Origin of the sequence: Nocardioides panacisoli, assembly GCF_039537325.1 — a bacterium.
Classification (GTDB): domain Bacteria; phylum Actinomycetota; class Actinomycetes; order Propionibacteriales; family Nocardioidaceae; genus Nocardioides; species Nocardioides panacisoli.
The window spans coordinates 1-56,898 of record NZ_BAABAH010000008.1; the positions used below are offsets into that span (position 1 = coordinate 1).

53 protein-coding genes (1 of these 53 only partly in view) are annotated in these 56,898 nt (G+C 72.1%); 24 read left to right on the forward strand and 29 right to left on the reverse strand.

The features are described 5' to 3' along the window. Positions 1 to 179 precede the first annotated feature (179 nt). On the reverse strand, positions 180 to 467 hold the full coding sequence (locus tag ABD709_RS12195) for a transposase (RefSeq protein ID WP_344775726.1): 288 nt from the start codon (positions 465 to 467) through the stop codon (positions 180 to 182). 612 nt (positions 468 to 1,079) lie between these two features. Between ABD709_RS12195 and ABD709_RS12200 the strand changes: the two genes are divergently transcribed. Further along, positions 1,080 to 4,250: a cutinase family protein gene (locus ABD709_RS12200; RefSeq protein ID WP_344775728.1), complete on the forward strand. Its 3,171-nt coding sequence runs from the start codon at positions 1,080 to 1,082 to the stop codon at positions 4,248 to 4,250. Between the two features lie 158 nt (positions 4,251 to 4,408). Here the strand turns inward: ABD709_RS12200 and ABD709_RS12205 are convergent, their stop codons facing one another. From ABD709_RS12205 to ABD709_RS12220, 4 genes are all read right to left on the reverse strand, one after another. Further along, a complete protein-coding gene (locus ABD709_RS12205) occupies positions 4,409 to 4,999 on the reverse strand; it encodes a hypothetical protein (protein WP_344775730.1) in 591 nt (196 codons plus the stop codon). Positions 5,000 to 5,251: 252 nt separating this feature from the next. Beyond that, on the reverse strand, positions 5,252 to 6,352 hold the full coding sequence (locus ABD709_RS12210) for a class I SAM-dependent RNA methyltransferase (RefSeq protein WP_344775732.1): 1,101 nt from the start codon (positions 6,350 to 6,352) through the stop codon (positions 5,252 to 5,254). Further along, positions 6,349 to 8,382: an APC family permease gene (locus ABD709_RS12215; protein WP_344775734.1), complete on the reverse strand. Its 2,034-nt coding sequence runs from the start codon at positions 8,380 to 8,382 to the stop codon at positions 6,349 to 6,351. The genes ABD709_RS12210 and ABD709_RS12215 overlap by 4 nt, the downstream gene beginning before the upstream one ends. 62 nt (positions 8,383 to 8,444) lie before the next feature. Beyond that, positions 8,445 to 9,260: a class I SAM-dependent methyltransferase gene (locus ABD709_RS12220; RefSeq protein ID WP_344775736.1), complete on the reverse strand. Its 816-nt coding sequence runs from the start codon at positions 9,258 to 9,260 to the stop codon at positions 8,445 to 8,447. Between the two features lie 60 nt (positions 9,261 to 9,320). Between ABD709_RS12220 and ABD709_RS12225 the strand changes: the two genes are divergently transcribed. Genes ABD709_RS12225 through ABD709_RS12235 form a run of 3 tightly spaced genes read left to right on the forward strand, consistent with a single transcriptional unit; the run spans position 9,321 to position 11,306 of the window. Continuing rightward, positions 9,321 to 9,953 carry a helix-turn-helix domain-containing protein gene (locus tag ABD709_RS12225; protein WP_344775738.1) on the forward strand — a complete coding sequence of 211 codons (633 nt, stop codon included), beginning with the start codon at positions 9,321 to 9,323 and terminating at the stop codon, positions 9,951 to 9,953. A 25-nt stretch (positions 9,954 to 9,978) separates the two neighbouring features. After that, a complete protein-coding gene (locus ABD709_RS12230) occupies positions 9,979 to 10,632 on the forward strand; it encodes a potassium channel family protein (RefSeq protein ID WP_344776037.1) in 654 nt (217 codons plus the stop codon). Then, positions 10,629 to 11,306 (forward strand): potassium channel family protein, encoded by a 678-nt coding sequence (locus ABD709_RS12235; protein WP_344775740.1) that lies wholly within the window; start codon positions 10,629 to 10,631, stop codon positions 11,304 to 11,306. Before ABD709_RS12230 ends, ABD709_RS12235 begins: the two co-directional genes overlap by 4 nt. On the opposite strand, the gene ABD709_RS12240 is transcribed toward ABD709_RS12235, so the two are convergent. The 4 genes from ABD709_RS12240 to dut are packed head-to-tail and all read right to left on the reverse strand — an operon-like array spanning position 11,303 to position 13,550. Beyond that, positions 11,303 to 12,064 (reverse strand): DUF3159 domain-containing protein, encoded by a 762-nt coding sequence (locus ABD709_RS12240; protein ID WP_344775742.1) that lies wholly within the window; start codon positions 12,062 to 12,064, stop codon positions 11,303 to 11,305. The two genes, ABD709_RS12235 and ABD709_RS12240, sit on opposite strands and share 4 nt — an antisense overlap. Next, entirely contained in the window at positions 12,061 to 12,417 is a 357-nt protein-coding gene (locus tag ABD709_RS12245) for an OB-fold nucleic acid binding domain-containing protein (RefSeq protein WP_344775744.1), read from the reverse strand. Before ABD709_RS12245 ends, ABD709_RS12240 begins: the two co-directional genes overlap by 4 nt. Further along, positions 12,414 to 13,070, reverse strand: coding sequence for a DUF3710 domain-containing protein (locus tag ABD709_RS12250; protein WP_344775746.1), 657 nt, complete (start codon positions 13,068 to 13,070; stop codon positions 12,414 to 12,416). Before ABD709_RS12250 ends, ABD709_RS12245 begins: the two co-directional genes overlap by 4 nt. Positions 13,071 to 13,103: 33 nt before the next feature. Further along, entirely contained in the window at positions 13,104 to 13,550 is a 447-nt protein-coding gene (gene dut, locus ABD709_RS12255) for a dUTP diphosphatase (protein ID WP_344775748.1), read from the reverse strand. Between the two features lie 52 nt (positions 13,551 to 13,602). On the opposite strand from dut, the gene ABD709_RS12260 reads away from it, so the two are divergent. Both ABD709_RS12260 and ABD709_RS12265 read left to right on the forward strand, forming a co-directional pair. Beyond that, positions 13,603 to 14,070 (forward strand): DUF3093 domain-containing protein, encoded by a 468-nt coding sequence (locus ABD709_RS12260; RefSeq protein ID WP_344775750.1) that lies wholly within the window; start codon positions 13,603 to 13,605, stop codon positions 14,068 to 14,070. Positions 14,071 to 14,097: 27 nt separating this feature from the next. Further along, positions 14,098 to 14,388 (forward strand): DUF4235 domain-containing protein, encoded by a 291-nt coding sequence (locus ABD709_RS12265; protein WP_344775752.1) that lies wholly within the window; start codon positions 14,098 to 14,100, stop codon positions 14,386 to 14,388. 137 nt (positions 14,389 to 14,525) lie between these two features. Here the strand turns inward: ABD709_RS12265 and ABD709_RS12270 are convergent, their stop codons facing one another. From ABD709_RS12270 to ABD709_RS12280, 3 genes are all read right to left on the reverse strand, one after another. Beyond that, on the reverse strand, positions 14,526 to 14,816 hold the full coding sequence (locus ABD709_RS12270; RefSeq protein WP_344775754.1) for a DUF4193 domain-containing protein: 291 nt from the start codon (positions 14,814 to 14,816) through the stop codon (positions 14,526 to 14,528). A 138-nt stretch (positions 14,817 to 14,954) separates the two neighbouring features. After that, positions 14,955 to 15,761, reverse strand: coding sequence for an inositol monophosphatase family protein (locus ABD709_RS12275; protein ID WP_344775756.1), 807 nt, complete (start codon positions 15,759 to 15,761; stop codon positions 14,955 to 14,957). Continuing rightward, positions 15,758 to 16,756 (reverse strand): ferrochelatase, encoded by a 999-nt coding sequence (locus ABD709_RS12280; RefSeq protein ID WP_344775758.1) that lies wholly within the window; start codon positions 16,754 to 16,756, stop codon positions 15,758 to 15,760. The genes ABD709_RS12275 and ABD709_RS12280 overlap by 4 nt, the downstream gene beginning before the upstream one ends. Before the next feature lie 24 nt (positions 16,757 to 16,780). On the opposite strand from ABD709_RS12280, the gene ABD709_RS12285 reads away from it, so the two are divergent. From ABD709_RS12285 to ABD709_RS12310, 6 genes are all read left to right on the forward strand, one after another. Further along, entirely contained in the window at positions 16,781 to 17,992 is a 1,212-nt protein-coding gene (locus ABD709_RS12285; protein WP_344775760.1) for an MFS transporter, read from the forward strand. 33 nt (positions 17,993 to 18,025) lie between these two features. After that, a complete protein-coding gene (locus tag ABD709_RS12290; RefSeq protein ID WP_344775762.1) occupies positions 18,026 to 18,196 on the forward strand; it encodes a DUF5302 domain-containing protein in 171 nt (56 codons plus the stop codon). A gap of 21 nt (positions 18,197 to 18,217) precedes the next feature. Beyond that, positions 18,218 to 19,522, forward strand: a complete 1,305-nt coding sequence (locus ABD709_RS12295) for a D-arabinono-1,4-lactone oxidase (protein WP_344775764.1) — start codon at positions 18,218 to 18,220, stop codon at positions 19,520 to 19,522. Continuing rightward, positions 19,519 to 19,908 carry a YchJ family protein gene (locus tag ABD709_RS12300; RefSeq protein ID WP_344775766.1) on the forward strand — a complete coding sequence of 130 codons (390 nt, stop codon included), beginning with the start codon at positions 19,519 to 19,521 and terminating at the stop codon, positions 19,906 to 19,908. Before ABD709_RS12295 ends, ABD709_RS12300 begins: the two co-directional genes overlap by 4 nt. A 111-nt stretch (positions 19,909 to 20,019) precedes the next feature. After that, positions 20,020 to 20,919, forward strand: coding sequence for a septation protein SepH (gene sepH / locus ABD709_RS12305; RefSeq protein WP_344775768.1), 900 nt, complete (start codon positions 20,020 to 20,022; stop codon positions 20,917 to 20,919). 142 nt (positions 20,920 to 21,061) lie between these two features. Beyond that, positions 21,062 to 23,083, forward strand: a complete 2,022-nt coding sequence (locus ABD709_RS12310) for an SDR family oxidoreductase (protein WP_344775770.1) — start codon at positions 21,062 to 21,064, stop codon at positions 23,081 to 23,083. Here the strand turns inward: ABD709_RS12310 and ABD709_RS12315 are convergent. Continuing rightward, complete coding sequence (locus ABD709_RS12315) at positions 23,064 to 23,906, reverse strand: sulfurtransferase (RefSeq protein ID WP_344775772.1); 843 nt, start codon at positions 23,904 to 23,906, stop codon at positions 23,064 to 23,066. The two genes, ABD709_RS12310 and ABD709_RS12315, sit on opposite strands and share 20 nt — an antisense overlap. Before the next feature lie 79 nt (positions 23,907 to 23,985). Here ABD709_RS12315 and ABD709_RS12320 point away from each other — a divergent pair, with 79 nt between their 5' ends. Beyond that, entirely contained in the window at positions 23,986 to 24,420 is a 435-nt protein-coding gene (locus ABD709_RS12320) for a hypothetical protein (RefSeq protein ID WP_344775774.1), read from the forward strand. Here the strand turns inward: ABD709_RS12320 and ABD709_RS12325 are convergent, their stop codons facing one another. Together ABD709_RS12325 and ABD709_RS12330 are read right to left on the reverse strand one after the other, a co-directional pair. Continuing rightward, positions 24,421 to 25,881, reverse strand: coding sequence for a glutamate-cysteine ligase family protein (locus ABD709_RS12325; RefSeq protein ID WP_344775776.1), 1,461 nt, complete (start codon positions 25,879 to 25,881; stop codon positions 24,421 to 24,423). Positions 25,882 to 25,890: 9 nt separating this feature from the next. Beyond that, positions 25,891 to 26,928 (reverse strand): DUF4192 domain-containing protein, encoded by a 1,038-nt coding sequence (locus ABD709_RS12330; protein WP_344775778.1) that lies wholly within the window; start codon positions 26,926 to 26,928, stop codon positions 25,891 to 25,893. A gap of 138 nt (positions 26,929 to 27,066) precedes the next feature. Between ABD709_RS12330 and ABD709_RS12335 the strand changes: the two genes are divergently transcribed. The 3 genes from ABD709_RS12335 to ABD709_RS12345 all read left to right on the forward strand — a co-directional run bounded on the left by ABD709_RS12335 (position 27,067) and on the right by ABD709_RS12345 (position 32,064). Further along, a complete protein-coding gene (locus ABD709_RS12335) occupies positions 27,067 to 28,413 on the forward strand; it encodes a DNA polymerase IV (RefSeq protein ID WP_344775780.1) in 1,347 nt (448 codons plus the stop codon). 363 nt (positions 28,414 to 28,776) lie between these two features. After that, positions 28,777 to 30,930, forward strand: a complete 2,154-nt coding sequence (locus tag ABD709_RS12340; RefSeq protein WP_344775782.1) for a S9 family peptidase — start codon at positions 28,777 to 28,779, stop codon at positions 30,928 to 30,930. 171 nt (positions 30,931 to 31,101) lie between these two features. Continuing rightward, positions 31,102 to 32,064 (forward strand): sigma-70 family RNA polymerase sigma factor, encoded by a 963-nt coding sequence (locus tag ABD709_RS12345; protein ID WP_344775784.1) that lies wholly within the window; start codon positions 31,102 to 31,104, stop codon positions 32,062 to 32,064. 30 nt (positions 32,065 to 32,094) lie between these two features. Here ABD709_RS12345 and coaE read toward each other — a convergent pair whose 3' ends face one another. Continuing rightward, positions 32,095 to 32,679, reverse strand: a complete 585-nt coding sequence (coaE, locus tag ABD709_RS12350) for a dephospho-CoA kinase (RefSeq protein WP_344775786.1) — start codon at positions 32,677 to 32,679, stop codon at positions 32,095 to 32,097. Between the two features lie 43 nt (positions 32,680 to 32,722). On the opposite strand from coaE, the gene ABD709_RS12355 reads away from it, so the two are divergent. Together ABD709_RS12355 and ABD709_RS12360 are read left to right on the forward strand one after the other, a co-directional pair. Beyond that, on the forward strand, positions 32,723 to 33,136 hold the full coding sequence (locus ABD709_RS12355) for a DUF1003 domain-containing protein (protein ID WP_344775788.1): 414 nt from the start codon (positions 32,723 to 32,725) through the stop codon (positions 33,134 to 33,136). A 4-nt stretch (positions 33,137 to 33,140) separates the two neighbouring features. Further along, entirely contained in the window at positions 33,141 to 34,382 is a 1,242-nt protein-coding gene (locus tag ABD709_RS12360) for a class I adenylate-forming enzyme family protein (protein ID WP_344775790.1), read from the forward strand. On the opposite strand, the gene ABD709_RS12365 is transcribed toward ABD709_RS12360, so the two are convergent. Both ABD709_RS12365 and ABD709_RS12370 read right to left on the reverse strand, forming a co-directional pair. Next, positions 34,383 to 35,351: an aldo/keto reductase gene (locus ABD709_RS12365; RefSeq protein ID WP_344775792.1), complete on the reverse strand. Its 969-nt coding sequence runs from the start codon at positions 35,349 to 35,351 to the stop codon at positions 34,383 to 34,385. After that, positions 35,345 to 36,289 (reverse strand): helix-turn-helix domain-containing protein, encoded by a 945-nt coding sequence (locus ABD709_RS12370; protein WP_344775794.1) that lies wholly within the window; start codon positions 36,287 to 36,289, stop codon positions 35,345 to 35,347. Before ABD709_RS12370 ends, ABD709_RS12365 begins: the two co-directional genes overlap by 7 nt. A gap of 93 nt (positions 36,290 to 36,382) precedes the next feature. Here ABD709_RS12370 and ABD709_RS12375 point away from each other — a divergent pair, with 93 nt between their 5' ends. Next, the gene (locus tag ABD709_RS12375; RefSeq protein ID WP_344775796.1) at positions 36,383 to 36,535 is read left to right on the forward strand and encodes a hypothetical protein; all 153 of its coding nucleotides are present in this window, start codon (positions 36,383 to 36,385) and stop codon (positions 36,533 to 36,535) included. Positions 36,536 to 36,619: 84 nt separating this feature from the next. On the opposite strand, the gene rpsA is transcribed toward ABD709_RS12375, so the two are convergent. Further along, positions 36,620 to 38,107, reverse strand: coding sequence for a 30S ribosomal protein S1 (rpsA, locus tag ABD709_RS12380; protein WP_344775798.1), 1,488 nt, complete (start codon positions 38,105 to 38,107; stop codon positions 36,620 to 36,622). Between the two features lie 139 nt (positions 38,108 to 38,246). On the opposite strand from rpsA, the gene ABD709_RS12385 reads away from it, so the two are divergent. The 3 genes from ABD709_RS12385 to ABD709_RS12395 are packed head-to-tail and all read left to right on the forward strand — an operon-like array spanning position 38,247 to position 40,778. Next, positions 38,247 to 39,065, forward strand: coding sequence for a class I SAM-dependent methyltransferase (locus tag ABD709_RS12385; RefSeq protein ID WP_344775800.1), 819 nt, complete (start codon positions 38,247 to 38,249; stop codon positions 39,063 to 39,065). Positions 39,066 to 39,075: 10 nt separating this feature from the next. Next, positions 39,076 to 39,774 (forward strand): class I SAM-dependent methyltransferase, encoded by a 699-nt coding sequence (locus ABD709_RS12390; protein ID WP_344775802.1) that lies wholly within the window; start codon positions 39,076 to 39,078, stop codon positions 39,772 to 39,774. Continuing rightward, positions 39,771 to 40,778, forward strand: coding sequence for a hypothetical protein (locus ABD709_RS12395; protein ID WP_344775804.1), 1,008 nt, complete (start codon positions 39,771 to 39,773; stop codon positions 40,776 to 40,778). The genes ABD709_RS12390 and ABD709_RS12395 overlap by 4 nt, the downstream gene beginning before the upstream one ends. Here ABD709_RS12395 and pgfA read toward each other — a convergent pair. Genes pgfA through ABD709_RS12425 form a run of 6 tightly spaced genes read right to left on the reverse strand, consistent with a single transcriptional unit; the run spans position 40,768 to position 49,791 of the window. Then, complete coding sequence (gene pgfA / locus ABD709_RS12400) at positions 40,768 to 41,745, reverse strand: cell envelope lipid trafficking protein PgfA (protein WP_344775806.1); 978 nt, start codon at positions 41,743 to 41,745, stop codon at positions 40,768 to 40,770. The two genes, ABD709_RS12395 and pgfA, sit on opposite strands and share 11 nt — an antisense overlap. A gap of 23 nt (positions 41,746 to 41,768) precedes the next feature. Further along, entirely contained in the window at positions 41,769 to 42,989 is a 1,221-nt protein-coding gene (locus ABD709_RS12405; protein WP_344775808.1) for a glycosyltransferase family 4 protein, read from the reverse strand. Next, positions 42,986 to 43,804, reverse strand: a complete 819-nt coding sequence (locus tag ABD709_RS12410; RefSeq protein ID WP_344775809.1) for a glycosyltransferase — start codon at positions 43,802 to 43,804, stop codon at positions 42,986 to 42,988. The genes ABD709_RS12405 and ABD709_RS12410 overlap by 4 nt, the downstream gene beginning before the upstream one ends. Before the next feature lie 10 nt (positions 43,805 to 43,814). Beyond that, on the reverse strand, positions 43,815 to 43,946 hold the full coding sequence (locus ABD709_RS12415) for a hypothetical protein (RefSeq protein WP_344775811.1): 132 nt from the start codon (positions 43,944 to 43,946) through the stop codon (positions 43,815 to 43,817). Positions 43,947 to 43,981: 35 nt separating this feature from the next. After that, positions 43,982 to 45,730: an MmpA family trehalose lipid delivery protein gene (locus ABD709_RS12420; RefSeq protein ID WP_344775813.1), complete on the reverse strand. Its 1,749-nt coding sequence runs from the start codon at positions 45,728 to 45,730 to the stop codon at positions 43,982 to 43,984. Next, the gene (locus ABD709_RS12425; protein ID WP_344775815.1) at positions 45,727 to 49,791 is read right to left on the reverse strand and encodes an alpha-(1->3)-arabinofuranosyltransferase domain-containing protein; all 4,065 of its coding nucleotides are present in this window, start codon (positions 49,789 to 49,791) and stop codon (positions 45,727 to 45,729) included. Before ABD709_RS12425 ends, ABD709_RS12420 begins: the two co-directional genes overlap by 4 nt. Positions 49,792 to 49,815: 24 nt before the next feature. On the opposite strand from ABD709_RS12425, the gene ABD709_RS12430 reads away from it, so the two are divergent. After that, entirely contained in the window at positions 49,816 to 51,126 is a 1,311-nt protein-coding gene (locus tag ABD709_RS12430) for a lipopolysaccharide biosynthesis protein (RefSeq protein WP_344775817.1), read from the forward strand. A 498-nt stretch (positions 51,127 to 51,624) separates the two neighbouring features. On the opposite strand, the gene ABD709_RS12435 is transcribed toward ABD709_RS12430, so the two are convergent. From ABD709_RS12435 to ABD709_RS12450, 4 genes are all read right to left on the reverse strand, one after another. Next, entirely contained in the window at positions 51,625 to 53,049 is a 1,425-nt protein-coding gene (locus ABD709_RS12435; RefSeq protein ID WP_344775819.1) for an HNH endonuclease signature motif containing protein, read from the reverse strand. Positions 53,050 to 53,199: 150 nt separating this feature from the next. Next, positions 53,200 to 53,604 carry a VOC family protein gene (locus ABD709_RS12440; protein ID WP_344775821.1) on the reverse strand — a complete coding sequence of 135 codons (405 nt, stop codon included), beginning with the start codon at positions 53,602 to 53,604 and terminating at the stop codon, positions 53,200 to 53,202. Between the two features lie 20 nt (positions 53,605 to 53,624). Further along, positions 53,625 to 54,092 carry a Cys-tRNA(Pro) deacylase gene (gene ybaK, locus ABD709_RS12445; RefSeq protein WP_344775823.1) on the reverse strand — a complete coding sequence of 156 codons (468 nt, stop codon included), beginning with the start codon at positions 54,090 to 54,092 and terminating at the stop codon, positions 53,625 to 53,627. A 34-nt stretch (positions 54,093 to 54,126) separates the two neighbouring features. Next, positions 54,127 to 55,740 (reverse strand): hypothetical protein, encoded by a 1,614-nt coding sequence (locus ABD709_RS12450; RefSeq protein WP_344775825.1) that lies wholly within the window; start codon positions 55,738 to 55,740, stop codon positions 54,127 to 54,129. Between the two features lie 177 nt (positions 55,741 to 55,917). Between ABD709_RS12450 and ABD709_RS12455 the strand changes: the two genes are divergently transcribed. After that, on the forward strand, positions 55,918 to 56,898 hold the 5' portion of the coding sequence (locus tag ABD709_RS12455) for a hypothetical protein (RefSeq protein ID WP_344775827.1). 510 nt of this gene lie beyond the right edge of the window; the window shows 981 of its 1,491 coding nt (coding positions 1-981); its start codon is at positions 55,918 to 55,920; the stop codon falls past the right edge of the window.

Consider the following 56,898-nt stretch of genomic DNA (forward strand, 5'->3'; position numbering starts at 1 on the left):
GTCCCGCCCGCCGAGCTCGAGGCCAACCACTGGGCCGCAGTCAGGTCCGAGAACTACCCTCAGACACCCGTCCCGACCGGGGCTGGTTCCAAGTAACCGAGCCTCCACGAAACCCGGGGCGATTCAGGTCACCGCGACGTCGAACCCGTCCGCGGCGAGCTCACAGACCAGCCGGTACTTCACTTTGGGAGCACGTTCTCCTTCGCGAACAGCGCCGCTGCCCGCTTGGTGATCTCCAGCTCCATCTCCAGGCGCCGGTTCTCCCGACGCAGCTTGACCAGCTCCTCGCGCTCGTTGGACGACAGCCCCTCCTTGCGGCCGGTATCGACGTCGTCCTGGGCCATCCAGCGACGCAGGCCGGACTCGCTGATCCCGAGCTCCTTGGCGACCTTCGCGACCGACGCCCCGGGCTGGCGGGCAAGATCGACCGCCCTGCGGCGGAACTCCGGCGGGTGTGGTGCAGGCATCTACGGACTCCTCTCCTGCAGCGATCATCGCCACAGATCAGGTGTCCGGGCTACCGGGTCAGGCTCCGAACGACAATTCCCGCACTGCGTTGTCGTCCCCACGACGCCGGACTTCTAGGACCTCGGCGTCCGCCCACGCCGTCGGTTCCTCACCTTCTTTGCACTTCTCTTCGGCATGGCCGTCCGATCTGTTGCATCGCGGCAAACAGAAGCCAGGTCCGACCAAGGCGTAGCGACATTGCGACTCACACGCTGCCGCGTACCGGCTTGTGCAAACGAAACGGTGACCATGCGCCCTGCTGCACGATCGGGTGACAGTGGCGTGACACCGCCGGCTGACCGGCACGGGAGCGAGCGCTCGCCGACACTCCCCGGGTGTTCGGTGTGTCGATCCGGCGGCGCTTGGCTCCTGCGGCAGGTAGCGTCGGCCATGGTCCACGTCCTGCAGAGCGGCGGGGCCATCGATGTTCCGTGGGGCCTCGGGCTGACTCGTGGGGGTTGTTCGTGAACTGGTCTCATGTTGTGCGGGTCATGGTTGCGCCTGCAGTGGCGATAGCGGCGTTCGCGGGTCTACAGCCGAGTGGGGCGACGGCGGCTACTGGGTCGGCTCGAGTGGAGTCCGCGTCACCCACGGGACACAGCGATCGCGCGCTTGAATGCGCGGACGTCCTCTTCGTCGGCGCTCGAGGGTCGGGGCAGAAGGCGTCTGACTTCGATGGCTTTGGTGCGCAAGTCGCGACCGCCCGCGCGGATCTGAAGTCAGCACTCGGTGGCCGTCGGACCGTCGAGCCAGTTGCAATCGACTACCCCGCTCGTGGGGTTCAGAGCATCTTCAATCCCACCATCCGTCTCGATGGCTACCTCGACGGGATGGCGAAGGGAATCACCGCCACCGAGCGCCTACTCGCCGAACGGGCAGCACAGTGCCCCGAGCAGCGGATCGTGTTGGCGGGCTACTCCCAGGGCGCGATGGTCATGCACCAGGTAGTTCGACAGCTTGCCGCCAACAACAAGAACGGCACGCTGGATCGCATCGCTGCGATCATCTTGATCGCAGACGGTGACCGTGAGAAAAACACCGACGCTCGACTATATGGATCGGCTGGACGCGCCGGATGGGGGCTCCGCCGCCCGCTTCACGACCAGCCGATCGCCGCGCGGTTGGCGGCCAGAACCCACTCGGTTTGCGTCAAGGCCGACATGGTCTGTGACACCTCGTGGTACCTGAACGGCATCGGACTCGGTATAGCTGCTCGATCACTAGGCATCGCTCTGTTGGCGATTGCAGCACCGCTGGTTGCCAACGGAGTGCGACTGCACACTGGATCGGCTTACAAGGGCGACTCATCGATTGTTCAAGAGGCAGCTGAGAATGCAGCGAACACGATCATGGGCTGGCCCAAGCCCACGCCAGTGACCCAGACACTTTCCGCAGAGGTCGGCGCTCCGTTCCAACTGCAACTCACGGCATCGGTCCGCGCGAATGCCGCACACTTGCTTCAGTGGTACGACGTCAGGGGCCTGCCTCCCGGAATCACTCTTACCCGGGACGGGCTGCTCTCTGGCACCCTAACCACAGAGGGAACGTGGACCACTACCTACCGGGTCAAGGCAGCCGCATCCGGCTATTACGCCGCTGGAATCAAGGGCACCATCACGTGGAACGCCGATCGTCTGAACGGCCTGAACTCTCAGATGGACAGTGCCTGGACGAACAAGCACGTGACCCTCTACGGTCCCCATCCCGGCACGAACCAGATCTCGGTCAAGAGCGACGGATACAACACCACCGTCGGGCTTGAGGCAGCCGGCACCTCGGACATCGACACGATGCGTTTCGAGCTCAGCACCGACGGCGGTGCGACGTGGACGAGCATTGGTGGCACGATTGCGGCGCGCAACGACGACGGCGCGTTCGCTCTCGAATGGAACCCAGTCACTGATTCTGGACTTGCAATCCCTACGGCGAGTCTCTTAGTCCGTGCCGTCGGGCACTCCAGTGTCGATGGCCTCGACCACCCCGGAGCCGGTGTCCCGGTAACGCTGACCAACACCCAGGACGTCATGTCGATCGCGCCCCTGGCCGACGTGGGTGTCTGGAAAGCAAGCGGCGGAGCCCAGAACCTCATCGTCTCTGGTCGGGCTTCCTTTAGCGGCACCGGCACGCTCGGCATCGGAGAGCCCCTCACCGGCACCCGGATCAGCGTGGCCAACGTCAACATCAAGTCCAATGTATGGAAGACCGTTTACGACATCGCGCCGGTGACGGCCAACCCAAATTTCGGCTCAGAACCTGACCAGCTGGTCCTCAGTACCACCTCGTCCACGGCGAATCCGGCCGCGAGCGACACAGAAGCAATCTCGGTCTACAACCAGGAGCTGACGAATCTGCAGATCGCGGCAAACCCGACGAACCCGGGCAACCCCGCGACGAACGTGCCTGTGACAATCAAAGCGCTAGACCAAAATGGCCGGCCGATCGCTGGCGCGAACTTCTCCAGTGACAACCTGCTCGGGCCGGGCCAGTTCGCCGCGATCGGCACCACTAACGTCGATGGCATCGTGGACACCAACATAAGCACCCCGGAGGTGGACTTCCCAGTCCAGTCGGTCAACGACGCGACAGTCCAATACATCGGAAATGCGGCCACTGGAAGCCAGGCCAGCTTCGACCCGGCACTAGGTGACATCACGAAATCTCTCACCTTAAGTCAGGGATTCTCCGCTGACCTGTCGGGTTCCTCGGCCGACGGCCTCGCTTTCGACATCGACGAGCAGGACGGCAACGATATTCAGATCCAGACACTGAACCAGACAGGCAGCGACTTCGACGTAGTAGCTCCGCAAGAGCTCACCTACCGCTGGAGAGCGACACCGTTCAGCGGCGCACCCGAGATAGGCACCAGCCACACGGTGGCCACCGAAGTCAACGGGCAGTTCGATATCCCGGTTCTGACGGGAGCCGACTTCCCGAGCGGCCTGAAACCGGGCACGTTCGAACTGTTTGCATCACTCAGCGACGGCGGGACGGGGCACGCGGTGTCCGCGAGGAAGGTGTTGACCGTCAAGGCCGGGCAGGCCACGGTTCAACTCAGCGGTTCCTCGCCCGAATCGGTGCCCGGAGGAACCAGCTACAGCACTGCAGGCAGCCTACGTCTCGAGGACGGCTCACCGCTGCCCGGGCGTCAGGTCGCTGCTACTTGGACGCGCGGCCCTACTTCCGATCCGAGTCCGGACGCCACCATCGTCGGAGGCAGTCCCTTGACAATCATTCCGGATGCGACGGGCGCGTTCACGGTCGTGGTTGCCGACCAGTCGGAAAGCCCGCAATACGCGGAAAGCGGCACCCTGGCCGTGAGCTCGGACTCCACGCCGGGTTTCGGATACGTCGGCGCCACGGCCAGCCGAACGATCAACTTCACGGGACTGACGAGCCGCCAGATCACGGTCTACAACAAGGTCACCAACGGAGCGACGGCGATGCGGGAGGACACGTCGCCGGCCTACCTGTCGACCGTCACCCGGAACTTCTGCAAGCGAGACGGATGTGCGATCGCCGGGACTGACGTCATCACAGGAGACGTGATCACGGCCTACTGCACCGTCTCGGGCGACCGCACGACCAACGGCCAAGACAACAGCGCCATCGATGACTCAAACCCCGGTCTCTACACGTCGACCCGCTGGTACGGCGTCCAATGGAACGGCGCCACTCGCGGCTACATCTCTGAGGTCTGGATCGCCCCCCAACACCGCGGTGGCTTGGGTCTGCCGACCTGCTGACTTGGCGATGGGAGTCTGCAGCACGAATAGGTGGGGGCATACGTAGCACATTCCGCCGCGTAGCGACTGTTCCATCTGCAATGCCGGCTGGCGTGGCACTCGCATCTGCGACTGGGGCGGCAGTGCAACTCGTGCAGTCGATCTAAGGTCGCAATTCCTCAGTCCCACTCGAGCGAACGCCGCAAGCTCCCCATCCGGACGCGAGCGCCGTCGAATCGTCGTCCGACCTTGCCCGGTGCGCAGTCGTCAAATGTCAGCTGCTTCCACGGCTCGCGAGCAGTGGGAAGGCGCATGCGGTTCTGTGTGCCATGCAAGCCGAAGGACGTGATCATCAGCGCTTCCAGCTCATCGATCGCCGACTCCGCATGAACGTTCCTGGCGCCCTCATCGCGCGCGACCGTTCGCCAGTTCGGCTCACCATTGATCGGGAGGATGGAGTCAAACGAGAACCAGCAGAACCGATTCCAGTCTTTCCGCTGGCTGGCGTTGTGCTTCTTCAGCCGGGACCCGAATCCTTCATTGCCCCGTGCGCGACCCACGTAGGTCGCGCCAAAGTCGTTGAACAGGACGTAGATCCCGCGGGCACGGCGGAAATCGGCGACCTCGAGCTTCGGATTGCGGTCGCCGCGGTAGCCCAGGAGTTGATAGGTCTGACCGTGTCCTGCGTCCCAGTCGATCTCCTGGCGCTGCCAAAACATGCCGTACGCCCCGATGAGATGCGTGGCCTTAGCTTTGGTCATGGCGATCACCGTAGACACGGTCGGCGGACGGTGTCCTCGGATCGTCGCGACAGACAACCGATGCCCGTCCTCATGACTTCATCGCGGCGCCACACAAGATCGGAGCCTGCCGTGGCCCGTCCGCCACAGGGTTGAGGCGAGACCACCATGCTCCGGAGCCGCGGCGCCCGACGTCGACGGGCTTCCCAGCAGGTGATCGACGGACGCGTCATTCCGCCGCGCTTGACGCGTCAGCGACCGAAGGTAGGCCGCCCTGCCTGCTCACGTCCTCCCCAGCCGCGCCACGCACTCCACGTGGTGGGTCATGGGGAACAGGTCGAAAGCACGCAGGTCGGTCAGCCGGTAGCCGTGCTCGGCGAAGATCGCGACGTCGCGCGCCAGCGCGGCCGGGTCGCAGGCGACGTAGGCGACGGCGCGCGGTCGCCGGGCGACGACCTGCTCGACCGCCCGCTTGGCGCCGACCCGCGGCGGGTCGAGCACCACGAGGTCGAACGACTCGGGGTACGCCGCCGCCAGGACGGCGTCGACGTCGCCGGAGGTCGCCTCGATCCCGGGGCAGTTCGTCAGCGACAGCTCCGACGCTCGGCGGTCGCCCTCGACCGCGACCACGCGACCCTGCGGGCCGACGGCGTCGAGCAGGAACCGGCTGAACAGCCCGACGCCGGCGTAGAGGTCCAGCGCGGATTCGCCGGGCAGCGCGGCGAGGGCGTCGAGCACGGCGCCGACGAGCGCCTCGGGCGCACCCGGGTGCACCTGCCAGAAGCCGTCGTCGGCGACCTGGAAGGCGTGCCCGCGGACCTCGTGAGACGGCCCCCGGTGCGCCTCGATCAGGCAGCGGTCGACGGGCACCACCTCGTGCGAGCGGTGCTTGCGCATGCCGCGGCGGCCACCGCCCAGGTCGACGTACCGCTGCCGGGTGCGCCACCCGAGCCCGTCGGCGTCACCGGGCACCGGCTCGACGTCGACGGACAGGTCGATCCCGGCCAGCCGCGCGAGCTGCTCCCGCACCACGTCGGCCTTGAGCCGGCGCTGGGCATCGAGCGAGACGTGCTGGAAGTCGCAGCCGCCACACAGCCCGGGGCCGGCGTACGGGCACGGCGCGTCGATCCGGTTCGGCGACGCGGCGAGCACCTCGACGGCGTCACCGCGCCAGAACCGGTCGCCCTCGGTCCCCTCGGTGAGCTCCACGACGACCCGCTCGCCAGGCAGCGCGTGCCGCACGAACACCACGCGGGTCCCGTCCGCGACCGGCACCCGGGCGACGCAGTGCCCGCCGTGGGCGACCGGTCCGACCTCGACCTCGTGACGTCGCCCGACGACGGACGCGCCCCGGGCCTGCTTGGGGCGGGGGCGCCGGCTCACCGCTGGATCTGGCGGTCGCGCTCGGCCCGACCCCGGCGGAGGTCGCCGGGCCGGACCCGGGTCTCCTCGCGCTCCTCACGCTGCCGCGCGATCTGCGAGGACCGCAGCTGGTACGGCACCGAGATCACCATCACGCCGGGGGTGAACAGCAGTCGCCCCTTGAGCCGCAGCGCGGTCTGGTTGTGCAGGAGCTGCTCCCACCAGCGGCCGACGACGTACTCCGGGATGTAGACCGCCACCACCCCTCGCGGGTTGGAGCGCCGGATCGCCGTGGCGTAGTCGACGATCGGCTTGATGATCTCGCGGTAGGGCGAGTGCAGCACCTTCAGCGGGATGCCCGTGTTGCGCTGGTCCCACTCCTCCAGGAGCTGGGCGGTCTCGGCGACGTCGACCGAGACGTAGACGCCCTCGAGGGCGTTGGGTCGGGAGGCCTTGGCGAAGGCCAGGGCGCGCAACGTCGGCTTGTGCAGCTTGGAGACCAGCACGATCGCGTGCACCCGCGTCGGCAGCGCCTTGTCGCCCTCGTCGGCCGCGAGCTCGAGCGCCACGTTGTCGTAGTGGCGCTTGATCCCACGCATCAGCAGGAAGAAGAAGGCCATCGCGAGGATGGTGATCCAAGCGCCCGCGAGGAACTTCGTGATCAGCACCACCACGAGGACGACGGCCGTGAAGCTGAGACCGATCGCGTTGATGATGCGGGAGTTGAACATCCGCCGGCGCACGGCGGGGTCACGCTCGGTCTTCAGGTGCCGCGTCCAGTGCCGGATCATGCCGAGCTGGCTGAGGTTGAAGGAGACGAAGACGCCGACGATGTAGAGCTGGATCAGGCGCGTGGTCTCCGCGTGGAAGGCCACGATGAGCACGATCGCCATCAGGGCGAGGAACACGATGCCGTTGCTGTAGGCGAGCCGGTCGCCGCGCGAGCCCAGTGCACGCGGGGCGTAGCCGTCCTTGGCGAGGATCGAACCGAGCACCGGGAACCCGTTGAACGCGGTGTTGGCCGCGAGGACGAGGATCACGCCCGTCACGGTCACGACCAGGTAGAAGCCCGGCGAGAAGTCGGCGAAGACGGCCCTCGCGATCTGCGCGATCACGGCGTGCTGCTGGTAACCCTCCACCGGCCTGCCGCCCGCGGTCAGGCGGTGCAGGTCGTGGGGGTCGACGTACTTCAGGCCCATCTGGCGGGCGAGCACGATGACGCTCATCATCATCGAGATCGCGATCAGGCCGAGCATGAGCAGGGTCGTGGCCGCGTTGCGGCTCTTGGGCCGGCGGAACGCCGGGACCCCGTTGGAGATGGCCTCCACCCCGGTCAGGGCCGCACAACCCGAGGAGAACGCGCGGGCCAGCAGGAACAGCAGCGCGATGGTCGTCAACGGCTGCTCCATGCCGTCCTTCGGCACGACGTCGAACTTCGCGCTCTCGACGTCGGGCAGGCTGCCGTGCGCCATCTGCAGGAAGCCCCACGCGGCCATCCCGAGGATCGCGACCATGAAGAGGTAGGTCGGCACCGCGAAGAAGGACCCCGACTCGCGGATCCCGCGGAGGTTCATCGCCATCAGGACCAGGACGAGCACGACCGCGAGCAGCACCTCGTGCCCGAGCAGGGCGGGGATCGCCGCCGCGGCGTACTGGGCGCCGGAGGAGATGGACACCGCGACCGTGAGCACGTAGTCCACGAGAAGCGCGCTCGCCACCGTGGTCCCCGCCGTCTGCCCGAGGTTGACCGTCGCGACCTCGTAGTCGCCACCGCCCGACGGATAGGCGTGCACCGTCTGCCGGTAGGAGGCGATGACCGCGGACATCACCAGGGCGACCGCGATGCCGATCTTCCAGGAGAAGGCGTAGGCCGAGGCGCCGGCCAGCCCGAGCATGATGAAGACCTCGTCCGGGGCGTAGGCCACCGACGAGAGCGCGTCGCTGGCGAAGACGGGCAGGGCGATCCGCTTGGGGAGGAGCGTCTCCCCCAGCTGTGCGCTCCTGAGCTTGCGTCCGAGCAGGATCCGCTTCGAGACGTCCGCTACTCCCACGGGCGCAACGTTAGGGCATCACCGTCAGGGATCCCGCCGCGACGGGCACCCGCACGACCCGGTCAACGGGCGGTCAGGACGAGCGCGCAGGCCGGGAGGTCCAGACCGCCGTCCTCGGTGCGGTACTGCGCGACGTACTCGGCCGCGCCACGGCGCACGGCGTCGACCTGCTCCGGCGTGGCCGCCTCGAGGGCGGCTGCGATCGGCGGGGCCAGCACGCGGACCATGTCGAACTGCTCGTCGGCCGAGGCGTAGTGCCGGACGTACTCCACGACGTCGACCCGTACGTCGTCGAACCCCGCGTCCCGTGCGAGCTTCTCCAGCTGGTCGGCGTCCCCGAGGGAGAACGGTCCTCCGGGCTGGTTCGGCGGCGGGCCGGAGACCAGGCCGTTCATCATCGCGGCGAAGCCGACCGCGACCAGCCACGGGTTCCGGCCCATGTCGCCCCACACGGCGACGGCAAGCCGGCCGCCCGGACGGAGGACGCGCCGCACCTCCTGCAGCGCGACGGCGGGGTCGGGCACGAACATGAGCCCCATGCGGCAGATCACGACGTCGAAGCTCCCGATCTCGTCGGGGATCGCGGCGGCGTCGACGACGGCGGCGGACGCGTTGCGGACGGCGGCGACCCGCTGCTCGATCCGCTCGACCATGGCCGGCGCGACATCGGTAGCGACGACCTGGCCGTCCGGGCCGACCAGCTCGGCCAGGCGTACGGCGAGGTGCCCGGTGCCGGCGCCGAGCTCGAGCACCCGCTCCCCCGGCGCCAGCGCGGCGGCGGCCAGCAGTGCGTCGCCCGCGACGCTGCTCGTCTCCTCGATGGCGTCGGCGTTGCGCTCCCACGCCTCGGCGACCTGCGACCACTCGGTTCCGCTCATGCCGTTCACCCGATCTTTCGTTACAGTTGAACTGTTTCCAATACAGGTATGGTGTATCCGATGACTCAGCATGTCAAGAGGCCCTACGACGCGACCCGCCGCCGCGCCCAGGCGCGCCAGACGCAGCGGGACGTGCTGCGCGCCGCGCACGACCTGTTCGTGGAGCAGGGCTACGGCCGGACGACGATCGCGCAGATCGCCGAGCGGGCGGGGGTGTCGACCGAGACGATCTACGCGACCTTCAAGAACAAGGCGACGTTGTTGCACCGGACCTGGGACGTCACCATCGGCGGCGACGACGAGGACGTCGTCTTCCACGAGCGGCCCGAGATCATGGCCATCCGCGCCGAGCCCGACCTCGCGAAGCGGTTCATGATGCACGCCCGGATGTCGACCGCGACCGCCCGGCGCATGACTCCGTTCGCGCGGTCGGTCGCCGGCGCGGCAGCCAGCGAGCCGAGTGCGGCGGAGATGGCGCGTGAGATGGACCAGCAGCGGCTCATGGGCATGACGGTGATGGCCAGCGAGGTCGCGGCGACGGGCCAGCTGCGCGTCTCCGAGGAGGAGTGCCGCGACGTGATCTGGGCGATGACCGACGGGCACCTCTGGCACCAGCTGGTCGTCGAGCGCGGCTGGAGCGACGATCGGTACGCCGAGTGGCTCGGCCGGACGTGGGTCGCGATGCTGCTATAGCGTCTGCCCTGTGCACGTCGTGATCATGGGATGCGGCCGCGTCGGCTCGACGCTCGCCCGCAGTCTCGAGGACCGCAACCACACGGTGGCCGTCATCGACAGCGACCCCGACGCCTTCCGGCGGCTGGGTCCGGGCTTCAACGGTGACAAGGTCGCGGGAATGGGCTTCGACCAGCAGGTGCTGGAGAAGGCCGGGATCCGGCGCGCCGACGCGTTCGCCGCCGTGTCGAGCGGCGACAACTCCAACATCATCGCCGCCCGGGTGGCGCGCGAGACGTTTGGCATCCAGTCCGTCGTCGCCCGCATCTACGACCCCGGCCGCGCCGAGGTCTACCAGCGGTTGGGCATCACCACCGTCGCCACCGTGAAGTGGACGGCCGACCAGGTGCTGCGCCGGCTGCTGCCGGTCGGCACCGAGCCCGACTTCCGCGACCCGTCCGGAACGATCCGGCTCGACCACGTGATGGTGCCGGAGGTCTGGGTCGGCCACTCGATCGGGAGCTACCAGGACCAGGCCCACGCCCGGGTGGCGTGGATCGACCGGCTCGGCGAGGGCACCCTCCCCACGCGCGACTCGATCATCCAGGAGGGCGACATGCTCCACGTCGTGGTGCGTGAGGAGAACGCCGGGCACGCCTATGAGGTGCTCAAGCGCGGACCGGAGGACGAGCACCAATGAGAGTCGCCATCGCCGGAGCCGGCGCGGTCGGGCGCTCGATCGCCCGTGAGCTGATCCAGAACGGCCACGAGGTCCTGCTCATCGACAAGGAGCCCGCCTCGATCCGGCCCGAGCGCGTCCCCGACGCGGAGTGGCTGCTCGCCGACAGCTGCGAGATGTCGTCGCTGGAGGAGGCCCGCCTCGACAAGTGCGACGTCGTCATCGCCGCCACCGGCGACGACAAGGCCAACCTGGTGACCTCGCTGCTCGCCAAGACCGAGTTCGGCGTGCCGCGCACCGTCGGCCGGGTCAACCACCCCAACAACGAGTGGCTGTTCACCGAGGCGTGGGGCGTCGACGTCAACGTGTCGACACCGCGGATCATGTCCGCTCTCGTCGAGGAGGCGGTGAGCGTCGGTGACCTGGTGCGGCTGTTCACGTTCCGCCAGGGCAACGCCAACCTGGTCGAGATGACGCTGCCCGCCGACTCGCCGTACGTCGGCAAGGAGTCCGGGCTCATCCCGCTCCCGGAGAACTGCGCCCTGGTGACGATCCTGCGCGACGGGCAGGTCTACGTGCCCACCCCCGAGCAGCCCATCGAGGCGGGCGACGAGCTGCTGTTCGTGGTGCCGGCCGAGGCCGAGGACGGGCTCGAGCAGCTGTTGGCGCCGACCTCGCACCCCGGAGCAGGCTAGTCCGAGGCGACCTGGGCCTTCTCGTCCAGCGGCGTGGCGTTGCGGGCGAGCAGCCAGATCATGGCCGCCCAGGAGCCGATCCGCAGCACCCACCCGAGACCGAGCCGGAGCACGGCGATGATGGTGACCGCGACGTCGGCGTCGATCACGTCCCGGTGGCCGAGCAGCCAGACGGGCCCCTGCAGGAGCACGCCCACCGCGCCGGGCACCAGCATCAGCCAGGTCAGCCGGCTGCACAGCCGCACGACCTGCTTGTTGTCGTGCCAGCCGAGCGGGTCCTCGGTCGCGGCGCCGAGCATGAATCCCATCAGCGGCCAGCCGGCCAGACAGGTGGCTCCCATCACGACCGTGTAGCCGAGGCTGTAGAGGATCCCCGGCAGGAAGAACGCCAGCGCCTGGTCGGACGCCGAGCCGCCGGAGCTCTCGGCGAGGCGGACGAACAGCCAGCCGACGCCGATGCCGAAGATCGCGTTGAAGACGTACTGGGTCGTGCTCCGCTGCACCAGCCGGGCCACCAGCGCCACGCCGGCCACGACCAGGCTGCCGATCAGCGCCCACTCCAGCTCCTTGGTCGGCAGCCACACCAGCGTGAACACCAGGCCCGGGATGCCGGCCTCGAGCATGCCGCGCTTGCCGCCGAGCGACTTCGCCAGCTGGTGGCGCACCAGCGCCTCGACGGTGTCGACGCCGATCTCCTTCGCGGCGTCGGTCGAGAGCGGGTGCTCCTCGGCGGGGTCGGCGGTGTGCTCGTCGCTCACAGCAGCTCGTACTTCGGGTTGTAAATGACCCGGGTGCCCTCGTGGCTCCCGATCCGGCCGGCCACCTCGATCGCGCGTCCGGGGTCGATGCCGGCGATCCGCCGGCGGCCGAGCCACACCAGGGTCAGGGTGCCGGTGCCGTCGTACAGCTCGGCCTCGAGGGCGGGCACCCCGCCGCGCGGCCGCAGCGTGACGGTGCGCAGGCTGCCGCGGAGCCGCACCGGCGTCCGGTCCGGCGCGGCGTCGATGCACTCGCGGTCGTCAGCGGTGAAGGTGGCGCGGAGGTCCCGCGCCTCCGCCTCGGACGCGTTGGCCCACCGGCTGATCGAGCGGCGCAGCCGGCTCTTGCTCACGACCCGTCCTGCGGACGCGCCCCTTCGGGCAGCGTGAGCGGCAGGGCCTCGCCGACGGGCATCGCCTGCGCCCCCCGACGTACGGCGACCTGGGTGATGGCGGCCTCCCAGGCGTCGGCCCCGTCCGGCTCGCGCGCCGGCTCGCCGATCAGGGTGGCGCGCAGCAGCCACCGCGGGCCGTTGATGCCGATGACCCGTGAGGTCTGGGTGCCGACGGCGCCGTCGGGGCGGGCGACCTGCACCTCGCACACGAGCTCGGTGCCGAACCGGCCCTCGCGCTCGGTGGCGGTGCCGCCGCGCTTGGACGCGTCCGCGGCGATCTGGGGTCGGATCTCGCTCCAGAGGTCGCCGTTGCGGGGCGCGGCATAGGCCTTGAGCTCCAGGGCGCCGGTCTGACCGGCGAGCATGACCGACTGGACCTGGCCGGACGCCTGGTCGACCTGGACGCGCAGGTCGCGACCCTCGCCGGGAGCGACGAGCAGCGCGCCGAGGTCGATCCGCGGCACCCCGTCCTCGGGGAGCTCCTCGATGTCGAACGGACCGCCACCCTCGAAGGGGCTGGTCTCCACGGCCTCGTCGTCGACGCGGACGTCGTCGCCGGACTCGGCGACCTCGGTCTCGTCGACCTCGTCGGTCTTGCGCCGGAACCTCACTGCTACTCCCTGATCTTCGCTCGCGGAGGCGCGTCAGAAGCCTCCGGTAGAACCGTAGCCCCCGGACCCACGTGCGCTCTCGGGAAGGTGATCAACGGCCAGGAAGGCCGCGCGCTCGAACCGCTGCACCACCAGCTGCGCGATCCGGTCGCCCCGCTTCAGCGCGATCGCCTCCCGGGGATCGTGGTTCACCAGGAGCACCTTGATCTCGCCGCGGTAGCCCGCGTCGATCGTGCCCGGGGTGTTCACGATCGACAGGCCGTGCCGGGCGGCCAGCCCGGACCGGGGGTGCACGAGCGCGACGTACCCCTCGGGCAGCGCCATCGCGATGCCGGTCGGCACCAGCGCCCGCTCCCCCGGCTCCAGCGTGACGTCGACGGCGGTGACCAGGTCGGCGCCCGCGTCGCCGGGGTGGGCGTAGGCCGGCAGCGGCAGCCCGGGGTCGAGCAGCTGGACGGCGATCTCGAGGTCGGTCGGCACGGACCGAACCCTAACGACAGCCCGGCCGCACCCGGATGGGATCATCCCTCCTGTGAACGACGGCCCCGGGACGACCTACCACGAGCGGCTCGGCGTGCCGCTGCGGTGGTGGGCGCAGGGCACGATGGCCGTCGCCATCCTCTGGCTGACCGTCGTCGTCTCGGTGCCGGGGCCGACCGCGTGGATCGTCACCGGCGTCGCGCTGGTCGCGCTCGCCGCGTGCCTGTTCTGGTACGGCGACGCGCGGGTCGTCGTCGAGGACGGCTGGTTCCGGGCCGGGCGGGCGCGGATCGAGGCCAAGTACGTCGGCGACGTCTCCGCCCTCGACGCCGAGCAGACCCGGCTGGTGGCCGGGCGGGACGCCGACGCCCGGGCCTACCTGCTGCTGCGGCCCTACCTCAAGCGCGCGGTGCAGGTGGAGATCGTCGACCCCGCGGACCCGACGCCGTACTGGCTGGTCAGCTCGCGCCACCCCGACGCGTTGGCCGGCGCCATCACCACGCTCCCGCGGGAGTCCTGACCAGCGGGGGCCGCTAGGCTCCCGAGCATGGCAAAGGACAGCTCGAAGGTCTGGTCCGTCTTCTCGCTCGTGGCCGCCCTGGGCAGCGCCGCGGTGGCGCGCAAGGCCATCGACCGGGCCTGGCAGATCAGCACCGGGCGCAAGCCGCCGGAGAACCCGGCGGACCCGGACGTGCAGGTCTGGGAGGCCGTCGCGTGGGTCACCACGACCGGAGCCGTCGTCGCGCTCGCGCGGATGTTCGCGCAGCGCCGTGCCGCGCGGTACTACTTCAGGTCGACCGGCGAGCTGCCCCCGCCGCTGCGCAAGGACGGTCAGTAGCCGTCACGCTTCGCGTGGCGCGCAGCGGTGCCCGGTGCGTGCGATGGCAAGGCGGCGCCGCGAAGGCGACCGTGAAGCGAAGCGGGTCGTCGAGCGGCGCCAACGCCGCCAGCGTGCGTGCCGGGTGCCGCTGAGCGCTACGCGCAGTCGCGGCAGATCATTTTCTTCTCGTCCGCGAGCTGCGAGCGGTGGTGGACCAGGAAGCAGCTCATGCAGGTGAACTCGTCCTCCTGCTTGGGCTTCACCTCGACCGCGAGCTCCTCGTGCGAGAGGTCGGCTCCGGGCAGCTCGAAGGACTCGGCGGCCTCCGCCTCGTCCTCGTCGACCTTGCCCGAGTTCTTGTCGTGGCGGCGCGCCTTGAGCTCTTCGATGCTCTCCTCGGACTGCTCGTCCTCGTTCTTGCGCGGTGCGTCGTAGTCGGTCGCCATGACTTGTCGCTCTCTCCCTTGCTAAGACCGCCGCTTCCCCCGGGTCTCGGCGGTCGGCGCGGCAGATTGTGCACCATCCGGCGTCTCTGTGGAACTCGGGCCGGGTGGCGAGTCGTCGGAACGCCCTCGACGGGCCACCTATTCCCGCGTGAACCCGGCGGTCCGGACGGCGTCCAGGAGCTCCTCGAACCCGTGATCAGGACCACAGACCAGCAGGTCCGCGCCGTGGGCGCCAGGGAGCACGGCGGACCGCGCGCCCGCCAGCTCGGCGACCAGCCGGCCCGCGGCGTAGTCCCAGAGGTTCACACCCTCCTCCACGTAGCCGTCGAGGGCACCCTCGGCCACGTGGCAGAGCTCCAGGGCGCAGGAGCCGTGCCGCCGGATGTCGCGGACCCGGGGCAGCAGCGCGGCGGTGGCGCGACCCTGCACGGCGCGGCGCTCCGCGACGTAGGAGAAGCCGGTGGCCAGCAGCCGGTGCGCCAGCGGCGCCGGGCCGTTGACCCGCAGCGGCCGGCCGTCCCGGGTCGCGAGGCCGCCCCGGGGCAGGGCAGGGTCGGCCTGCCCGCGGTAGCAGCGGCCCTTGGCCACGTCGTGCACCACGCCGGCGACCACCCGGCCGTCGACCTCGGCCGCGATCGAGACCGAGTACTCGGGCAGCCCGTAGAGGAAGTTGACGGTGCCGTCGATCGGGTCGACGACCCAGCGCACACCGGAGGTGCCGACGACGTCGTCGCCCTCCTCCCCCAGCACCGAGTCGTCCGGGCGGGCCGCCAGCAGCCGGTCCCGGATCAGCTCCTCGGCCGCGCGGTCGGCCGCGGTGACGACGTCGACGTCGCTGGACTTGGTCGCGGCGACGTCCACCCCGCGATCGGCGTACTCGCGGACGAGAGCGCCGGCCTCCAGCGCGACGCGCTCGGCGAGGTCGGCCAGCTCGGCGGCGATCACCGCCCGGCCCTGGCCAGGCAGCACCCGGCGGTGCAGGTGTCGCGGGGGACGGCGCCGTCGACGACGAGCTCGCGGAGGGCGGCCACGAAGCGCGGGTCGGTGCCCGCCGTCGCCGCCCGGCGGACCTCGAGACCCAGCTCGGCCGCGGTCGCCGCGGCCTCGGTGTCGAGGTCGTAGACGACCTCCATGTGGTCCGAGACGAACCCGATCGGCGCCAGCACGACCGCGCTCACCCCCTCGTCGGCCAGCTCCCGCAGCCGGTCGTTGACGTCGGGCTCCAGCCATGGCGTGCGCGGCGAGCCCGACCGCGAGCAGAAGACCAGCTCGTGCTCCCGCTCGACACCGGTCTCCGCCGCGACCCGGCGCGCCACCTCGGTGGCGACCCACTGGTGCTGGGCGAGGTAGGCGCCGCCGTCCGGACCGCTCTCGTCGTTCATCGAGTCCGGGATGGAGTGGGTGACGAACACCAGCCGCGCGGCCGGCTGCTGGTCGGCGGGCAGGTCGTCCAGCGCGGCCAGCACCGCGGCGACGTTGGCCTCGACGAAGCCCGGGTGGTCGAAGTAGGGCCGGATCTTCTCCAGCTCCGGCGCGTCGGGCACCTCGGCGAGGGCGTCCGCGATGTTCTCGCGGTACTGCCGGCAGCCCGACCACGAGGAGTAGGCACTGGTCGCGACCACGGCGGCACGTCGTACGCCGTCGGCCGCCATCTGCCGCACGGTGTCGGTGAGGTAGGGCGCCCAGTTCCGGTTGCCCCAGTAGATCGGCAGGTCGACGCCGTTCTCCGCGAAGTCGGCCTCCAGTGCCGCGATCAACGCGCGGTTCTGGTCGTTGATCGGCGACCTGCCGCCGAACAGGAAGTAGTGCTCGCCGACCTGCTCGAGCCGCTCGCGGGGGATCCCGCGGCCGCGGGTGACGTTCTCGAGGAACGGGACCACGTCCTCCGGTTGCTCCGGGCCACCGAAGGAGAGGAGCAGGACGGCGTCGTAATTCGGCACCCCCTCATCGTAGGTACGAGGATCATGCCCACGATGCTCGACTCCTACCGGCGGATCTTCACCCGCCCCACCGCGCTCTTCAGCCTCACCGGCCTGGTCGCCCGGCTGCCCATCTCCATGGTCGGCCTCGGCATCGTGCTCCTGGCCGAGCAGGAGACCGGCTCCTACGGGTTCGCCGGGGCGGTCTCGGCGGTGGCCCTGGTCGCGAACGCGCTGTTCGCGATCGCCCAGGGGCGGTTGATCGACCGGCTCGGGCAGGGCCGGGTGCTGAGCGTCGTGATCACGATCTGGGGCGTCGGCCTCGCCGCGACCATGTGGTCGCTGCAGGCCGGCTGGCCGCACTGGGTGACGTTCCTCCTCGCCGCGGTCGCCGGTGCCGCGCTGCCGTCGGTCGGGACCTGCGTCCGTGCCCGCTGGTCGGCCGTGGTGAAGGACGCCGCGCGGCTGCACACGGCGTACTCCTTCGAGGCCGTGGCCGACGAGGTCGTCTACCTCGTCGGTCCCATCCTGGTGACGATGCTCGCGACCGGCGTGCACCCGGCCGCCGGACTGATCGCAGCGCTCGTGACCGGGCTGGGCGGCACCTACGTCTTCGCGAGCCTCCGCGCGACCGAGCCGCCGACCGGGTCGGGCAGCGCCGCGGGGGCGGTGCGGCCGGCGATGCCGTGGCGGGCGATCGTGCCCCTGACCCTGCTGATGCTGGCGCTGGGTGCCCTGTTCGGCGCCGCCGAGGTCGCGACGGTCGCGTTCACCGACGAGCGCGGCCACAAGGGCGTCACCGGGTTCCTGCTGGCCACGTGGTCGTTCGGCAGCCTGGTCGCCGGGCTCGTCTCGGGCGCGGTCACCTGGCGCCGCGGCGTGCTGTTCCGACTGCGCTGGGGCGCGTGCGGGATGGCGGCGGCCATGGCGCTCCTGCCCCTGGTGCCGTCGATCCCGGTCATGTTCGCGGTGCTCCTGGTCGGCGGGCTGGCGATCTCGCCCACGCTGATCGCGGCGATGTCCCTGGCCGAGCAGGTACTGCCGGCGTCGCGGCTGACGGAGGGCATGGCGTTCCTCCAGACCGGGATCGCCGCCGGGCTCGCCCCGGGAGCGGCGCTCGCCGGGGTCGTGATCGACGCGGCCGGCGCGTCGCCGGCCTACCTGGTCGCCCTCGGCGGCGGGGTGGTCGCCCTGCTCTCGGCCCTCGGCACCAAGGTGCCCGCGAAACGGATCGACGTCACCCCGTCGGCCGTGTGATGGTGGTCGTCCCAGCCCACCCAGGAGGACGCCATGAGTGACGACAAGAACGCCAACGACGACCTCAAGGCGAAGATGCGCGAGGCGCTGGAGCGCAAGCACGGCAACGAGGCGGGCGTCCAGCACCAGGGCCACGAGAAGGGCAAGGCCGAGGTGCACGGCCCGGCCGGCTCGAAGCGGGTGCACCGCCGCAAGTCGGGCTGACGCAGGACGACCAGGGCTGACATGGCCTCCTGGCGGAACTGGTCCGGTCTGGAGTCCGCGGAGGGCATCGACCGGGTGACGCCGCACGGTGTCGACGAGGTGGTGAGCTGCGTACGGCGGGCGCGCGTCGCCGGGCACACGGTGAAGGTCGCGGGCACCGGGCACTCCTTCACCGGCATCGCGCGACCCGAGCACGCGCTGCTCGTCCCGGAGCTGATGCGCGGGATCGTCGCCGTCGACCGCGACGCAGGAACGGTGACCGCGCTGGCGGGGACCCGCCTCGCCGACCTCAACGCCGGGCTCGAGCGGCTCGGCCTGAGCCTGCACAACATGGGCGACATCGCCGAGCAGACGCTGGCGGGGGCGATCTCGACGGGCACGCACGGCACCGGTGGCCGCGCCGCGGGCCTCGCCGCGCAGGTCGTCGCTCTCGAGCTGGTCGACGGCACCGGCCGGCTGGTGCGGGCCACCGCCACCGAGAACCCCGACGTGCTGGAGCTGGCCCGGGTCGGCCTCGGCGCGCTCGGCGTCCTCGTGACCATCACCTTCGCCGTCGAGCCGCTGTTCCTCCTCCGGGCGACCGAGGAGCCGATGACCTGGGACGCGGCGCTGGCCTCGTTCGACGAGCTCGTCGCCGACAACGACCACGTCGACATGTACTGGTTCCCGCACACCGACCGGCTGCTCACCAAGCGCAACCGCCGGGCCGGCACCGACCTCTCCGCCGCCGAGCCGCTCCCCCGCTGGCGGTCCTGGCTCGACGACGACCTGCTGTCCAACTCCGTCTTCGGCGCCCAGACCGCCGCGCTCAACCACGCGCCCCGCGCGATCCCGCCGGCCAACCGGCTCGCCGCCCGGCTGCTCGGACCGCGGACCTACAGCGACGTCGCCCACCGGGTCTTCACCAGCGAGCGCCGGGTGGTCTTCCGCGAGATGGAGTACGCCGTCCCGCGGGCCGCGGGCCTCGACGCGCTCCGCGAGTGCCGGCGCGTGCTGGAGGCCTCCGGGCTGGCGATCTCGTTCCCGGTCGAGATCCGGGTGGCACCCGCGGACGACGTACCACTGTCCACGGCGTATCGGCGCGACTCCGTCTACCTCGCGTTCCACACCCACCGCCGTACCGATCATGCGCTCTACTTCGCGCTGATGGAGGCGGTGATGAAGGACCATGACGGCCGCCCCCACTGGGGCAAGCTGCACACCCGTCAGGCGGACGGCCTCGCGGCGCTCTACCCCCGCTTCGGGGACTTCCTGGCGCTGCGCGACCGGCTCGACCCCGACCGCGTGTTCGCCAACGCCTACCTGCGCCGGGTCCTCGGCTCATGACCCGCGGCGCGTGCCCGTGCGGCTCCGGTGCGCCGTACGCCGCGTGCTGCGGGCCGCTCCACGACGGCAAGGTCCCCGCCGCGACGGCGGAGGCGCTCATGCGGTCGCGCTACAGCGCCTTCGTCGTGGGCGACGTCCCCTACCTGCTGCGCACCTGGCACCCGGCCATGCGGCCCGGGTCGATCGAGCTCGACCCCGACCAGCGGTGGACCGGCCTCGCCGTCCTGGCCACCGACGCCGGCGGCCCCGGGGACAGCAAGGGCGTCGTCGAGTTCCGCGCGTCCTACGCCGTCCGCGGCCAGCCCGGTGCGCTGCACGAGGTCAGCCGCTTCTTCCGGGTCGACGGCGCCTGGGTCTACGTGCGCGGCAAGCAGCTCGCCGACTGAGCGCCGAGAAATGTCGACACGTCGCCACACGCCGGGCGCGCCGCCCGGTCCTGGCGGGGTCTCGCGCGTAGGCTCCCGGGAAATCGCAGGAACGAGCAGGCAGGACCGTTGATGACGCAGCTCTCTCTCACCGGAGTCAGCGCCGACGGCAGGCGCCTGCTCCTGGTGAGCGACAACGGGGCCGAGTTCAGCCTCGACGTCACGCCCGCGCTCCGCGCCGCCCTGCGCGGCGAGACCACCCGACTCGGTCAGTTGGAGATCAAGATGACCAGCACTCTCCGCCCCCGCGAGATCCAGGACCGGATCCGATCCGGCGAGACGCCCGAGGCGGTGGCGACCGCAGCCGGCACCACGGTGGAGTCGATCATGTCCTTCGTCGCGCCGGTGCTGGCCGAGCGCGAGCACGTGGCCGAGCGGGCCCAGCGGTCCTCGGTCCGCCGGGCGGCCGGCTCGGGAGGCTCCCAGGCGCGCGCTCTCTCCGATGCGGTGACCGCCCACCTGTTGACCCAGGACGCCAAGGCCGACCAGGTCCTCTGGGACGCCGCCCGCCGCGACGACGGCAGGTGGACGCTGACCGCCGTCTTCGACGCGCCCCGCCGCGCCGGCACCGCGCACTTCACCTACGACGCGCCGGGCAACTACGTCACCGCCGACGACGAGGACGCCCGCTGGCTCATCGGCGACCTGGTCGCCGCCCCGGCGCCCGTCGCCCCGCCGAACGACCTGGAGCAGGCGCGCCAGCGCCGCCTCGCGGCCCTGCCCAGCGACGAGCTGCCGCTCGGCGACGACGCGCTCGACCTGCTCGACGCCGTCCGCGACGCGCCGGCCGAGCCCGCCACCGACAACGCGGCGGAGGCCGCCACCGAGACCGATGCCGCACCGGCGGCCGAGCCGGCGGCCGAGTCGGAGAACGACGACCGCGCGCGGTCCCGGCGCACCGTCCAGAAGCGCCGCGGCCGAGCCTCGGTGCCCAGCTGGGACGAGATCATGTTCGGCGGTTCGAGCGAGTAGCTGCCGGCCGAGCGCAGCGAGCCCGGCTGCCGGGCGAGAAGGTCGAGTAGCCGCGCGCCCGAGCGCAGCGAGGTCGCGACCGGTGTATCGAGACCCTTTGGACAGCCTTACCGACGGGTATCCCGGCGAGTAGCCTCCACCCATGTCCTACTTCGTGACGGGCGCCACCGGGTTCATCGGGCGCCACCTCGTCGGCGAGCTCGTCGACCACCGCGACGGCCCCATCTTCGTCCTGGTCCGGCAGTCCTCGCTGCCGCGGATGGAGGCGCTGATCCGGCAGTGGGGGTCCGACCGCGTCCAGCCGGTCGTCGGCGACCTGGCGCAGCCCGGGCTCGGTGTCGACGAGGCCTGGGTGGCGGAGCACGCCGGGAGCATCGACCACTTCTTCCACCTCGCCGCGATCTACGACATGACCGCCGACGACGCGACCAACGACGCGATGAACGTCGACGGGACCCGCAACGCCCTGGAGCTCGCCGACCGGGTCCAGGCGGGCTGCTTCCACCAGGTGTCGTCGGTCGCGGCGGCCGGTGACTTCCACGGGCGCTTCGACGAGACGATGTTCGAGGAGGGCCAGCCGCTGCCCTCGGCGTACCACCGCACGAAGTACGAGTCGGAGAAGATCGTCCGCGACGAGGCGACGGTCCCGTGGCGCGTCTACCGGCCGGCGATCGTGGTCGGTCACTCGGAGACCGGCGCGATGGACAAGGTCGACGGCCCCTACTACTTCTTCCCGCTGATCAAGGCGATGCGCGACCGGCTGCCGGCGTGGATGCCGCTGCTCGGCGTCGACCTGGGCGACACCAACGTCGTGCCGGTCGACTACGTCGCCAAGGCGATGGACCACCTCGGACACCTGCCCGACCACGACGGCCAGGCGTTCCACCTGGTCAACCCCGAGCCGCAGCCGGTCGTCGACACCATCAACGCCTTCTGCGCGGCGGCGGGCGCGCCGCAGTTCGCCACACCCGTCGACCGCTCGGTCGCCGCGGGCCCGCGCTCGCTGCTCCCGAACGCCCTGCGCCCCCTGCGACTGATGTCCGCCGCGATCCGCACGGCCCCCGCGCAGCTGGTGCTCGAGCAGACGATCGGCCGCCTCGGCATCCCGCCGGAGGTGCTCGCGCACACGTCGTTCCCGACGGTCTTCGACTCCCGGGCCACCGAGGCCGCGCTCGCGGGCTCCGGCATCGCCGTACCCGACCTCGAGTCCTACTCGCGCACCCTGTGGGCCTACTGGGAGGAGAACCTCGACACCTCGACCGGCCGCGACGCGAAGACCCGCAAGGCGCTCGCCGGCAAGCACGTGGTGATCACCGGCGCGTCCTCCGGCATCGGCAAGGTGACCGCCCTCAAGGTTGCCCAGGCAGGCGGCATCCCGGTGCTGGTGGCACGCGGCAAGGACAAGCTCGAGGACACCAAGACCACGATCGAGCTGCGCGGCGGCAAGGCCTACGTCTTCCCGTGCGACCTCTCGGACCTGACCGCGATCGACCGGCTCTGCGAGGAGCTCTCCCGCGAGCTGCCGACCGTCGACTTCGTCGTCAACAACGCGGGTCGCTCGATCCGGCGCTCGCTGAAGCTCTCGCAGGACCGCTTCCACGACTTCGAGCGGACGATGCAGCTCAACTACTTCGGCGCGATCCGGCTGATCATCGGCCTGATGCCGAAGATGCGCGAGCAGCACGGCGGGCACATCGTGAACATCTCCTCGATCGGTGTGCAGACCAGCCCGCCCCGGTTCTCGGCGTACGTCGCCTCCAAGGCCGCGCTCGACGCCTGGAGCAACGTGGTCGCCTCCGAGGTGGTCGGCAACGGCATCACCTTCACCAACATCCACATGCCGCTGGTGCGGACGCCGATGATCGCGCCGACCAAGATCTACGACAAGTTCCCCACGATCTCACCGGCCCAGGCCGCGGACACCGTGATCAGGGCGATGGTGGAGAAGCCCCACGAGATCAACACGGCGCTCGGCAACGTCGGTGCGATCGCGCACACGGTCGCGCCCAAGGCTGCGTTCCGGGTCCTCAACATGGCCTACCACGTGTTCCCGGACAGCGCCGCCGCGAAGGGTCAGGCGCCGGCCGGCACCGAGCCCGAGGCCGCCGGCCGCGAGTCCGAGCAGGTGCTGATGGCGCGGGTGTTCAAGGGGATCCACTGGTAGGACCGGTCCCGACGGGCCGGTCCGGGTCGGTGATCCACTCGCTCCAGCTGCCGGGGTAGAGCGCCGCTCGCACGCCGAGCAGCTCCAGGGCGAGCACGTCGTGGGCCGCGGTGACCCCGGAGCCGCAGTAGGCGGCCACGACGCCGCCGTCGAGCGCGCCCACGGCCGCGTACACCTCTCGCAGCTCCTCGACGGGCCGGAACCGGCCGTCCGGGCGGAGGTTGCTCGATGTCGGGACGTTGACCGCGCCGGGGATGCGGCCGGCGACGGGGTCGACCGGCTCCACCTCGCCGCGGTAGCGCTCGGCGGCCCGCGCGTCGACCAGTACGTCGACCTCGCGAACGGTGTCCGCCTCGACCAGCGCCATCGCTCCCGCGACGGCGGTGAAGTCGCCGCGCTCCGGGGTCGGGCCGGGCCCGGCCTCCACGGCGCCACCGACCTGCTGCCAGGCGCTCCAACCGCCGTCGAGGACCCGCACGTCCTGGTGCCCGTGGTGGCGCAGCAGCCACCAGCAGCGGGCGGCCGCGTGGCCGCTCCAGTCGTCGTAGGCGACGACCGGCACGTCGTCGCTCACCCCGGCGGCCCGCATCGCATCCTCGAAGACCTCCGGGGCGGGCAGCGGGTGCCGGCCACCGGTGCCCGGCGGCGCGGCGAGGGCCGCGTCGAGGTCGACGTACACGGCCCCGGGGACGTGCCCGGCGACGTAGTCCTCCCGGCCCGGCGGTCCGGCCATCCGGTACCGCACGTCGAGGACGGTCACCCGCCCGAGGAGGCCGGCGAGCTCGGCGGCGGTGACCAGCGGGCCGTCCGGGTCGGTCGTCATGGCGCCACCCTAGGGACCTGTCGAGCGCGGCTGTGGAGGACGCCGCCGTCCCCGCGCGAGTTGCGGCAACCTCGACCGCATGGCCGATCCCGCGACGATCACGGAGCCGGTGCCGCGCCCGCTGCAGAAGGTGCTGCGCCGAGCGGTGCTCGAGCACGCCGCGGCCGAGCAGCGACGGCACCACCCCGCGGTGCTCAACGTCGGCCTGCCCGGTCTGGGCCCGCGCCGGTTCTGCCCCGAGCCCGGCGAGGTGCTCGACCACGCGCTGCGGGTCGACGTCGTGCAGGCGATGCTGCGCCGCTCGCTCGAGCGGTCCCGCGTCCCGCTGGTCTGGCTCACCCGGATGGACGGGGAGCAGGTGTGGGACTGCGACGTCGACTGGAGCTGCGCCGTCCGGGCGGCCGGCGCCGAGCTGGGGCTCTCCCTCGGCCTCGTCGTGGTCACCCGGCGGAGCTGGCGCGACCCGCGGTCGGGGGTCGGCCGCACCTGGAAGCGGCTGCGCGACCGGTCCTGACTACCAGGTGTGCACGGGGCGGTTGTCCGCCATCCCGGCCCGGTAGTCCAGGAGCATCCCGCGCAGGGCGTCGAACCGGTCCTCCTCGGCGGCGGCGGCCATCCGCCGCACCATCCACTCCGAGCCGTTCGTTCCGATCAGGCAGCGCTGCTCGATGATCGAGAGGTAGTGGTCGATGTCCTCCTGGTCGACGCCCCACGCCGCGAGCCCGTCGCGGGCCATCGGCAGCAGCCGGCGCAGCACCAGCTCGGTCGCACGGACCTTGCCGACGCCGGGCCAGTAGACCTCCGCGTCGATGCCGCGCAACGCGGCCGAGTGGAAGTTCTCCTCCGCGGCGCTGAACGACATCTGCGACCACAGCGGGCGGTCGCTCTCGGCCAGGGTGCGGACCAGCCCGAAGTAGAAGGCGGCGTTGGCGACGGTGTCGACGACGGTCGGCCCCGCGGCGAGGACGCGGTTCTCGACCCGCAGGTGCGGCACTCCCCCGCTGACGTCGTAGATCGGCCGGTTCCAGCGGTAGACGGTGCCGTTGTGCAGCCGCAGCTCGGACAGGTTGGGCGTCCCGCCCGCCTCGAGGACCGTCAGCGGGTCCTCCTCGTCGGTCACGGGGAGCAGCGCCGGGAAGAAGCGCACGTTCTCCTCGAACAGGTCGAACACCGAGGTGATCCAGCGCTCGCCGAACCACACGCGCGGGCGGACGCCCTGCGCCTTGAGCTCCTCGCTGCGGGTGTCGACCGCCTGCTCGAAGAGCGGGATCCTGGTCTCCCTCCACAGCTGCTTCCCGAGCAGGTACGGCGAGTTCGCGGCGACCGCGAGCTGCACCCCCGCGATCGCCTGCGAGGCGTTCCAGTAGCCGGCGAACCGCTCGGGCGCGGTCTGCACGTGCACCTGGGTGCTGGTGCAGGCCGCCTCCGGCATGATCGAGTCCACCGTCGCGCGGAGCCGCTCGTCGCCGACGATGTCGATCAGCATGTCCTCGCCGCGCGCGGCCAGGATCTGGTCGCTGAGCAGGCTGTAGCGCGGGTTCTGGCTGATCGTGTCCGGGGCCAGGTGCCGGTCGCGAAGGGTCGGCAGGACGCCGATCATCACCAGGTGCGCTCCGAGCGGCTCGGACCGGCGCTCGGCCTCGTTGAGGCTGGCGCGCAGCCCGGCCTCGAACTGGGACAGGCCACGGCCGCGCAGCGGACCGGGCGACACGTTCATCTCGATGTTGAACTGGCCGAGCTCGGTCTGGAAGTCCGGGTCGGCGATCGCGTCGAGCACCTCCTGGTTGCGGAGCGCCGGGTCGCCGGCGTCGTCGACGAGGTTGAGCTCCACCTCGAGCCCGGTGTGGGGATCGTCGGTGTCGAACGCCGACTCGTTGAGCATCCGCTCGAGCACGTCGAGGCAGCGCCGCACCTTCTCCCGGTGCCGGGTCCGGTCGGCCCGCGTGAACTCCTGGGCGTCGACATCCTTCCCCATGCGCCGACCCTAGCCAGGCTCGGCCAATCCGGCAGCCCAGTCGAACTCCATCTCACCGGTCTCGGGTGGCAGCGCGTGCTCCAGCGCGTGCGCGATCAGCCCGGCCAGGCGGTAGGCCGGGTCGGCCTCCCGGCACCGGTCCACCGCGGACCAGGCCAGTGCCCCGTCGCCCGCCATCCATGCCGACCAGCCGAGCAGGGCGGCCGGCGGGGCCGCCAGCTCGTCGGGGGTGCGCCGGACGACGCCGAGCCACAGCTCGACGTGCTCCCGCGCACGGTTGCGGCGGATCAGCCCCCAGGCCGCGTCGCGGACCCGGACCGCCTGCATCGTCCAGGCCAGCCGCGCGATCTCCGGCTCCGCGGGCAGGGTGCCCGCGTCGACGTGTCGTTCGACGAGCGCGCGGACCCAGGTGCCGGCGGCGAGCAGCTCGAGGACCAGCTCAGGCACCCCACCGCGCCGCAGCTCGCCGTCCACGACGGCCCGGACCCGGTCCTGCGCCGCCCGGTCCGGGTCGAGGGTCGCGACCAGGGCGTCGCGGCTGCGGTGGATCACGGTGCCGCCGAGCACCGACTCCGCGACGAACGGATGCGCGCTGACGTCGAAGGGCACACCGTCCTGGCGGCGCCGGCCGTCACGGTCGAGCAGCGGGTGGTAGCGGTGGCTGCCGACCCGGACCGCCTCGATGACCCGGACGCCGCAGTCCCCGAGCGCGCGGCGCAGCCGCCGCCAGGCGACGTCGGCCGGCCGCGGATCCTCGCTGTAGAAGAGCAGCGCCACCGCGGCGACCCGCTCCCTCCGGGCCGGCTCGGTCAGCGAGGCGGCCAGGTGGTCGAGGTCGCGCCGACGCGTCGCCAGGTCCTCCGCGGGAGGCGGCAGGTCGATGCGCGCGTGGAAGGCACGGTTGCCGCCGAAGGTGAGCATCACGACCGAGTCCTGGGGGTGGAAGCCCAGCACGACCGGTGCGACCGCGAGCAGGTCCTCGGTCGAGCGGGCCGTGAACCGGGCCGACGGGTCGGGCGTGGGCTGGGGCAGGGATGAGAGCGTCATGCGAGGGAGGCTCCCCAGCCGCTGCGACACCGCAGGCCGAGCCGGGCCGCGCCTGTGGGTGGACCGGGTCGGTCGCCGTGCCTGTGCACGGAAGGTGGCCCGTCCCGTGACGTCTGGGGCGAGCAGTAGCGTGCGGACGTGCGTTCGCAGGCCTCGGTCCTCCACCTGGACCTCGATGCCTTCTTCGCCGCCGTGGAGCAGCGGGACAAGCCGTCGCTGCGGGGGAAGCCGGTCGTCGTCGGCGGCGTCGGCAACCGCGGCGTGGTGTCGACGGCGTCCTACGAGGCGCGCGTGTACGGCGTCCGCTCGGCCATGTCGACGCGCGAGGCGCGGTCCCGCTGCCCGCACGCCGCGTTCCTGACCGGTCGGTTCCACGCCTACCGGGCGACCAGCCAGGCCGTCATGGACCTGCTCCGGTCCTGCTCGCCGCTCGTCGAGCCGCTGTCGCTGGACGAGGCGTTCGTGGACCTCGAACGCGCCGACGGGCTCGACGACCTGTCCGTCGACGGGGTCACCGCCTACGCCGAGGACCTGAGGAGCAGGGTGCGCGAGGTGACCGGCGGCCTCACCGCATCGGTGGGCGTGGCCAGCTCGAAGTTCCTCGCCAAGGTCGCCAGCGACCTCGACAAGCCCGACGGCCTCGTCGTCGTCCCGCCGGGCACCGAGCTGGACCTGCTGCTGCCGATGAAGGTCTCGGTCATCCCCGGCGTCGGGCCCGCGACGGTCGAGCGGCTGCGGAGCGTCGGCGTCCGTACCGTCGGCGACCTGCACGGCCTCAGCGAGGACGAGCTGGTCCGGCTGCTCGGCAAGGCACACGGAGCCGGCCTGCACCTCCTGGCGCGCGCGGAGGACGACCGCGCGGTGGAGCCGGAGCGCGAGACGAAGTCGGTCAGCGTCGAGGGCACCTACGAGCACGACCTCACCGACCGGGTGCTGATGGCCTCGCTGCTCCGCCGCCAGGCCGAGGACGTCGCCCGGCGGCTGCGGGCGAGCGGTCTGTCCGGGCGCACCGTCACCATCAAGGTCCGCCGCTACGACTTCACCACCGTCAGCCGCTCGACCACGCTGTCCTCCCCCACCGACGACGGGGCGCTCGTCGCCCGGCTGGCGGTCGCCCTCCTCGAGGACCTCGACACGACGGGCGGCGTACGCCTCCTCGGCGTGGGTGTGTCCGGCCTGGCCGACTGGGTCCAGGACGAGCTGTTCACCGACGGCGAGCCGGGCTCCGAGGACCCCACGGAGCCGGCGGATGCGTCCGCGCCGACGGGCACGGAGGCCCTGGTCGAGGAGTCCGGCGCCCGGGCCCGCACGGGGTGGGCGCCCGGCATGGACGTCGTGCACGCCGAGCACGGTCCCGGCTGGGTGTGGGGATCGGGGAGGGGCGTCGTCACCGTCCGGTTCGAGACGGCCGAGACGGCGCCGGGCCCCGTCCGCACCTTCGCCGTCGACGACCCGGCGCTGAGCCGTCCCCCGGCGTTAACCTGAGCATGCAAAAAAGGGTGAGGGCCTCTTGGTGGTATGAGCATCAAGAGGCCCTCGACTCGTCCGGCCGCCGAAGCAACCGGTCGAGGTGACCGTCGGCCGAAGCCTCGGGTCGATCGCCGGCCGAAGCCGCCGATCCCCTCTCGCTTCCGGCTTCCCCCGAAGGTTCCGCCGACTGCGATCGGTAGGAGAGTTCTACGCTCCGCCGAATCCCCTGCGCAAGGGGCTGGGGCAAAGATTTCCGACATTCTCTCGGTCCCACAGGACCCTCCACACCAGAGGGCCGTTCCTCCACAGGATTGCCGGCCGAATCCACAGGCCATCCCCTCTCCCTGTGGATGTAGGGGGCCCGGATACCGTGCGCCCATGACCCCGGTCACCACGCCACCTCGGGCCGAGCGCCGCCCCGTCACGACCGTCCACCACGGGCGGGAGCGAACCGACGACTACGACTGGCTCCGGGTCAAGGACGACCCGGCCGTGCTCGCCCACCTCGAGGCCGAGAACGCCTACACCCAGGCACGCACCGAGCACCTCGCCGACCTGCGGCAGCGGATCTTCGACGAGATCAAGGCCCGCACCCTCGAGACCGACCTGTCCGTGCCGACCCGGGTCCGCGGCTACTGGTACTACGGCCGCTCCTTCGAGGGCCGCCAGTACGGCGCCAGCTGCCGCGTGCCGGCCGCCGGGCCGGACGACTGGACCCCGCCCCGCCCCGCCGAGGACGCCCGCGCCGACCAGCCGGCCCTGCCGGGCGAGGAGGTGCTGCTCGACCTGGACCAGCTCGCCGAGGGCCACGAGTTCTTCTCGCTCGGCGGCTCGTCGGTCAGCCCGGACGACCGCCTCCTCGCCTACGCCATCGACGTCGTCGGCGACGAGCGGTACACGGTCCGGGTCAGGGACCTCGCCGACGGCGGGCTGCTCGACGACGAGCTCACCGGGGTGCTCGGCGGGGTGACCTGGGGCGGCAGCGCCGACCACTTCTACTACACGACGGTCGACCAGGCGTGGCGCCCGGACAAGATCTGGCGGCACCGGCTCGGCACCGCGCAGGCCGAGGACGAGCTGGTCTTCCACGAGCCGGACGAGCGGTTCACCGTGGGCGTGGGCCGCACCCGCAGCCGCAAGTTCGTCGTCATCGCCAGCAGCAGCCGGACCACCAGCGAGTACCACGTGCTCGACGCCGCCGACCCGGGTGCCGCGCCCTGGCTCTTCGCCGCCCGCACGGAGGGGGTCGAGTACGCCCTCGAGCACGCCGTTCTCGCCGGCGAGGACCGGTTCCTGGTCCTCCACAACGCCTCGGGGCCCGAGTTCGAGCTGTCGGTCTGCGCCGCCGAGCCGACGCCGCGGGAGGGCTGGACGCCGCTGCTCGCACACGACCTCGCCGTCCGGCTCGAGGACGTGGACGCGTTCGCCGGCCACCTCGTCGTCTCCCAGCGCAGCGGCGGGTCGACCCAGGTGCGGGTGCTCACCCTGGGCCCCGAGGGCGTCGACGGCGACGAGCTGGTGCGGTTCCCCTCGGAGCTCGCCACCGTGGGCGCCGGCGGCAACCCCAGCTTCGAGCAGCCGACCGTCCGGGTGGGCATGACGAGCCTCGCCGAGCCGAGCTCGGTGCACGACTACGACGTCCGCACCGGGAGCCTCACCCTGCTCAAGCGCGCCCCCGTCCTCGGCGGCTACGACGCCGCGGACTACGAGGAGCACCGGCTCTGGGCGACCGCGCCCGACGGCGTCGAGGTGCCGATCTCGCTCGTCGTGCGCCGCGACGCCCGCGCGGGAGGCGGTCCGGTCCCCCTGCACCTCTACGGCTACGGCGCCTACGAGATCTCGATCGACCCCTCGTTCTCGGTCGCCCGGCTCTCGCTGCTCGACCGCGGGGCGGCCTTCGCGATCGCGCACGTGCGCGGTGGCGGAGAGCTGGGCCGGCACTGGTACGACGACGGCAAGCTCGAGCACAAGCAGCACACCTTCGACGACTTCATCACGTGCGCCCGTCACCTGGTGGCGACGGGCTGGACGACGGCCGACCGGCTGGTCGCCGAGGGCGCGAGCGCGGGCGGGCTCCTCATGGGCGCGGTCGTCAACCAGGCGCCCGACGCGTTCGCCGGCATCGTCGCGGGCGTGCCGTTCGTCGACACGCTCACCACGATGCTCGACAGCAGCCTCCCCCTGACCGTCGGGGAGTACGACGAGTGGGGCGACCCCGAGCACGACCCGGTGGCCTACGACCGGATCGCGGCCTACGCGCCCTACGAGAACGTCGCCGAACTCCCCTACCCCCCGATCCTGGCCGAGACCTCCCTCAACGACACCCGGGTGCTCTACGTCGAGCCCGCCAAGTGGGTCGCCCGGCTGCGGGAGCGGGCCGCGGGCGCCGACGTGCTCCTGAGGACCGAGATGGCCGCCGGGCACGGGGGCGTCTCGGGTCGCTACCGCGCCTGGCACGACCGAGCGTTCAGTCTCGCCTGGATCCTCGACCGCATGGGCCTGGCAGGCGTGGGTATTACGCCGGACGCGTAGTAAGGCCGACCCGTCCGAGCTCCCCTGAGAAGACCCTGAGAGTTCCTGCGACGTGCAACTCTGCACGGTGCCTGGTCGTCCTTGTCTATGCAGGCCGATGGGGAATCCAATCCGCCTTCGGCACGTTGACGAAATACGGGTGACAACACCGCCCGGCGAAGGAGGGTCGCGATGGCAGTCGGAGTCGCAAATCGGAAGGGCGCCGTCCGCGAGATCGAAGGACGCGACAGCGTCGGTCTCTACCTGGACGAGATCGCCCGCACCCCCCTGCTCGACGCGGCGAGGGAGGTCGAGCTCGCCAAGACGATCGAGGCCGGGCTCTACGCCGAGAACCTGCTCGCCGAGGGCCGCTGGGGCCGCCGCAAGGGCGCCCCGAAGGGCAACGTCAGCCGCGAGGAGCTCGAGTGGCTCGCCGAGGAGGGCCAGAAGGCCGTCCAGGAGTTCATCACCGCGAACCTCCGCCTCGTCGTGTCCATCGCGCGCAAGTACGGCCGTGCCCAGATGCCGATGCTCGACCTGATCCAGGAGGGCAACACCGGCCTGATCCGCGCGGTCGAGAAGTTCGACTACGCCAAGGGCTACAAGTTCTCCACCTACGCCACGTGGTGGGTCCGCCAGGCGATCACCCGCGGCATCGCCCAGCAGGCGCGCGTCGTCCGGCTGCCCGTGCACGTCGTCGAGGAGCTCAACCAGGTCGGCGGGGCCCGCCGCACGCTCGAGCGCCAGCTCGGCCGCGACCCGGAGCCGGAGGAGATCGCCCACGAGCTCGGCATCGACGTCGAGCGGGTCCTCGACCTGCTCGCATGGGGCCGGGAGCACGTCAGCCTCGACACCCCGGTGGACGAGGACGGCGACACCTCCCTCGGCGACCTGATGGCCCAGGAGACCTCCCCCGGACCCGACCTGACGGTGCTCGACACCGAGGCGCGCGACCGGCTCAACAGCCTGGTCGGGCAGCTCGACGACCGCGCCGCCGACATCATCCGCTCGCGCTACGGCCTGGTCGACGGCCGCCAGCACAAGCTGGCCGACATCGGTGCCAAGCACGGCATCTCGGCCGAGCGCGTGCGGCAGCTCGAGCGCGAGGCGCTGCAGAAGCTGCGCCGCCTCGGCGACCCGGACCTCGCTGCCTGAGCAGACCTGGCTGCCTGACGGTTTCCCCGACTAGCTGGTCAGCCGCTCGAAGACCTCCGCCACACGCTGGCGGAGGTCTTCGCGCGTCCCGGTGTTCTCGATGACGTACGTCGCGATCGCCCGCCGGTCCTCGCGGCTGGCCTGGGCCGCGATCCGCGCTCGCGCGTCCGCCTCGGTCCAGCCGCGGTCCCGGAGCATCCGCTGCACCTGGACCTCCTCCGGCACGTCGACGACGACGACCGCGTCGAACTCGCCCGCCCGGCCCGACTCGGCGAGGAGCGGGATGTCGTGCACGACGACCGCACCCTCCGGCGCGGCCGCTTCGCGCTCGGCGTACAGCTCGAAGATGAGGGGGTGCGTGATCCCCTCGAGCACCTTCAGCTGGTCGGGGTCGTTGAAGACGATCGAGCCGAGCCGCGGCCGGTCGAGCTCGCCGTCCGCGGTGAGCACCTCCGGCCCGAACGCCTCGACGACGCGGGCCAGGCCCGGGGTGCCCTTGGCGACGACCTCCCGCGCGAGCCGGTCGCCGTCGATGATCACGGCGCCCAGCTCGCGGAACATGTCCGAGACCGTGCTCTTCCCCGAGGCGATCCCGCCGGTCAGGCCTACTCGCATGAACCGGACCCTAGTGGCCCCGAACGGTGTCACCATCAGCGACATGAGCATCCAGCCCGTCGGCGCCGCGACGCCGAACCGCCCGCAGCACCCCGGCGTCGCCGCCTTCCTCGAGAAGCGCGCGGCAAGCCTGCAGAACCGCATCGCAGACACCATCACGACCTTCGCCGGCTCGATGATGTTCGTCTACGCCCACATCGTGCTCTTCGCCCTCTGGATGGTGGTCGCCGAGGCGAGCCCGTGGCCGACGCTGACCCTCGGCGTCTCACTGGAGTCGATCTTCCTGTCGACGTTCGTGATGATCGCCCAGAACCGGCAGGCGGCCTTCGCGGAGGCCAAGGCCGAGCACGACTTCACCGAGCAGGAGCTCGAGCTGAAGACCAACACCGAGCTGACCCGGGAGATCCACCGGCTGACCACCGAGCTGCACAAGCGGGTCGTCGCCACGCAAGAATGAGGAGGTGCCCCCCGACCTCGCGCCCGGCGACCGGGTGGCGCTGCTCGTCGCGGGGTCGGCTGCCTACCTCCAGACGGTCCACCGGTTGCTCACCGCCGGGATCTTCCCGATCCCGCTGGACCCCCGGCTGACCGAGGGCGAGCGCGCCCGGATCCTCGCCGGCCTCGACCCGACCCTGGTCGTGACCGACGACGATGCGCTCACCGGCTTGCTGGAGACCCTCCCGCCGCCGGGCCTGCCGCGCGGCCGGCCGATGCACTGCACGAGCGGCACGACCGGCACGCCGAAGGGCGTGTGGTCGGGGCTGCTCGACGACGAGGGCGCCGCTGCGCTCGTCGCCGAGGAGCGCGAGCTGTGGGGGTTCCGCGACGACGACGTCAACCTCGTGCTCAGCCCGCTCTACCACTCCGCCCCGCTGCGGTTCGCGCTCGGCACCGTGCTCGCCGGGGGGCGGGTGGTGATCCCGGGGCCCTTCGACCCCGCCGTGGTCACCGAGGCGATCCGGCGGGAGCGGCCGACCACGATGTTCTGCGTGCCCGCCCACCTGCAGCGGCTGTTCGCCCACTGGTCCGAGGTCGGCGTACCCGACCTCAGCAGCTTCCGGCTGGTCGCGCACGCGGGCGCGCCGTGCCCGACCGACGTGAAGCGCCGGCTGATCGAGCTCTTCCCGGACGGGTCGACGTGGGAGTTCTACGGCTCGACCGAGGGTCAGTTCACCGCCTGCCGCAGCGAGGAGTGGCTCGAGCGCCCGGGGACCGTCGGCCGCGCGCGCCCCGGCCGGATCCTGACCGCCGATCCCGACGGCACGCTGTGGTGCGTGGTGCCCGGGCACGCCCGGTTCAGCTACTACGGCGACCCGGGGAAGACCGCCGCGGCGTGGCGGGAGACGCCGGCCGGGCCCGCGTTCACCGTCGGCGACCACGGCCGGATCGACGACGACGGCTACGTCTACCTCGACGGGCGCCGCGAGGACCTGATCATCAGCGGCGGCGTCAACGTCTACCCGACCGAGGTCGAGCAGCTGCTCGGCGAGTGCCCCGGCGTGGAGGACATCGCGGTGTACGGCGTCCGGGACGACACCTGGGGCGAGCGCGTGTGCGCGGCCGTCGTCGGTACGGCGACCGAGGCCGCGCTGTCGACGTACGCCCGGGAGCACCTGGCGCCGCCGAAGCGCCCGAAGACCTACACCTTCCGCGACGAGCTCCCGCGCACCCTGACCGGGAAGGTCAGGCGCCAGGAGCTCTGATCACCAGCGGTCGTGGATCGCGGCGCGGAAGTAGCGGTCGTAGAGCTCGCGGACGCCGTCGAGGAGCTCGCTCCCGAGCGGCGGCAGCGTCATCGCGGCGGCGTTGGCCCGGGCCTGCTCGACCGACCGCGCGCCCGGGATGACGGTCGTCACGCCGGGCTGCTGCGCGACCCAGGCGAGCGCGACCTGCGCCGGCGTCGCTCCCTCGGGCCCGTGCTCGCGCGCCAGCGCGCTGAACTCGCGCGCGGCGGCCACCCCGGCCTCGAACTCCACGCCGGAGAACGTCTCCCCCACGTCGAAGGCCTCGCCGTGCCGGTTGAAGCTCCGGTGGTCGTCGGCCGCGAACGTTGTCGACTCGTCGTAGCGCCCGGACAGCAGCCCGGAGGCCAGCGGCACCCGCGCGATGATCGCGACGCCAGCGTCAGCGGCCGCCGGCAGCACCTCGTCGAGCGGCTTGAGCCGGAACGCGTTGAGGATGATCTGGACGCTGGCGAGGTGCGGACGCGTGATCGCGGAGAGCGCCTGCGCACAGGTCTCGACGCTGACGCCGTAGCGCGCGATCCGCCCCTCGGCCACCAGCGTGTCGAGGGCGTCGTAGGTCGCGTCGGCGTCGATGACCTCCGACGGCGGGCAGTGCAGCTGCACCAGGTCGAGGGTGTCCACGCCGAGGTTCGCGCGGGACCGGTCGGTCCAGGCGCGGAAGCTGTCGAGGTCGAAGTTCTCGGGGACCTGCTCGACCCGGCGGCCCATCTTGGTCGCGACCGTCAGCCGGGGGCCGTCGTGCTGCGCGAGGAACCGCCCGATCAGCTGCTCGCTCCGGCCGTCGCCGTAGACGTCGGCGGTGTCGAGGAACGTCACGCCGGCGTCGACCGCGGCCGCGAGCACGTCGAGCGCGTCCTGCTCGCGGACGTCACCCCAGTCCGCTCCCAGCTGCCAGGTGCCCAGCCCGATCCGGGACGCTGTCAGCACGCGAACTGCCTCCTGTACTCCTTGGGGCTGACCCCGCGGACTCGTGCGAAGTGGTGCCGCAGCGCGGCGGCGTTGCCGAAGCCGACCTCGCCGGCGATCCACTCCACCGGCTGGTCGCTGCGCTCCAGCAGCTCCTCGGCGGCGGCCACCCGCTGCCGGGTCAGCCAGCTGTGCGGCGTCGTGCCGGTCTCGTCGCGGAACCGGCGGGCGAAGGTGCGCGGGGACATGTGCGCCCGCTGGGCGAGGGACTCGACCGTGTGGTCCTCGCCGAGGTTCTCCAGCACCCAGGTGAGCAGCGGGCCGAGGGTGTCGGCGGTGCAGTCGGGGACCGCGCGGGCGATGAACTGCGCCTGGCCGCCGTCGCGGTGGGGCGGCACGACGGCACGCCGGGCGACCGTCGAGGCGACCGCGGCGCCGTACTCCTGGCGCCAGATGTGCAGGCAGGCGTCGAGGCCGGCCGCGGTGCCGGCGCTGGTGACCACCTGGCCCGCGTCGACGTACAGCACCTCGGGGACGACCCGCGCGAGCGGGAAGCGGCGCTGCAGCTCGTCGGTGTACATCCAGTGCGTCGTGCACTCCCGGCCGTCGAGCAGGCCCGCGGCGCCGAGCGTGAACGCGCCGCTGCAGACCGAGAGGATCCGGGCGCCGCGGTCGTAGGCGTCCCGCAGGGCCGCGATCACCGGCTCCGGCGGCAGCCCGCCCCGCGGGATCGCGGGCACGGCGACCAGGTCGGCCTCCGCAACCCGGTCCAGGCCGTGCTCGGCCTGGATGGAGAAGCCCATCGAGGTGCGCATCGGGCGGTCGTCGACGGCGCAGACCGCGAAGTCGAGGGCAGGTACGCCGTCGGCCTCGCGGTCGATCCCGAAGCCCTCGCAGAGCACGCCGAGCTCGAACGGGGCGACGCCCTCGAAGGCCAGCACGGCCACGTTGGTCAGCACCCGCGCAGCCTGCCACGATCTTGGCAGAAAATCAACGGCGACCGGCATCTCTGCCACTGGTGGCAGGATCTTGGCAGTAGGAGGATTACTGCCATGACCACCGTACTCCTCCTCATCGGACTCACGCTCGTCCTCACCGCCGGGGTCCGCACCGTGCTGGCAACGATCCGCGACGACCGCGGCACCCTCCCCCCGCCCGCCTCCCACCGCGTCGACCGCTCCCTGCTCCCCCCGAGCGCCCGCTGACCCCGAGCCGGCAGTAACTCTGCGAAAAATGCGCCGAGTCGGCAGAAACTTGCTCAAGTTTCTGCCGACTCGGCGTTGCTCAGGTCAGTTGCCGCCGCCGGTGAGCTTCTCGCGGAGCGCCTGGAGCGCCTCGTCCGAGGCGAGCGAGCCGCCCTCCTCGGTGGCCTTCTCGTCGGCACCGCCGGAGGAGTACGACGTGGCCTCGCCGGCCTCGATCTCGGCCTGCTTGGCCTCGGCCTGCTGCTTGACGTGGGCCTCCCAGCGGGCGTGCGCCTTGGCGTACTGGTCCTCCCAGGTCGCGCGCTGGTCCTCGTAGCCCTCGAGCCACTCGCCCGTCTCGGGGTCGAAGCCCTCGGGGTAGACGTAGTTGCCCTGGTCGTCGTAGGTCGCCGGCATGCCGTAGAGGGTCGGGTCGAACTCCTCGACGTCCGAGGCCGCGGTCTGCTCGTTCGCCTGCTTCAGCGAGAGCGAGATCCGGCGCCGCTCGAGGTCGATGTCGATGATCTTGACCATGACGTCGTCGCCGACGCCCACGACCTGCTCGGGGATCTCCACGTGGCGCTCGGCCAGCTCGGAGATGTGCACCAGGCCCTCGATGCCCTCCTCGACCCGAACGAACGAGCCGAACGGCACCAGCTTGGTGACCTTTCCGGGCACGATCTGGCCGATCTGGTGGGTCCGGGCGAAGTGCTGCCAGGGGTCCTCCTGCGTCGCCTTGAGCGACAGCGAGACCCGCTCGCGGTCCATGTCGACGTCGAGCACCTCGACGGTGACCTCGTCGCCGACGGTGACAACCTCCGAGGGGTGGTCGATGTGCTTCCAGGACAGCTCGGACACGTGGACCAGGCCGTCGACGCCGCCGAGGTCGACGAACGCACCGAAGTTGACGATCGAGGAGACGACGCCCTTGCGGATCTGGCCCTTCTGGAGCTGGGTCAGGAAGCCGTGGCGGACCTCGGACTGGGTCTGCTCGAGCCAGGCGCGGCGGGACAGGACCACGTTGTTGCGGTTCTTGTCCAGCTCGATGATCTTGGCCTCGAGGGTCTGGCCGACGTACGGCTGCAGGTCGCGCACGCGGCGCATCTCGACCAGCGACGCCGGGAGGAAGCCCCGGAGGCCGATGTCGATGATCAGGCCGCCCTTGACGACCTCGATGACGGTGCCCTCGACGACGCCGTCGGCCTCCTTGACCTGCTCGATCGTGCCCCAGGCGCGCTCGTACTGGGCGCGCTTCTTGGACAGGATCAGCCGACCCTCCTTGTCCTCCTTCTGGAGGACCAGGGCCTCGACCTTGTCGCCGACCTCGACGACCTCGGAGGGGTCGACGTCGTGCTTGATCGAGAGCTCGCGGGAGGGGATCACACCCTCGGTCTTGTAGCCGATGTCGAGCAGGACCTCGTCCCGGTCGACCTTGACGATGGTGCCATCCACGATGTCACCGTCGTTGAAGTACTTGATGGTCTGGTCGATGGCGGCCAGGAAGTCCGCCTCGGAGCCGATGTCGTTGACCGCGACCTGGGGCGCGTTGTCGTCGTACTGGCTCGGGAGGGGGGTCGAGAGGGTGCTCGTCATGAGTAGGGACAGATCCTTGAGGGGCAGAAGTCGAGTTGATGCGCGCCCACGGGTTGCAGGCACAAGAGACAAGGGTACGCGCGCGTACGCAGGGCCGTCCAACTGACGGGCACGGCCCCCAGCGGCCTATCGTAGGTCCGTGCAGCAATGGCCGCATCCGCCGGTGACCGCCCATCGGCGTCCAGCGGGCGAGGACGAGTCGCGGCGGGCCAACGGTCCGGACTGGGACAGGTACGCCGACGAGTACCAGGCGACGCACGGCGAGTTCCTGGGCGACGCCGGCTTCGTGTGGGGGCCCGAAGGGCTGACCGAGGCGGACGCGGGCATCCTGGGCCCGGTCGAGGGCCGCGACGTCCTCGAGGTCGGCTCGGGAGCCGGCCAGTGCTCGCGGTGGGTCCGGGAGCGGGGCGGACGAGCCGTGGGGCTCGACCTCTCCCACCGCCAGCTCCAGCACTCCCGCCGGATCGACGAGGCCTCGGGCGTCGCCGTCCCCTCGGTGCTCGGCACCGCGACCCACCTGCCCTTCGGCGACGCCAGCTTCGACGTCGTCTTCTCCTCCTTCGGCGCGCTCCAGTTCGTCGCCGACATCGAGCGCGCGGTCGCCGAGACGGCGCGGGTGCTGCGCCCGGGCGGCCGGTTCGCGTTCTCGATCACCCACCCGACCCGGTGGATGTTCCCCGACGACCCCACCGAGGAGGGGCTCACCGCCACGCAGTCCTACTGGGACCGCACGCCGTACGTCGAGGTCGACGACGAGACCGGGCGGACGGCGTACGTCGAGCACCACCGCACGCTGGGCGACTGGGTGCGGCTGCTGGCCGACGCCGGCTTCCGGATCACCACGCTGCTGGAGCCGGAGTGGCCCGCTGACAACGAGCGGCTGTGGGGCGGGTGGTCCCGGGTTCGCGGGCGGCTCACCCCGGGCACCGCGATCTTCGGCTCCGAGCTCCCTTCGTAGGGTCGGCCCCGTGGACGAGGAGGAGATCGCCCGCTCGGCGGCGCTGGAGCAGAGGCACTGGTGGTACGCCGAGCGCCGCGCGCTCGTGCGCCGCACCGTCGAGGCCTGGCCGGCGGGCCGGGCGGTCGACGTCGGGTGCGGCCCCGGCGGCAACACCGCCGTCCTGCGGGACCTCGGCTGGCGGGTCACCGGGGTGGAGTACCTGCCCGGCGCGGCCGCGATCGCGGCGGCGAAGGGCCTGGACGTCGTCCGCGGCGACGCCCGCGCGCTCCCCTTCCGGGACTCCTCCCTCGACCTGGTGCTCTCGACCGACGCGTGGGAGCACATCGACGACGACGCGGCGGTGGCCGCCGAGACCCACCGGGTGCTCCGGCGGGGTGGCCGCGCGCTCGTGGCGGTGCCATGCGGGATGGCGCTGTGGAGCGGCCACGACGTGGCGCTCGGGCACGTCCGGCGCTACGAGCGCGACCAGCTCGCGGACCTGGTGACCGGCGCCGGGCTCGAGATCGAGGACCTGTGGTCGTGGAACGTGCTGCTCCGCCCGGTCGTGCGGGCCCGCCGCCGGCGCCGGCACGCGGCCGAGAGCGAGATGGAGCCGGTGCACCCGGTCCTCAACGCGGGCCTGCGCGGCGCCGTGGCGCTCGAGCGGGTGCTGCCGCTGCGCCGCCTCCCGGGCGTGAGCCTCGTGGTCTCGGCACGGAAGCCGTGACCGACCGGGCGTGGGTCGCCGACCCGGGCATCGGGTGGCGGATCCTGCTCACGGCCCGGCTCGCCGTACCGCTCGCGCCGGCGGCTGCCGGGTCGGCGCTGCGCGCGCTGTGCCACGAGCACGACTGGGATCCTGCCGAACCGGTCGTGGGTGACGAGCTCACGTCGGTGCGCGCCGAGCTGGCGGCTCCCCATCCGGCCCCGGTGCGGGTCGGGCTCGCCGGGCCCGAGCTCGTCGTCTCGGCCCATCACTCCGCCGCCGACGGCCTCGGCCTGCTCGAGGTGCTCTCCTCGCTGACCGGGGCCCCGGTGTCCAGCGACGCGCGCGGAGCCGGCCGGCGGCCGCCCGGCGCCGGGCTCGCCCGCACCGTGGGCAGACGGCTGACGGAGGTGGCTCTCCACCCACCGGCCCCGGTGACCTCCCCTTCTCCCCCGCAGCCGGCGAGAGGTGACGTGCTGGTGGAGGGGGACGCCCCGCCGGGCCTCCGCACCGCCGACCTCGTGCAGGCGGCCGCAGGGGCGGTCGTCGCCCACCAGCAGGCCGTCGGCCGGCGGGCCCGGCACGTCGCTATCGCGATCGGAGTCGGAGCCCCGGCCGGCCCAGGGGACCGGATCGGCGACCGGAGCGGGCTGATCCGGCTCCGCGACGTCGAGCGGCTCGACCTTGCCGCGATCCGCGAGGCCGTCCGCAACGCCCCGCTCGAGACCCCGCCGGGTGGCGGCCGGGAGCGGCCGGTGCTCGACCGGCTCGCCACGACCGGCCTGCGCGTGCTCGCTCCTCGACTCGGCTCGAGCATGCTCGTCTCGCACCTCGGCGAGGTGACCGCCGACCAGGCCGAGCGGCTCGCGTTCCACCCGGTGACCGCGGGCGGCTCGGGGATCTCGCTGGGCGCGGTGGGCCACCGCGGCCGTACGACGATCACCCTCCGGGCACGGGCGACGCGATGGAGCGAGGACGGCCTCCAAGAGCTGTTGGAAGCCGTCCTCGTCCGGCTCAGGCGTTGACGAGCGGCTTGCCGTCCCGGCTGGGCGCGTCCACGTCGTCGCGGGTCGCGCGCCGGTTGAGCAGCAGTCCGGCGGCAACGGCCAGCAGGCCGATGAGCAGGAACGCGAGCGGCACCATCATCCGCAGGCTCCCCAGGACCATCGCCTTCGAGCTGAGGTCGTCGACCTCGGTGGAGACCTGGTCGTCGGTGTACTGGACGGTGCCGTCGAAGACCGGCACGGACTGGCCGTCGTACGACAGCTCCTGGGTGCGCACCTCCACCCGGTTGACCGGCGAGCCGGTGACCGGCTCGATGTAGAAGGTGCGGGTCATGCCGTAGACCATCTCCGCGTCGACGGAGGCCTTGTCGGACCCGAACATCGAGCCGGGGACCTCGCGCGTCTCGACGACGGACTCCGGGATCTCCTGGACGAACTTGTAGACGGTGAGGCCCTGGATCTCGTCGGTGCCCTCGTAGGTGGCGGTCGTCGCCTTGCCCACCGTGTCGTCCCAGACCTGGTAGTCCTTCTTCTGGGTGTCGAACGGGAACTTCAGGGTCAGGCCGTCCCGCTCGACCGGGACCTCCTTGACGTTGTCCCCGTCGCCCTCGGCGACCCACGACGGGCAGCCGTCGCAGCTGACGGCCTCGCCGGTCACGTCGTCGAACGGGGTCATGTCCCGGGTCTGCTGGAAGACCGAGTCGTCCTCGCGCCTGACGGTGGTCGAGGTCTGCCAGATCGCGACACCGTCCGGCGGAGTGGCGGAGGGGTCGGAGAGCGTGCGCGCCTCGATGGCGAGGTCGTGCGTCTCGGGCTGGAACGTCTTGAAGTTCAGCACCTGGGCGCCCTGCGCGTCGAGCTCAGTGGTGGTGTCGTAGGACGACGGCACCTTGGCGAGGGCGGGGTAGGCGTAGAACCGGACCAGGCCCGCGGCGACGATCAGGAACACGCCGAGGCCCACGAGGACGTGGGGGGCGGATCGACTCAAGCGGTGCACGACGCACCTTCCTTTCAGGCGGCCACGCGCGTGTCGCGCGGCACGGAGTGCAGTGGTTGGAACGTGGAGGCGGCCAGCTCGTAGGCCGCGAGCGCACGGGTCTGGTCCCGCATCCGGGACCAGTCGAACCCGGCCGCCCAGGCGCGGCACGCCGTCGCACGCTCGGCGCGTACGTCGGCCGACCGCCCGTCGGCGAGCGCGGAGGCCAGCGCGTCGCTCAGGCGGCGCCGTACCTCCTCGGGGTCGGTGGAGTCGGGGACCAGCCAGCCGGTCAGCAGCGGCCGGACGGAGTCGCGCAGGCCGGGGACGTCCCGCGCCAGCGTGGGCACGCCGTAGCCGGCGGCGTCGATGACCGCCTGCCCCCAGCCTTCGGCGTCGGAGGCGCAGACGTGGACCGCGGCGCGCGAGAGCAACCGGCCCTTGGTCTCCTCGTCCACGTGCCCGTGGAAGGTGACCCGGTCCTCCAGACCCATCGCCGCGGCGATCCGCTCGAGGCGCTCACGCTCCGGTCCCTGGCCGATGATGTCGAGGTGCAGCCGCCGGCCGTCGTTCGCCGGGTGCAGCTGGACGTCGAAGAACGTGCGGATGACCAGGTCGACCCGCTTGTGCGCGACCAGCCGACCGAGCACGACGACCCGGTCGGGGTCGACGGCCGCGGGGTCGGGCACGATCGCGGGCAGGTCGGCGCCGTTGGGAAGCAGGCCGATGTCGCCGGTCCAGCCCAGCTGCTCGCGCATCTGCTCCGCCGTCGAGCGCGACACGGCCACGACCCGCTTGCGCCGGTAGACCGTCCGCATCGCGACCCGCTCGAGCCAGCGCCCGAGGACCGCGACCGGTGCCGGGAAGTGGGTGCCGAACTGGTCCTGGTGCACGTGGTGCATGACCAGCACGACCGGCGTGCGCCGACGCAGGACCAGGGGCGAGAAGGACGGGATGCCGCAGGAAGGGTCGATGACCAGGTCGATCCGGCGCCGGCGGCGCAGCAGCCGCAGCAGGGCCGCCGGGTAGAAGGTCAACGGCCCGCCGGTGCGACGGACCGAGATGCCCTCGCGGTTCTCCGTGTGCGCCGAGCCCGGCTCGCGCGCGGTGAGGAACTCGACGTCGGCGCCGCCCTCGCGAAGAGCACGGGCGCACTCCCAGGCGTAGATCTCCGACCCGCCCGCGAGCGAGTGGTCGAGGTCGCGCCAGTTGACGACGACGGCCCGGACCCCGGCGAGGGTGCCTTCGGCGGTCATCGGGCCTCACCACCGACGAGCGTGACCAGCAGGGCAGCCGGGGCCGACAGCACGAGAGGGACCCGCCGAACCGAAGGCTTCCGGCCGAAGGTCGGGGTGAGCCTGCGGGTGCGCCAGGCGATCCCGGCGAGCTCGGCGAACGCCCCTGCGCCGTGCCGGAGCGGGACGAACGTCGACCCGGGCACGTCGACCCAGGTCACCGGGATCTCCTCGATCCGGGCGCCTTCGACGCTCAGCCGGACGAGGAGCTCGACGTCGAAGGAGAACCCGCGGGCGACCAGGTCCCGGGCCACGTGCTGCACGAGCGCGGCGCGGAACACCTTGAACCCGCACTGGGTGTCGGCGAGCCCGGGCAGCAGCCGTCCTGCGAACCGCCGGTACCAGGCGGCCCCGTAGGCCCGCACCCGGCGCGTCCGGACCTCGGTGACCGACGCGAGCAGGCCCCGCGACCCGATCACGACGTCGGCGCCCAGCACGATCTGCCGCCAGGCCTCCTCGAGGGCGTCGAGCCCCGTCGCACCGTCCGCGTCCATGAAGCAGATCAGGTCGTCGGGGTCGGCGTCGCACGCCAGCAGTCCGGCGCGCACCGCGGCGCCCTTGCCGCGGACGGGGCAGGAGATCACCCGCACCGGCAGCGCAGGGTGATCGGCCGCACGGGCCACCTCGGCCGTGCGGTCGGAGCTCCCGTTGTCGACGACGACGACCCTGACCTCCCCGAGGACCGCGCGGTGCGCGCGGACGTGCCGGCGCAGCTCACGCAGCGTTCGTGGAAGCCGGCGCTCTTCGTCGAGGGCCGGGATGACGATGTGCAGCATCGGGCCGGGTCTACCGGCTCGAGTAGGTGATCAGGTCAGCCTTGGAGACCGGTGTCGTGCCCGGCTGGGCGACGTGGACGCCCCCGACCAGGACCGCGCCGGCGGCAAGCGCCCCGACGACAGCGGAAATAAGTAGATTCATTGCGTGTCCCCTCCCAAAGACTCGCGAGACCGCCGTCAGTCGGTACGGCGCCCCCGGTCCTCCCCAGGTCCGGTGGGCGGCGCTGTCGCAGAGACACTGTGACGGCGGTTACTCCCTGATCGGAGTATCGAACGGATTCCGTTGAAAATCAAAAGAACGAACAAAGTGTCGACCAAGGTCACCAGGGCGACCAGGACCTTTGACCTAGTGGGCGGGCCGGCCGCGGGCGCGCCCAGGTCGACGAGCCGGAGGCCGCCGTCGTCGTACCGCACGCCGCCGTCGGGGACCGCCACGGCGCCGGTCCCCTCCTCGACCAGCACCCAGCGCACACCGAGCGCCTGCAGGGCGCCGGCCGGGTCGTCGGAGCCGAGCGCCCGCCCGACGTCGGCCACCCGTGGATCCTCCGAGGGGACGACGACGTCGTCGAGGTAGATGCGGTCGTCGATGAGCACCTCGCCCGGGAAGAACCGCGGCGCCGGGTCGAGCACGGCCCGGCGGTGGTCCCACGCGAAGGAGCGGTAGGACCCGGCCCACGGCAGCACCACGGTCGTCCCGGGGTCCTCGTCGAGGAGGTCCGCGACGTCGCTCCAGGACCGGGGGTAGGACGACCGCTGCAGCTCGCCGGCCGCGCCCCACGCCAGCGACGGCAGCAGCAGGACGGGTGCCACGACCAGCAGGCCGACGACCGACCAGAGCGCTCCCCGCCCGGGGCGGACCCGCTCCCGCACGGCGGTCGCCGCGCCGCCCGCGCCGAGGGCGAGCACCAGGCCGAGCGGCGCGAGGAAGCGGTGCGAGTCCCGCAGCAGCGCCAGCCCCGGCACCCGCGCGGCCGCCCACTCGAGAGCCTCGGACCCGCCGGGCAGCGCCGGGACCAGCGCGACCACGAGCGCGCCCGCGCCGAGCAGCAGCCAGCGCGGCCACTCCCCCGGCTCGTCCCGCACCGCCCGTCGGAGACCTGCGAGGGCGGCGAGCGTGAGCAGCAGCGACAGCAGCACGAGGGCCGCGCTGCCGCGCGCGTCCGGGACGATCGAGGTCTTCCAGATCCCGCCCAGCGTGAGCAGGCTCGCGAGCACCCCTGCGCCCGACTCGGCGCGCGCGGCGAAGCCCGCGAAGACGCCGTCGGTCGAGATGTGGACGGACGTCGCCGTCAGTGTCGGGGCCAGCCACGGGAGGTTCGCGACCACTGCAACGACGCCCAGCCGCCACCACCCGGCGCGGTCCCGGGTCAGGCCGAGCACCGCGAGCACGACGACGGCCATCACCCCGCTGGACGGGCTGCAGACCGCGGACGCCGCCAACGCCAGCGCCGCCGGCCCCCAGGCCGACCGCGGGTCCGTCCGGAGCCGGCGCGCCGCGAGCGCCACCCAGGGCAGCAGCAGGTAGCCCAGGAGGATGGCCCACTGGCCGATCAACAGCCGCTCCAGCACCCACGGGTTCCACACGAAGAGCGCGATCCCGGCCGCCCTGGCGTACCACGCATGCCTCGCCAGGACGCGTCCCGTGCCCAGCCCCGCGAGCAGCAACCCGCCCGTGAGCAGGATCCGCTGCAGCCAGGCACCGGAGACGACGTACGTCGCCAGCGACACCAGCGCGTCCATCGGCACCGCCCGCGGCAGGCTGTCGTCCAGGCCCAGCCAGGCCGCCTTCCACGGCTGGTGCGGCACGAACACCATGTCCCCCAGCAGCCACGTCCCCGGCCCGAGGAACAGCGGCAGCAGGATCGCCACCGCCAGCAGGAGCGTCCAGCACAGGTCGACCGAGACAGGCGACCGGAGCCGCCTCACGGCTCCTCCCCCGCCGGCCCCCACCACGCGGCCCCGAACCCGAGGGCCAGAGCCGCTCCGGTGACGAGATCCACCGCGTCGGAGGGCTTCGCCGCCTCCTTGGTCAGCGCGACCACCAGCATCCCGAGCGCCACCATCAGCCCCGCGAGCACGACGAGCGGCACGGTCGTGCGCCAGCGCCCCACCAGCACCCCCGCTCCGGCAGCAACGCCCACGATCGGTCCACCGACAAGAAGCCCGAGGACGACCGCGACCCCCGCGACCAGCACCTGGCGCACCAGCCCGCGCGGCGGAGACGAGCGCGGCACGACGCTCTGCGCCGGGAGGGTCTGCGCAGGCGGTTGGGTGCGCCGCGCCCACCGGCGCCACAGTGGCTGCCCGCACCACACCCAGAGTCCCCACAGCAGGACGAGTCCCAGCAGCACGAGACCGACGATCAGCCCGACGAGGTAGGACCGCTGCGGGCCGAACGTCAGGACGACGGTTCCCGACACCCCCGCCGGGATCACGAACCCCTGCGCCCACCCGTCGACCGTGATCGGCTCCAGCCGCCGACCGTCGACCGACGCCTCCCACCCCTCGTTCTCGTTGAACGGCGCGGACACGATCGCGGTCTGCCCGGGTCCGACGTCGAGCACCACCCGCGTGCCCGACGTCGACCTGATCTCCAGCGACCGCGACCGCTCGACCGCCCGGCTCGCCGGGTCGCCTCCGGAGCGGAGGACCATCGCCACCGGTCCGAACTGCTCGGTCGACAGCAGCCGCACCCGGTGCCGGCCGGGACCGAGGTCGAGCCGGTGCGGCGTGCGGCCGCACGGCCCGACCGCCAGCTGGCCGGCCGCGATCACCGCCCCGATGCTGCCGCGGACCCGCGTGGGATAGCGCCGGCCGTCGACCACGAGCGTCGGGCCGAACCCGCAGACGGCTCCGGTCGGCGCCGCCCCGTCGATCGGTACGGCGATCCGCGCCCCGCCGAGCCGCAGCTCGCCGACGCCGAGCGATCTCCCGTCCCCCGGGTCGCCGGTGAACCGCAGCGTGAGCCGTCGCGCCGTGACGGGCGGCATGGCGCCGTACCCGTCGAGGGACACGTGCCGCACCACCCGCCGACCGCCGGAGCGTGCCGACACGACGACGCCGTCCGGCCCGACGGCGTTCGCGCCGGGCGCCAGCACGTCCACCCGGTCGATCGTCCGCACCCGCCCGAGGTCGAGCCGCAGCGTCGGTCGCGGGTCCCGGGGGTCGGCGATCCAGGACGTGGTGCGGTCGCCGTCGTAGGCCATCCGCGGTGACACCTCCGGGTCTTCCCCCAGCCACGAGGAGCCGGACGCGGAGACGCCGCCCTGCGGGCGGAGCAGCTCGGCGGTGCCGGCGCGGGCGCGCGGCACGGCAAGCCCGCTGACGCTGTAGGACCCGCGGTGCTCCAGGAAGAACGTGCGGTCGATGCCGGCGGCCTCCTCGGATGCTCGCTGGCGGTAGGGATCGCAGTCCGGCCCGAGCAGCGTCGTCACGCACGCCCGCGCCTCCTCCTGCGCGCCGAACACCAGGTCCGGGGCCCGCGCCTGCGTCACGTGGGGCAGCCGCAGCGTCCGGTGCGGGTGGACGCCCGCGATCCGCAGCTCGGTGATGCCGATCGTCGCCTCCGGCGAACCGACCGATGCGACGGAGACCCGCACGTGGTCGGCCTCCACGCCGCCGAGGTCGACCTCGGCCCGGCCGGTCACGGGGTCGGGCGCGACCTCGCGGGTCGTGCCCCCGGCGGTGACGGCCCACTTCCGGACCAGGTCGACGCCGACCACGGCCACCGGCTGGTCGATCTCGACCGCCCCGATCGCCCGGGTCTCCCCGAGGTCGACGTCGAGCCACTGCTTGGTCGCGTCCTGGAAGGGCGCCGGCCGCCAGTACGTCGAGCTGTCGCCGTCGAGCGCGGACCACGGGGCGTCCTCGGGGCGGATCTCCCCGAGCGCGTCGGCCCAGCCGCGGGAGGTGCTGGCGTCGACGCCCGCGATGCCGCGGTAGCGGGCGACCACCGGCCGGGCCCCCGGCGCTCCCGGGTAGTCCGGCAGCACCCGTCCGGCGTGGTAGGGGTCGTGGCGCGCCATCACGTTGCTCACCGCGTCGTGGATCCGCCCGAAGGCGCGCTCCCTGCGCCGGTAGCCGTCCCCGAGCAGGTCCGCGCCTCGGTCCCACCCCGGCGTGCCGGCGAGCACGATCGGCTGCCCCGGCCCGACGAGGCCCGCGCCGACCGCGCCCACGGCGTCCTCGACGTCGGAGCCGACCGTCACGGCGTCGGCGGTGTCGCGGACGTCGTAGCCCTGCTTGCCCGCACGGCCCGAGCCCTGGACGGAGAAGACCTCGATCGCCGGCCCGAGCTCGAGCTGCCCGAAGGACGCCTCGCGCTCGATGCCGGGCGAGCGCGCGAGCGCGACCGACACGACATCGGACGGCGTGGCCTGGCTGACCTGCTGGTCGAGGTCGTGGCGCACGATCACGGTGTCGACGCCGATGCGCGCCAGCATCTGGGAGAGGTACGGCGACCCGGCGCCCGACTCGACGTAGGCCTCGAGCGCGGAGAGCATCCGGATCGTGCCCGCCGGCGTGAGCGGGACCTGGGAGCGCGTGACCCAGGGCGAGCGCGCCACGGCCTGCATCGGCTCCTCCATGGTCCAGCCCCAGCGCTGGATGGCGAACCCCGAGCCGGGGATCACCCAGGTCGTGCCGTGGCTGTGGGTCGCGGCGTAGTCGGCCGCCTGCGTCCAGTAGTCCGGGAGCTCGTCCCAGCCGGGCGTGCGCGTCTCGGCCGCGGCGATCGGCGCCGACATCGCGACCACCCCGCCGACGAGGACGGCGGCGAGCCCTCCCGCCGCGATCCGCCGGAGCCGCGGGACCCCCGCGGCGAGCACGCGGCCGAGGTCGTGGGCGACCACCCCGACCCCGATCGCGAGCGGCACGCGGAGGATGGGGTCGGCCTTCGGCACGTTGCGCAGCGGGGCGAGCGGCCCGTCGAGCAGGTCCTGGAACCACTGGTTCAGCGGACCGTCGAGGGTCCCGGTGTGCGCGAGCACCTGACACACGATGCCCAGCCCCGCGGCCCACAGCAGTGGGGCGCGGAACGCGCCCCGGTAGCGCAGGAGTCCGACGATCCCGAGTGCCGCGACCACACCCGAGGCGAGCACCAGCCACGGGTTGACCGAGACCTCGTAGCCGGCCGGCCACCACCGTGCGTCGCCGACGACGATGTAGCCCACCCAGTTGCTCGCGCCGCGCAGCGTCGCGGAGAAGCCCGAGGTGTCGGTCGTCGTGCGAGCATCCTCGACGTAGTCGAAGAACGGCGGGCTGTAGGCGCCCAGCTTCAGCAGCGAGAACACCCACCAGGCGCTCACCGCGGCGATCAGGGCGGCCCACCCGACGGCGAACCGCCAGCTCAGATGTCGTCGGAGGACGGCCCAGAGCACGACGACGGCGAGCAGCGCGACCGGCGCCGCCGTGGCGGTGCCGTTGACGCCGCCCGAGCAGGCGAACACGGCCGCGGACAGCACGGCGGCGTCGCGGGGACGGCGGCGGCCGTCGATCGCGGCGAGGATCGGGAGCAGGGCCCAGGGGACGATCGCGCCCGGCAGGATCTCGGCGCTGCGCACGCCGAGCTCCTCGACCATCCTCGGCGCGAGGCCGTAGCTGAGCCCGGCCACCGCGGACGCCCACGGCCCGATGCCGAGCGCGCGGGCGAGTCGCCGTACTCCCTCGCAGGCGAGGACGAGCACCAGCGCGGACCACACGCGCTGCGAGACCCAGCCGGGCACGCCGACCCAGTCCCAGAGCGCGAACCAGGCGCCCTGCGGGAACAGGTACCCGTAGGCCTGGTTCTGCAGCTCCCCGAGCGAGACCTGGGAGTGCCACAGCGAGAACGTGCCCGCGAGGTAGCCGCCGGGGTCCTCGGTCATCTCCAGCCGGGTGTCGCTGGTCGCGTGGCCGGGCTGGTCGGTGAGCACGAGCAGAGTGAGGCAGGCGTAGACGGCGCCGACCACGACACCGGCCCGCCGCGCGCCCTCCCGCTCGTTGCTCACCCGGCGCAGCCTAAACTTCGCCTTGTGACCAGCACGGCCGGGCGCGAGCGTGCCGAGGACATTTCGCCCCAGGCGGCGGGTTCCCGGCTGACCCGGTTGTTGCACAGCACGGCCGGCATCGCGATCGCCATGGCCGTCATGAACGTCGGAACCTACGCATTCCAGATGGTGTCGGCGCGGATGCTCGGGCCGAGCCAGTACGGCGCGGTCGCGGGCCTGATGGCCGTGCTGATGGTGCTCTCGGTGGTCCAGCTCGGCCTGCAGGCCACGGCCGCACGCCGGATCGTCGCGGACCCCGAGGACGTCGGCGCGATCGAGGAGAGCATCCTGACCGCCACCTGGCGGGCCTCGTGGATCCTCGGCGCGGCCGCCGTGCTGGCGTTCCCGCTCGTCACCTGGGCGCTGCACCTGGCGTCGCCCGTCTCCGCGATCCTGCTCGGCCTCTGCGTCGTCCCCACGACCGTGATGGGCGGCCAGGCCGGGGTGCTCCAGGGTGAGCGCCGGTGGCTGCCGCTGAGCCTGATGTACGTCTCGGTGGGCGTCCCCCGCGTCGTGCTCGGCACGGCCTTCCTGCTCGTCCGGCAGACCGAGGCGAGCGCCATGCTCGGCGTGCTCGTGGCGTCGTGCCTGCCGATCGTCATCGGCAGCCTCGCCCTGCGCGAGCGGCGCTCGGTCCCGCCCGAGAACGCCCACGACGTCGTCGTACGGCGCGACGTCCGCCGCGAGGCATGGGGCAGCTCGCTCGCGCTGCTGGCGTTCACCGCGCTCTCCAACCTGGACGTGGTCGTCGCCCGGAACGTGCTCGGGCACCACGACGCGGGCCTCTACGCCGGCGGCCTGATCGTCACCAAGGCGGTGCTCTTCCTCCCGCAGTTCGCGGTGGTGATCCTGTTCCCCTCGATGTCCGACGAGGACCAGAGCAAGAAGGCCATCGTGCGCGGGCTCGCGTTCCTCGGCGTGCTCGGCGCCTGCAGCGTCGTGGCGGCGTACCTCCTGCGTGACGTCGCCGAGGTCTTCATCGGCGGCGCCAACTACGAGGGCGTCACCGACCGGCTCTGGCTGTTCGCCGCCCTCGGCGCGCTGCTCTCGATCCTGCAGCTGCTCGTCTACGGCGGGCTCGCCCGTCGCGGCGTGCTGACCAAGTACATCGTCGCCGTCGGCGTCCTCGCCCTCGTCGGCCTCGGCGCCCTCACCGACTCCCTCACCGCCCTCGCCGTCACCGTCCTGACGATCGACGTCACCGTCGTCGGCGTCCTGCTCGCCCTCCTGCTCCTCCGCCGCTCTCCGGTGGTCGAGCACGACCCCGAGCCTGCCCAGCCGCCAGCCGCCGCCTGAGGTGCGAGGCGCCCCAGCGCCGGGCCAGCGCCGGTGGTTGAGGTGCGAGGCGCCCCAGCGCCGAGCCAGCGCCGGTGGTTGAGGTGCGAGGCGCCCCAGCGCCGAGCCAGCGCCGGTGGTTGAGGTGCGAGGCGCCCCAGCGCCGCGCCTGCGCCGGTGGTTGAGGTGCGAGGCGCCCCAGCGCCGAGCCCGCGCCGGTGGTTGAGGTGCGAGGCGCCCCAGCGCCGAGCCAGCGCCGGTGGTTGAGGTGCGAGGCGCCCCAGCGCCGAGCCTGCGCCGGTCGTTGAGGTGCGAGGCGCCCCAGCGCCGAGCCTGCGCCGGTGGTTGAGGTGCGAGGCGCCCCAGCGCCGAGCCTCGAAACCTCCGGCACCCCATCGTTGGTCGAGTAGCCCTCGCGAGGGACGAGCGAGGGCGTATCGAGACCCGTTCAGTGACCTTCAGACGTGCCGATGACCCCGCCTGTGCTGCTCGATCGTGGCGGGGTGTGGGGCGTGGTGGCTAGTGGTCGGGTGGGTGGGCGCCGGGGCAGGGCTCCCCGTCGTAGTCGTGGAGCTCTGCTGTTTCCCAAGGGTGGTCGACGTCCATGGTCTCCGGGTCCAGGCGTCGGGGTGGGTCGAGGAGGAAGTGCCGGTCGTTGGGGGCGATCCACAGGTAGGTGCCGGGTTCGACGATCACGTAACGCCATTGCGAGAAGGTTTTCGCCCGGTGGTGGCGCCGACACAACGGGACCAGGTTGCACGGACACGTCGTCCCGCCCTCGGCGTGGGGTTTGGCGTGGTCGAGGTCGCAGGCCTCGGCGCTGCGGTGACAGTTCGGGAAGGCGCAGTGGGGATCACGCAGCCGGATGCGGGCCTTGAGCCGGTCGGGGATCTCATAAGACCCGACCGGGACGTGCTCGGTCAGGTCGATGACCGGCCGCACGACCACGGTGGTGCCCGGGGTGTTGACCCAATCCCGGATCTGGAACGGACTGATGGGGGTCTGGGTGTTGCCCAGCCGCCCGACCGCTGCGTCGGGTGGGAGTGCGTCGATGCCGGTGCCGGCCAGGGCCCGGATCGCGGTGTCGCTCAGGTGGGCGTGCAGCTCGACCCTGCGGCCCGGAACGGTGCAGACCACCTCGCCGGTCTGGGGGTCGGTGACCTCGAGGTCGAGGGTGAGGTCCTGGCGGGCGAGCTCCCCCGCGGCCCGGGACCGGCGGACGTCCAACGAGTCCGCCGAGCCGAGCCGGCCGAGGAGGGTGGCCCGCCGAGAGACGGCCGCGTTGAGGTCGATCCCGTCCGCGGCATCCAGGACACCCTCGACCGTCACCAGGCCGTTGGGGTCGATGTGGTGCAGGTCGATGTCGAAGTGCCGCTGCTCGGCCGCGTCGCGGCGGCACTGCTCGGCCAGGTCGGGGTCGAACCGGGTGATCGCCTCGCCGACCAACCGTTCGATCTGCGCCCACGTACACGTCCCGACCACGGTGGCGATGTGGCGGTCCACGAACCCTGCTGCGTCCGCGGAGAGCTGGCGGGTCAGGTCGGCGAGCCGTTCGGCACGCCAGGTGGCACAGCGTCCGTCGAGGACGGCGGCGAAGGTCCGCTGCAGCCGCCAGCCGAGCTCGATGACCCGACCCACGTAGTCACGGCCACCATCAGGAGACCGGCCGAGGACCGCGATCAGCTCCATCAACGCGAACTCAGAGACCAGGGGTGCGCCCGGGCCGGCGATCGGGACCCCGGTGTCCAGGTAGCCATCGACCAGCGTCGCGGCACCCTCGGTGCAGTCGGTGGTGTTGGCGTCGGCCCAGGCCACGATCTGGCACCACTCATCGATCCTCAGGTCACGCTGACCGCGCAGGGTGGTGGTGAGCCCGTCGAGCAGCTCGCGGGTGGAGCGGCCGTCGTACCGCCCCATCGGCGAGGGGTGCTTCCCGAGATCCATGAGCTAATTCAAGCACCAGCCGCCGACACAACGAGACGTCGAGAACCCGCCTGTGGACAGGGAAATCTCCCACCAGGCCGGTGCACGGGAGGTGGTCTCGATACGCCCTCGCTCGTGCCTCGCGAGGGCTACTCACCAACGAAAGTGCGGCTAGTCCCCTTCGAATCCGATCAACCACTGGAGGCCGAAGCGGTCGACGACCCGGCCGTCGAACGCGCCCCAGGGACGGCGCTGGAGGTCGTCGAGGACGGTGCCGCCGTCGGCGAGAGCGGCGAACCAGGCGCGCATCGTGTCGGGATCTGCGGTGCCGAGCAACGACAGCATCCAGCCCTCGCCGAGGACGGAGGGCTCGTCGGCGACCGCATCCGCGGCGAACAGCGCCACCGGACCGTCGATCAGCTGACCGTGCGCGATCGCGTCGGCGGGGCCGTCGGTCCGGTTGAAGTCGGCGAGCGTGTGCACGAGCGCGCGGCCGCCGAAGACCCCAGCGTAGAAGGCGAGCGCGTCGCGGGCAGTGCCGGCGAGGTGGAGGTACGGAACGGGAGCCACGGGCATGAGGCCGACCCTACGTGGGGTCAGCGCGCGATCCCGGCCACCAGCGCGCCGGTCACGTCGACCAGGTCCGCGGGAGTGAGCTCGATGTCCAGGCCGCGGCGGCCGCCGGAGACGAAGACGGTGTCCCACAGCTCGGCGGTCTCGTCGAGCACGGTCCGGTGCGTCTTCTTCTGGCCGACGGGCGAGATGCCGCCGACGACGTACCCGGTGGCGCGCTGGGCCCGGTCGACGTCGGCCATCGCCGCCTTCTTGCCGCCGAGCGCGGCGGCGAGCGCCTTGAGGTCGAGCGAGCAGGTGACGGGGACGATCCCGACGCACAGCTGGCCGTCGAGGTCGACCATCAGCGTCTTGAACACCCGGTCGGGGTCGGCGCCGATCGCTTCCGCCGCCTCGAGGCCGTAGGACGCCGCCCGCGGGTCGTGGTCGTACTCGTGCAGCCGGTACGCCAGACCGAGCCGGGTGAGGGTCTGGGTCGCCGGCGTGCTCACCGCGCGATCGTCCCACGCGGTCTTCAGCGGGCGGTCAGCTCCCGAACTTGAGGGGGACCGTCCGCTCGGGCAGCGTCAGCCGGATCTGGCTGCCTCCGGTCGTCGTCAGGCTCGCGGTGCCACCGACGGTGAACCTGCCGTGCTCGAGGTCCCCCGGCACCTCGAACACGGCATCGATCCGGTCCGCGGCGGGATCGAGGTCGATCGGCTCGTAGGTCTTCCCGTTGTCGTCGGTGAACCGCATCCACTGCGTCGAAAGAGGCGCCGGTGCCGGCACCGCGGGAGTCGACCGCTCCGCGGTCACCCGGAGGTACGCCGACGCGGGGTCCTTCAGCGGGCGGCGCGGCTCGAAGAAGTACAGCTCGGCTCCCTCGACGTGGACGTCGAAGGTGAGGTCGGACGTGGAGAGTCCCGTCGGCGGGTCCGCCGTCGCGACCAAGCCCTCGAACGTCCCCGTCTTCGCCGCCACGGTGAGCTCGCGGTCCCTGCGATCACGGGCAAGGACCTCGATGTTGGATCCCGTGGCCCGACCGGTGGCCAGCGAGAGGGACTGCCGGTAGCCGTCGGCCCGGTAGACCAGCTCGGCGTCGTTCTCGCCCTCTGGCAGGGCCACCACGAAGCATGGCCCGCCCTTCGGCAAGGGAATCGCGCGACTGCCCACCTCCACGCGGAGACCGAGCGAGGGCCAGGAGGCGCACCCGCCGGATGCGCAGCCTTCGAAGGGCGCCAACCGGAACGCAAGCAGGCTGCCCCCGTCCGGCGCGACTCGGGTCTGGTCGCCCTCGCCGACGCTGTCGACCGGTCCGGCGCCTACCACGGCGACACCGCCGGTTCGCGCCGCCATGGCTGAGGTCCCGGACGGTGCCGGCAGGCTCATCGGCCGCACGCCGACGACGGCGCCCGGCTCGAGAGCCTTCGCCGGCACGTCCGGAGGCGGACCCACGTCGGGTGGCGTCGAGGTGGTGGTCACCGACGGTGCCCCACTGTTGTCGTCGTCTCCCCGGACGACCACCAGAGCAACGACGGTGCCGGCTACGACCACGATCAGCGCGAGGGCGGTCAGGACGACCACGCGGACGACCGCACGCCGCTGCGGCGTCGTTCCCCCAGGCCCGGGCGGCGGTGGGATGCTCGACGCCGGCGCGCGCGACGTCCGTGGTGGGCCGTTGACCGGCGGAACCGTGGACGGTGGGAAGGGTGGAGGCGGAGGAGCGTTCGGAGCCGCCGTCGGCGGTGGGGGGAGGTAGGTCGGGGGCAGTGTGATGCCCGGGGTCGGCGTGGGCGTCGAACGACTCCCGGGGGCGGCGTCGAAGCGGAGGACGGTCTCGGCATCGATCCGACCCAGCGCGAAACCGATCACGGCGACCGCCCAGCGCGACCTGGCGGGGTCGTCCGAGCCACGGTCGCGCGCCAGGCCGTCTCCCGCCTCGACGATCGCTGCGACGCCGAGCCCGCCCTGATCGAGAAGTGCGGTCAGGCGACGTACCGCGCCCAGGCGGACAGCGTCGACGAGCACGTTGATCTCGCCGATGGACGCCTCGGACTCGTCCACGAAGTCGTCGAGCGCTCCGCGGAACTCCATCGGGTCCTCCAGGACGTTCGCACCGCGCACCTGCACGAGGCCCCGGAGCGTGTCGTGGACCGCCATGGATCAGAACGGTGCCACGACCGGCCTGGTTCGGGTCCGCACTTGCCAAAGATGAGGTAGCCCGGTTGAAAGATCTCCCGCGCGCCGGCGGGCGGGGTTATGGTCCGAGATCACCCGTGCAGTCCCGATCAACCCTGGGGGGTCGCCGTGCGCCGGCTGATCACCACTCTCCTCACCGTGACCCTCGCGGTCACACTGCTCGGCGCAGCGGTCGCCAGAGCGGACGCCGCGGACACGACGAAGACGGTCCGAGGGCACGACTACACCATCCGCGACTTCAGCTCCCCTGGCCTGACGTTCTGGGACAGCGCCTGCGGCGACCCGCTGGTCTACAACCCGAACCGCGTCTACGTGAGCTACCGCCGCGGCGGCGCTGCAGGCACGACGCAGGCGATCGGTTGGGGATCTCGCAATGACAAGACCGGCGGCGAGTTCGGCGTGCTGGCCAGGGTGCCGGACCCGGCAACGCTCACGACCCTCAACGCCGCCGTCGACGCCGCCGGCAACGGCAGGGGCGACCTGCAGGCCTTCCTGCGGGGCTCGGACGGGTGGTACGTCGGCGACGTCGGGCTGATCGCGAACGTCAACGGATGGGGCGAGTGGGACAACCTGGCGACCGTGTCCCTGGGCTGGCGGTACCAGAAGGACGACGGCACCATCACCGACTTCAGCGCGACCGGAACCATCCAGGAGATCGCGACCGCTCATCCCGAGGTGACGTTCGCCAGGGTGGGCCTGCTCTTCGGTTGCAACGGTGAGCAGTACGACATCGACGACCTGCGGATCGGAACGGCCGCGGGTCTGACCACCTACGACTTCCAAGGTCTCGGCCGGTCGACGGCGCACGTCTCCGCATGGATCCCGGCGAAGCGGAAGTGGCTCCGGGACGCACAGTCAGGTTGGCTCGACTACGGCGGAGCTGCCTATGTCGGCGGGGACGCGACCCTGGATCGCACAGGGAACTACTACTTCGACTACGGCCGGCTCTTCATGCGGCCCTACGGCAGCTCGGACTGGAAGCCGGCCGGAAAGGAGCGGCTCTTCACCGAGAAGACCTACGCCGTCTACAAGGTCCGGCCCACCCGTCGCACCGCCTACCGGTTCGCCACTGCCGGCATCGCCGCGGACGAGAGCGTGTCGAAGGCGTTCGTGATCGAC

Coding starts and splice junctions, on each gene's coding strand:
- ABD709_RS12375 (WP_344775796.1), top strand. CDS start 36,383: ATGACCACCGTACTCCTCCTCATCGGACTCACGCTCGTCCTCACCGCC.
- ABD709_RS12315 (WP_344775772.1), bottom strand. CDS start 23,906: ATGACGACCGACCCGGACGGCCCGCTGGTCACCGCCGCCGAGCTCGCC.
- ABD709_RS12225 (WP_344775738.1), top strand. CDS start 9,321: ATGACTCAGCATGTCAAGAGGCCCTACGACGCGACCCGCCGCCGCGCC.
- ABD709_RS12405 (WP_344775808.1), bottom strand. CDS start 42,989: ATGACCGCCGAAGGCACCCTCGCCGGGGTCCGGGCCGTCGTCGTCAAC.
- ABD709_RS12440 (WP_344775821.1), bottom strand. CDS start 53,604: ATGCCCGTGGCTCCCGTTCCGTACCTCCACCTCGCCGGCACTGCCCGC.
- ABD709_RS12235 (WP_344775740.1), top strand. CDS start 10,629: ATGAGAGTCGCCATCGCCGGAGCCGGCGCGGTCGGGCGCTCGATCGCC.
- ABD709_RS12410 (WP_344775809.1), bottom strand. CDS start 43,804: ATGCTGCACATCGTCATCCCGGCCCTCGACGAAGAGCGCCGGCTTCCA.
- ABD709_RS12345 (WP_344775784.1), top strand. CDS start 31,102: ATGGCAGTCGGAGTCGCAAATCGGAAGGGCGCCGTCCGCGAGATCGAA.
- ABD709_RS12300 (WP_344775766.1), top strand. CDS start 19,519: ATGACCCGCGGCGCGTGCCCGTGCGGCTCCGGTGCGCCGTACGCCGCG.
- ABD709_RS12195 (WP_344775726.1), bottom strand. CDS start 467: ATGCCTGCACCACACCCGCCGGAGTTCCGCCGCAGGGCGGTCGATCTT.
- ABD709_RS12325 (WP_344775776.1), bottom strand. CDS start 25,881: ATGGGGAAGGATGTCGACGCCCAGGAGTTCACGCGGGCCGACCGGACC.
- ABD709_RS12270 (WP_344775754.1), bottom strand. CDS start 14,816: ATGGCGACCGACTACGACGCACCGCGCAAGAACGAGGACGAGCAGTCC.
- ABD709_RS12265 (WP_344775752.1), top strand. CDS start 14,098: ATGGCAAAGGACAGCTCGAAGGTCTGGTCCGTCTTCTCGCTCGTGGCC.
- ABD709_RS12415 (WP_344775811.1), bottom strand. CDS start 43,946: ATGAATCTACTTATTTCCGCTGTCGTCGGGGCGCTTGCCGCCGGCGCG.
- ABD709_RS12285 (WP_344775760.1), top strand. CDS start 16,781: ATGCCCACGATGCTCGACTCCTACCGGCGGATCTTCACCCGCCCCACC.
- ABD709_RS12330 (WP_344775778.1), bottom strand. CDS start 26,928: ATGACGCTCTCATCCCTGCCCCAGCCCACGCCCGACCCGTCGGCCCGG.
- sepH (WP_344775768.1), top strand. CDS start 20,020: ATGACGCAGCTCTCTCTCACCGGAGTCAGCGCCGACGGCAGGCGCCTG.
- ABD709_RS12230 (WP_344776037.1), top strand. CDS start 9,979: ATGGGATGCGGCCGCGTCGGCTCGACGCTCGCCCGCAGTCTCGAGGAC.
- ABD709_RS12355 (WP_344775788.1), top strand. CDS start 32,723: ATGAGCATCCAGCCCGTCGGCGCCGCGACGCCGAACCGCCCGCAGCAC.
- ABD709_RS12310 (WP_344775770.1), top strand. CDS start 21,062: ATGTCCTACTTCGTGACGGGCGCCACCGGGTTCATCGGGCGCCACCTC.
- ABD709_RS12320 (WP_344775774.1), top strand. CDS start 23,986: ATGGCCGATCCCGCGACGATCACGGAGCCGGTGCCGCGCCCGCTGCAG.
- coaE (WP_344775786.1), bottom strand. CDS start 32,679: ATGCGAGTAGGCCTGACCGGCGGGATCGCCTCGGGGAAGAGCACGGTC.
- ABD709_RS12290 (WP_344775762.1), top strand. CDS start 18,026: ATGAGTGACGACAAGAACGCCAACGACGACCTCAAGGCGAAGATGCGC.
- ABD709_RS12340 (WP_344775782.1), top strand. CDS start 28,777: ATGACCCCGGTCACCACGCCACCTCGGGCCGAGCGCCGCCCCGTCACG.
- ABD709_RS12220 (WP_344775736.1), bottom strand. CDS start 9,260: ATGAGCGGAACCGAGTGGTCGCAGGTCGCCGAGGCGTGGGAGCGCAAC.
- rpsA (WP_344775798.1), bottom strand. CDS start 38,107: ATGACGAGCACCCTCTCGACCCCCCTCCCGAGCCAGTACGACGACAAC.
- ABD709_RS12295 (WP_344775764.1), top strand. CDS start 18,218: ATGGCCTCCTGGCGGAACTGGTCCGGTCTGGAGTCCGCGGAGGGCATC.
- ABD709_RS12435 (WP_344775819.1), bottom strand. CDS start 53,049: ATGGATCTCGGGAAGCACCCCTCGCCGATGGGGCGGTACGACGGCCGC.
- ABD709_RS12450 (WP_344775825.1), bottom strand. CDS start 55,740: ATGGCGGTCCACGACACGCTCCGGGGCCTCGTGCAGGTGCGCGGTGCG.